The sequence below is a fragment of the Pseudomonas sp. RGM 3321 genome (assembly GCF_022836805.1).
Classification (GTDB): domain Bacteria; phylum Pseudomonadota; class Gammaproteobacteria; order Pseudomonadales; family Pseudomonadaceae; genus Aquipseudomonas.
Genome location: NZ_JALHBH010000121.1, coordinates 226,191 through 283,861, shown reverse-complemented (window position 1 = coordinate 283,861; position 57,671 = coordinate 226,191). Strand labels below are relative to the sequence as shown.

37 protein-coding genes (2 of these 37 cut by a window edge) are annotated in these 57,671 nt (G+C 59.8%); 18 read left to right on the top strand and 19 right to left on the bottom strand.

What is annotated here, in order from left to right; translation table 11 throughout:
• From RGM3321_RS26805 to RGM3321_RS26790, 4 genes are all read right to left on the bottom strand, one after another.
• A protein-coding gene (locus RGM3321_RS26805; RefSeq protein ID WP_244395555.1) for a non-ribosomal peptide synthetase crosses the window boundary here: on the bottom strand, positions 1–572 show its start. It extends 5,884 nt beyond the left edge of the window; only the first 572 of its 6,456 coding nucleotides appear in the window; it begins with the start codon at positions 570–572; the stop codon falls past the left edge of the window.
• A gap of 14 nt (positions 573–586) precedes the next feature.
• The gene (locus tag RGM3321_RS26800) at positions 587–8,575 is read right to left on the bottom strand and encodes a non-ribosomal peptide synthetase (RefSeq protein ID WP_244395554.1); all 7,989 of its coding nucleotides are present in this window, start codon (positions 8,573–8,575) and stop codon (positions 587–589) included.
• Positions 8,572–11,982: an amino acid adenylation domain-containing protein gene (locus tag RGM3321_RS26795; RefSeq protein WP_244395553.1), complete on the bottom strand. Its 3,411-nt coding sequence runs from the start codon at positions 11,980–11,982 to the stop codon at positions 8,572–8,574. Before RGM3321_RS26795 ends, RGM3321_RS26800 begins: the two co-directional genes overlap by 4 nt.
• Positions 11,983–12,321: 339 nt before the next feature.
• On the bottom strand, positions 12,322–13,299 hold the full coding sequence (locus tag RGM3321_RS26790; RefSeq protein WP_244395552.1) for a TauD/TfdA family dioxygenase: 978 nt from the start codon (positions 13,297–13,299) through the stop codon (positions 12,322–12,324).
• A gap of 296 nt (positions 13,300–13,595) precedes the next feature.
• Between RGM3321_RS26790 and RGM3321_RS26785 the strand changes: the two genes are divergently transcribed.
• From RGM3321_RS26785 to RGM3321_RS26750, 8 genes are read left to right on the top strand one after another with little or no spacing between them, the layout of a single operon-like run.
• Positions 13,596–14,822: a PepSY domain-containing protein gene (locus RGM3321_RS26785; RefSeq protein WP_002552924.1), complete on the top strand. Its 1,227-nt coding sequence runs from the start codon at positions 13,596–13,598 to the stop codon at positions 14,820–14,822.
• On the top strand, positions 14,819–15,361 hold the full coding sequence (locus RGM3321_RS26780; protein ID WP_244395551.1) for a thiamine pyrophosphate-binding protein: 543 nt from the start codon (positions 14,819–14,821) through the stop codon (positions 15,359–15,361). Before RGM3321_RS26785 ends, RGM3321_RS26780 begins: the two co-directional genes overlap by 4 nt.
• Positions 15,358–15,690 (top strand): hypothetical protein, encoded by a 333-nt coding sequence (locus RGM3321_RS26775; RefSeq protein ID WP_004664615.1) that lies wholly within the window; start codon positions 15,358–15,360, stop codon positions 15,688–15,690. The genes RGM3321_RS26780 and RGM3321_RS26775 overlap by 4 nt, the downstream gene beginning before the upstream one ends.
• Entirely contained in the window at positions 15,687–16,253 is a 567-nt protein-coding gene (locus tag RGM3321_RS26770) for a DUF6162 family protein (RefSeq protein ID WP_244395550.1), read from the top strand. Before RGM3321_RS26775 ends, RGM3321_RS26770 begins: the two co-directional genes overlap by 4 nt.
• Positions 16,254–16,288: 35 nt before the next feature.
• The gene (locus tag RGM3321_RS26765; RefSeq protein ID WP_060403819.1) at positions 16,289–17,221 is read left to right on the top strand and encodes a metal ABC transporter substrate-binding protein; all 933 of its coding nucleotides are present in this window, start codon (positions 16,289–16,291) and stop codon (positions 17,219–17,221) included.
• On the top strand, positions 17,218–17,982 hold the full coding sequence (locus RGM3321_RS26760; protein ID WP_244395549.1) for a metal ABC transporter ATP-binding protein: 765 nt from the start codon (positions 17,218–17,220) through the stop codon (positions 17,980–17,982). The genes RGM3321_RS26765 and RGM3321_RS26760 overlap by 4 nt, the downstream gene beginning before the upstream one ends.
• The gene (locus RGM3321_RS26755; RefSeq protein WP_244395548.1) at positions 17,982–18,881 is read left to right on the top strand and encodes a metal ABC transporter permease; all 900 of its coding nucleotides are present in this window, start codon (positions 17,982–17,984) and stop codon (positions 18,879–18,881) included. The genes RGM3321_RS26760 and RGM3321_RS26755 overlap by 1 nt, the downstream gene beginning before the upstream one ends.
• Positions 18,882–19,799 carry a zinc ABC transporter substrate-binding protein gene (locus RGM3321_RS26750; RefSeq protein ID WP_244395547.1) on the top strand — a complete coding sequence of 306 codons (918 nt, stop codon included), beginning with the start codon at positions 18,882–18,884 and terminating at the stop codon, positions 19,797–19,799.
• A gap of 132 nt (positions 19,800–19,931) precedes the next feature.
• Here the strand turns inward: RGM3321_RS26750 and RGM3321_RS26745 are convergent, their stop codons facing one another.
• From RGM3321_RS26745 to RGM3321_RS26730, 4 genes are all read right to left on the bottom strand, one after another.
• Positions 19,932–20,150, bottom strand: coding sequence for an MbtH family protein (locus tag RGM3321_RS26745; protein ID WP_003304661.1), 219 nt, complete (start codon positions 20,148–20,150; stop codon positions 19,932–19,934).
• 81 nt (positions 20,151–20,231) lie between these two features.
• Positions 20,232–21,644, bottom strand: a complete 1,413-nt coding sequence (locus RGM3321_RS26740; protein WP_244395546.1) for an aspartate aminotransferase family protein — start codon at positions 21,642–21,644, stop codon at positions 20,232–20,234.
• Between the two features lie 163 nt (positions 21,645–21,807).
• A complete protein-coding gene (locus tag RGM3321_RS26735) occupies positions 21,808–34,818 on the bottom strand; it encodes a non-ribosomal peptide synthetase (protein ID WP_279614143.1) in 13,011 nt (4,336 codons plus the stop codon).
• Between the two features lie 112 nt (positions 34,819–34,930).
• Positions 34,931–35,689, bottom strand: coding sequence for an alpha/beta fold hydrolase (locus RGM3321_RS26730; RefSeq protein ID WP_244395545.1), 759 nt, complete (start codon positions 35,687–35,689; stop codon positions 34,931–34,933).
• Between the two features lie 316 nt (positions 35,690–36,005).
• Here RGM3321_RS26730 and RGM3321_RS26725 point away from each other — a divergent pair, with 316 nt between their 5' ends.
• Positions 36,006–36,542 (top strand): RNA polymerase factor sigma-70, encoded by a 537-nt coding sequence (locus RGM3321_RS26725; RefSeq protein ID WP_002552913.1) that lies wholly within the window; start codon positions 36,006–36,008, stop codon positions 36,540–36,542.
• Between the two features lie 73 nt (positions 36,543–36,615).
• On the opposite strand, the gene RGM3321_RS26720 is transcribed toward RGM3321_RS26725, so the two are convergent.
• The gene (locus RGM3321_RS26720) at positions 36,616–37,140 is read right to left on the bottom strand and encodes an SgcJ/EcaC family oxidoreductase (RefSeq protein ID WP_002552912.1); all 525 of its coding nucleotides are present in this window, start codon (positions 37,138–37,140) and stop codon (positions 36,616–36,618) included.
• A 193-nt stretch (positions 37,141–37,333) separates the two neighbouring features.
• Between RGM3321_RS26720 and RGM3321_RS26715 the strand changes: the two genes are divergently transcribed.
• From RGM3321_RS26715 to RGM3321_RS26700, 4 genes are read left to right on the top strand one after another with little or no spacing between them, the layout of a single operon-like run.
• Positions 37,334–38,518: a sensor histidine kinase gene (locus RGM3321_RS26715; protein WP_244395544.1), complete on the top strand. Its 1,185-nt coding sequence runs from the start codon at positions 37,334–37,336 to the stop codon at positions 38,516–38,518.
• The gene (locus RGM3321_RS26710; RefSeq protein WP_244395543.1) at positions 38,515–39,183 is read left to right on the top strand and encodes a response regulator transcription factor; all 669 of its coding nucleotides are present in this window, start codon (positions 38,515–38,517) and stop codon (positions 39,181–39,183) included. The genes RGM3321_RS26715 and RGM3321_RS26710 overlap by 4 nt, the downstream gene beginning before the upstream one ends.
• On the top strand, positions 39,180–41,516 hold the full coding sequence (locus tag RGM3321_RS26705; RefSeq protein WP_244395542.1) for an ATP-binding protein: 2,337 nt from the start codon (positions 39,180–39,182) through the stop codon (positions 41,514–41,516). Before RGM3321_RS26710 ends, RGM3321_RS26705 begins: the two co-directional genes overlap by 4 nt.
• On the top strand, positions 41,513–41,977 hold the full coding sequence (locus RGM3321_RS26700; RefSeq protein WP_002552910.1) for a response regulator: 465 nt from the start codon (positions 41,513–41,515) through the stop codon (positions 41,975–41,977). Before RGM3321_RS26705 ends, RGM3321_RS26700 begins: the two co-directional genes overlap by 4 nt.
• Positions 41,978–41,984: 7 nt before the next feature.
• On the opposite strand, the gene RGM3321_RS26695 is transcribed toward RGM3321_RS26700, so the two are convergent.
• Positions 41,985–42,416, bottom strand: coding sequence for a universal stress protein (locus RGM3321_RS26695; RefSeq protein WP_244395541.1), 432 nt, complete (start codon positions 42,414–42,416; stop codon positions 41,985–41,987).
• Positions 42,417–42,650: 234 nt separating this feature from the next.
• Between RGM3321_RS26695 and RGM3321_RS26690 the strand changes: the two genes are divergently transcribed.
• Positions 42,651–44,129: a hypothetical protein gene (locus RGM3321_RS26690; RefSeq protein ID WP_244395540.1), complete on the top strand. Its 1,479-nt coding sequence runs from the start codon at positions 42,651–42,653 to the stop codon at positions 44,127–44,129.
• 25 nt (positions 44,130–44,154) lie between these two features.
• Complete coding sequence (locus RGM3321_RS26685) at positions 44,155–45,657, top strand: glucosyltransferase domain-containing protein (protein WP_347880986.1); 1,503 nt, start codon at positions 44,155–44,157, stop codon at positions 45,655–45,657.
• A 19-nt stretch (positions 45,658–45,676) separates the two neighbouring features.
• Here RGM3321_RS26685 and RGM3321_RS26680 read toward each other — a convergent pair whose 3' ends face one another.
• Together RGM3321_RS26680 and dusA are read right to left on the bottom strand one after the other, a co-directional pair.
• Positions 45,677–47,164, bottom strand: a complete 1,488-nt coding sequence (locus tag RGM3321_RS26680; protein WP_244395783.1) for a glucan biosynthesis protein D — start codon at positions 47,162–47,164, stop codon at positions 45,677–45,679.
• 179 nt (positions 47,165–47,343) lie between these two features.
• Positions 47,344–48,363, bottom strand: a complete 1,020-nt coding sequence (dusA, locus tag RGM3321_RS26675; protein WP_244395538.1) for a tRNA dihydrouridine(20/20a) synthase DusA — start codon at positions 48,361–48,363, stop codon at positions 47,344–47,346.
• Positions 48,364–48,464: 101 nt separating this feature from the next.
• On the opposite strand from dusA, the gene RGM3321_RS26670 reads away from it, so the two are divergent.
• Both RGM3321_RS26670 and RGM3321_RS26665 read left to right on the top strand, forming a co-directional pair.
• Positions 48,465–49,640 carry a tyrosine-type recombinase/integrase gene (locus RGM3321_RS26670; protein ID WP_244395537.1) on the top strand — a complete coding sequence of 392 codons (1,176 nt, stop codon included), beginning with the start codon at positions 48,465–48,467 and terminating at the stop codon, positions 49,638–49,640.
• A gap of 58 nt (positions 49,641–49,698) precedes the next feature.
• Positions 49,699–50,193, top strand: coding sequence for a type VI secretion system tube protein Hcp (locus RGM3321_RS26665; RefSeq protein WP_024421262.1), 495 nt, complete (start codon positions 49,699–49,701; stop codon positions 50,191–50,193).
• 347 nt (positions 50,194–50,540) lie between these two features.
• On the opposite strand, the gene RGM3321_RS26660 is transcribed toward RGM3321_RS26665, so the two are convergent.
• Together RGM3321_RS26660 and RGM3321_RS26655 are read right to left on the bottom strand one after the other, a co-directional pair.
• Entirely contained in the window at positions 50,541–51,185 is a 645-nt protein-coding gene (locus RGM3321_RS26660; protein WP_244395536.1) for a hypothetical protein, read from the bottom strand.
• A gap of 92 nt (positions 51,186–51,277) precedes the next feature.
• The gene (locus tag RGM3321_RS26655; protein ID WP_244395535.1) at positions 51,278–52,072 is read right to left on the bottom strand and encodes a DNA adenine methylase; all 795 of its coding nucleotides are present in this window, start codon (positions 52,070–52,072) and stop codon (positions 51,278–51,280) included.
• A 343-nt stretch (positions 52,073–52,415) separates the two neighbouring features.
• Between RGM3321_RS26655 and RGM3321_RS26650 the strand changes: the two genes are divergently transcribed.
• On the top strand, positions 52,416–52,877 hold the full coding sequence (locus RGM3321_RS26650; protein WP_244395534.1) for a hypothetical protein: 462 nt from the start codon (positions 52,416–52,418) through the stop codon (positions 52,875–52,877).
• A 39-nt stretch (positions 52,878–52,916) separates the two neighbouring features.
• Here RGM3321_RS26650 and RGM3321_RS26645 read toward each other — a convergent pair whose 3' ends face one another.
• The 5 genes from RGM3321_RS26645 to RGM3321_RS26625 form a co-directional block, all read right to left on the bottom strand.
• A complete protein-coding gene (locus RGM3321_RS26645; RefSeq protein WP_244395533.1) occupies positions 52,917–53,462 on the bottom strand; it encodes a glycoside hydrolase family 19 protein in 546 nt (181 codons plus the stop codon).
• Between the two features lie 38 nt (positions 53,463–53,500).
• The gene (locus RGM3321_RS26640; protein WP_244395532.1) at positions 53,501–54,544 is read right to left on the bottom strand and encodes a contractile injection system protein, VgrG/Pvc8 family; all 1,044 of its coding nucleotides are present in this window, start codon (positions 54,542–54,544) and stop codon (positions 53,501–53,503) included.
• 92 nt (positions 54,545–54,636) lie between these two features.
• On the bottom strand, positions 54,637–54,843 hold the full coding sequence (locus tag RGM3321_RS26635) for a tail protein X (RefSeq protein ID WP_024660331.1): 207 nt from the start codon (positions 54,841–54,843) through the stop codon (positions 54,637–54,639).
• Entirely contained in the window at positions 54,818–55,663 is an 846-nt protein-coding gene (locus tag RGM3321_RS26630; protein WP_244395531.1) for a phage tail protein, read from the bottom strand. Before RGM3321_RS26630 ends, RGM3321_RS26635 begins: the two co-directional genes overlap by 26 nt.
• A gap of 9 nt (positions 55,664–55,672) precedes the next feature.
• Positions 55,673–57,671: the 3' portion of a phage tail tape measure protein gene (locus RGM3321_RS26625; protein ID WP_244395530.1), read on the bottom strand. Its footprint extends 743 nt past the window's final position; 1,999 of the gene's 2,742 nt are visible here — the last part of the coding sequence; the start codon falls outside the window, past its right edge — the gene reads right to left on this strand; its stop codon occupies positions 55,673–55,675.

The window sequence follows — 57,671 nt, the reverse complement described above, 5'->3', positions numbered from 1 at the left end:
TAGCACTGCATCAGCTCGTCGACCATGATCGGCATCGACCAGCCATCGGAGACGATGTGGTGCTGGGTCAACACCAGCACATGCTCCTGCTCGCTCAGTTTGAGCAGCCTGACCCGCAACAGCGGCCCATGTTGCAGATCGAAGGGCTGTTGCACTTCCTGATCGACATAACGCTCGACCGTTTCGCCAGCCGCCAGTTGATCGACATTCAATGCAAACGGCGACGCCGGATGCACCACCTGCAACGCCTCGTCGCCCTGCTGTTCAAACGTGGTGCGCAGGGTTTCGTGACGCTCGATCAGGTGTTCGACGCTACGCCGTAATGCCTCGACATCCAGCACGCCATGCAGGCGCAGCCCCAGCGGAATGTTGTAGGCCGCGCTGTGCGGTTCCAGTTGCCAGATGATCCATTGCCGCTGCTGCGCATAGGAGAGCGCAGACGGGGCCGGCGTCTCCCTTACAGCGATCGGCGTGACCCCGTAGAGATTCACCCCCTGGCGCTTGAGCAGGACCGCCAGCGCCTTGCGTTCACGGGCGGACAGCGATTTAACGGAGTCAAGCAACTGTTGCACTGGGGTCTCTCCTGCTAAGCGATCAAATTATCAATTTCCTCCGCTGATAAACGTTTGAGTGCCTCCAGTGATTTAGTCAATTCGTCCAGCGCATGGTCACTTTCGCCATTTTTTTCCTGGAGCGTGGCGCAGAAGTCCGCCAGCACCGGCTGTTCGAACAGGTCCTTGAGACCGACCTCGCGCTGCAACTGCTCGCGCACTCGCACCAGCATCTGTACCGCCAGCAGCGAATGACCACCGAGTTCGAAGAAGTTGTCGCTACGCCCGACTTGCTCGACTTTCAGCACATCGGCCCAGATCGCCGCCAGTTGCTGCTCGAGCTCGTCTTGCGGAGCGATGTAGGCCACCTGCAACTGACCGGCATCCGGCGCAGGCAGCGCCTTGCGGTCCAGCTTGCCGTTGGCGGTCAGCGGCATCTTGTCGAGGACGATGAAATGCGTCGGCACCATGTAATCCGGCAGATGCGCGCGGAGTTCGGCTTTCAGCGTTTCGCGCAGGCTTTGCTGGTCGTGATCAGGCTGGGCTGGCACTAGATACGCGGCCAATTGCCCATCCACGGCCAGCACGATCACTTCGCGCACCGCCGGGTGCGCTTGCAGCCGCGCTTCGATTTCGCCCAGTTCAATGCGGAAGCCGCGAATCTTCACCTGATGGTCGATACGCCCGGCGTATTCGATCACTCCGGCAGCGCGATAACGGGCCAGGTCGCCGGTGCGGTACAGGCGACCGCCGTCGCTGGAGAACGGGTCCGGCACGAAGCGTTCGGCAGTCAGCGCCGCACGATTGTGATAACCCCGCGCCAGACCCGCATGGCCAATGTGCAGCTCACCGCTGCAACCCTGAGCGACCGGGTTGAAATCCGCGTCCAGCACGTACCACGACAAATCCGGGATCGCCTCGCCAATCGGGCTGGCCGGGTTTTGCGTGTCGGTCTCGGTTATTGGCCTGTAGGTCACGTGAACCGTGGTTTCGGTAATGCCGTACATGTTGATCAACTGCGCTGTCTGATCACCGAAACGTTCGAACCAGGGCTTCAGGCTGGCGACGTCCAGCGCTTCGCCGCCGAAGATGACCTTTTCCAGCGACATCGGCACAGGCGAATCACACGCCACACGCATCAACTGCTTGAACGCCGACGGCGTCTGGTTGAGCACTGTGACGCGCTGTTCAACCAGCAGCGCATGCAACTCTTCCGGCGAGCGGGTCACTTCGCGCGGCACGATCACCAGTCTGCCGCCATGCAGCAGCGCGCCGAAAATCTCCCACACCGAGAAGTCGAAGGCGAAGGAATGGAACAGCGTCCACACGTCTCTTTCGCTGAATTTGAACCAGTTATCCGTGGCAGCAAACAGGCGCATCAGGTTGTGATGAGCGAGCAAGGTGCCTTTCGGCTTGCCGGTCGAGCCGGAGGTGTAGATGACGTAGGCCAGGTTGTCTGGCGAGGTCTGGTTAATCGGGTTTTCCGTGCTGTAACTGTCCAGCGCATCCGCCAGATCCAGTGTCTGAACATGTGCAGGAATAGGCAGTTGACTCAGCAAATGCGCTTGGGTCAGCAACAATTCGATACCGCTGTCCTGCATCAGAAAGCTCAGGCGATCCTGCGGGTAATCCGGGTCCAGTGGCACGTATGCGCCACCGGCCTTGAGGATCGCCAGCATCCCTATGATCATCTGCAGACTGCGCTCGGCGGCCAGCCCGACGCGAACATCCGGGCCGACGCCCTGCTCACGCAGTTTATGGGCCAACTGGTTGGCGCGGCGGTTGAGCTGTTGATAGCTCAGTTGCTCGGCAGCAAAGCTCAGAGCGATGGCCTGCGGCGTGCGCTCGGCCTGGGTTTCGATACGCTGATGGGCGCACTGCTCGGTCGGGTAATGCTGCACGCTTTGCGTCCAGGCGGTGGGCAGGGTCAGCTCGCCGAGACGCGCCGTTGCGGATGTACTGAGGCTTTGCAGCAAGTGATCGAAATGCGCCGCCAGTTGCAGAATGCCTTCGGCACTGAAGTGTTGCCGGTCGTAACTGAAACGTACCGACAGCACGTCGTTGGCCTCGACCACCAGGGTCAGCGGGTAATGTGCTTGCTCCTGATTGCGCAGGTCGCTGAACGTAAGACCGTCCGGCGCGCGCTGCAAGGCTTCGGACACCGGGTAGTTTTCGAATACCAGTATGTTGTCGAACAGCGCCTCGCCACTGTTGCGTGCCCAACGCTGGATGTCATACAGCGGCGTGTGCTCATGCTCTCGCAGGGCAATGTTTTGCGCCTGCACCTGCTGCACCCATTCGCCGACGGTCTGTTCCGAACGCGGGCTGGCGATCACCGGCAGGGTGTTGATGAACAGGCCCAGTTGCTCTTCGACACCCGGCAATTCAGCCGGACGCCCGGCCACCGTGGCGCCAAAGGTCACGCTGGACTGGCCGGTATAGCGTTGCAGCAGCAACAGCCAGGCCGATTGCACCAGCGTATTGAGGGTGACGTGCTGTTCGCGGGCAAACTCGCTCAAGCGGTGGGTGCCGTCAGTATCGATCAGCTGAATGTAATCGCCATAGCCCTGCTGATCGGTTGATGTTTTGAAGGCTTGCAGCAAGCGGGTCGGCTCATCCAGTTCAGCCAGCTCTGCGGTCCAGAAGCGCTCGCTGACATCAGCCTCCTGATCCTGTAGCCACTGGATGTAATCGCGATAACGTCCCGCCTGTTTCGGCGGCGTCTGACCGCTGTAGCGTTGCAGCACTTCGCCCAGCAGCCGCGAGCTGCTCCAGCCGTCCATCAAAATGTGGTGACTGGTGTAGACCAGTTGCCACGCGTCGTCGGCAATGCGCACTACCGCCAGACGCAACAGCGGACCGTGCGCCAGATCAAAACCCTGCTGACGGTCGGCCTGCGCCCAGCCATCGAGCCAGTGTTGCGGCTTGCCACGCGCATCCAGCTCGACAAAGGGCAGTGTTACCTGACGCTGCACGACTTGCAGCGACTGTTCGCTCTGGCTGATAAAACAACTGCGCAGCACTTCGTGGTTGTTCACCGCTGATTGCCATGCGTTATGGAAACGCGGCACATCCAGCCCGCTGATGCTCACGCGCATCTGGTTGATGTAGTTGCCCGCGCCCTCATCGAACAGCGAGTGGAACAGCATGCCCTGTTGCATCGGCGACAGCGGGTAGATGTCTTCGATCTCGCCCGCAGCAATCGGCAAGCCGTCGAGTTGCGTTTGAGTGAGGCGCGCCAGCGGAAAGTCCGACGGCGTGACGCCTTGGTGCCCGGAGGTGCAGTGGTCGATCAGCGTGGTCAGCGCCTGCTCGTAGCGACGCGCCAGGGTATCGATGGTCGAAGCTTGATACACCTCGCGGCTGAAGCTCCAGTCCAGTTGCAGCTGGCCGTCGAACACCTGACCATTGAGGCTCAGCCAGTTGCCCAGCGGCCCGTCTTCGCACAGCGCAGTGCCAGTTTTGTCGGCACTTGGCACGAACAACGCGCCTTGTGGTTCATTGAAGCTACCATCGAACTGGCCCAGGTAATTGAACGTGACCCGTGCCTGCGGCAAGGCGGCCAATTGTTGCGTAAACGACGGCTCGCCGAGATAACGCAATACGCCGTAACCAATACCTTTGTTCGGCACGGCACGCAGTTGTTCCTTGATCCCGCACAGGCTTGCACCCGGAGCGATCTGCGGCGTGAGGCGAACCGGAAACAGGCTACTGAACCAGCCGACTGTACGGCTGAGATCGGTGTCGTCAAACAAGTCTTCGCGGCCATGTCCTTCCAGCTGGATCAGCACCGACGGCTGCTGACTCCACTCGCACAACACTTGCGCCAGCGCGGTCAACAGCAGGTCGTTGACCTGTGTGCGGTACGCGGCAGGTGCAACTTTCAGCAGCTTGTGGGTCAGGTCCTTGCTCAACCAGGATGACGCATGGGCCGCATCGCGATTGCGCATCGAACCTTCGGGCTTGTCGCGTGGCAACGGTTGATCTGCACCCTGTAAAGCGTGCAGCCAGTAATCGCGCTCGGCGGTCAGCGTTTCGCCGGTCGCGTACTGTTGCAATTGCTCGGCCCAATGCTTGAGCGACGTGGTTTTCGCTGCCAACGCCACTGGCTGGCCCTTCGTCAGGGCGACGTAAGCCTGTTGCAGGTCTTCCAGCAGCACCCGCCAGGACACGCCGTCGACGGCCAAATGATGAATCACCAGCAATAAACGCTGCTCGCCCTGCGGCAGGTTGACCAGCAGCGCCCGCAGCAGCGGACCGTTTTTCAGGTCCAGACTGCGCTGCGCCTCATCGGCCAGTTCAGGCAAGCGCTCGATGCTGTCCAGCTCATGAACCCACAGCAAGTCGCGAGTGTTCAGTGCACCGAACGTGGCTTGCCACTGGCCGTCTTGCAGGGCAAAACCTAGACGCAGTGCGTCGTGCTGTTCGAGCAGTGCAGTGAGCGCAGCCTGCAGGTGACTGGCATCCAGCGTTTGCAGGGGCTTGAGCATCAGCGCCTGATTCCAGTGCTGACGTTCGGGAATGCCCAGTTCGAAGAAGCGCGCCTGAATCGGTAGCAACGGCAGCGAGCCACTGACCTGTTCGACCAGCGCAGCAGGCTTTTTCTGGATCAGTTTTGCCACCGAGGCCAACTGGCTGATGGTCTGTTTTTCGAACAACTGCTTGGGGCTGAGCTTGATACCCTGACGCTTGGCACGGGCAATGATCTGCAGGCTGAGGATCGAGTCGCCGCCCAGTTCGAAGAAGTTGTCGGTGCTGCCTACCTGTTCAAGTTTCAGTACGTCAGCCCACACTGCGGCGAGCTTTTCCTCGATCTCGCCGACCGGCGCGGTGTAGCGCTGTTTGACCACGCCCGGCTTGGGCAAGGCGCGCTTGTCGAGCTTGCCGTTGGCGGTCAGTGGCAGGCTGTCCAGCAGCATGATCTGTGCGGGCACCATGTAGTCGGGCAAGCGCGCAGCCAACTGCTCGCGCAGGCTGTCGACGGTCAGGCTGGCACCGGCTACTGCGACGCAATAGGCCACCAGTTGCAGACGGGATTCGTCTTCATCGACAGGCAATGCCAGCACGCTTGCTTGCGCAACCGAAGGCAGGTTCAGCAGCACCCGCGCCACTTCCGCAGGCTCGACGCGATAACCGCGTACTTTCACTTGATCGTCGGCGCGGCCGATGAATTCCAGCAAGCCCTGATGATTGCGCCGCATACGGTCACCGCTGCGATACACCCGTGCGCCATTCTCTGCAAACGGGTCCGGCACGAAACGCTCGGCGGTCAGCGCAGGCTGACCGATGTAGCCCGACGCGACACTGTCGCCACCGATGTACAGCTCGCCCGCCACCTGAGTGCCAAGGGGGTTCAGCACATCATCCAGCACGTAAGCACTGGCCCCCGGCAATGGCGCACCGACCGGCACACTACGCAGAGGGTCGCCAGAGTGTGCAGAGCATTGTGGGAAACGCGAGACCTGTGGGAGCGAGCTTGCTCGCGAAAGCGGTGGTAGAGCCTCAGCCTTTTGCAAGCCTGTGCCGGCCTCTTCGCGAACAAGTTCGCTCCCACAGGGAAGGGTGTCTACTTCCGAGCTGCGATCAGAGCATAGAGTTAAGCCAGGTACTTCATAAGTCAGTACGCCGACCGTGGTTTCGCTCGGGCCATAGTGGTTGATCACCCGGCAACCCGGCTTGATCTGACGCACCTGCTCGACCAGCGCAGGCGAACAGGCTTCGCCGCCGACGATCAGTGCATGCTGCGGCAATACGTCGGCAGGCTGGCTGGCCTGCAACAGCGCGGCCAGATGGCCGGGCACGATCTTCAGCACGCCAACCTGATGCTCGGCCATGTAAGCCGCGAAGGCATCCGGGTCGAAACCCAGCGCCTCGGTCAGCACATGCAGCGTGCGTCCCGAACACAGCGCGCCGAACAGCACGGTATGACCAAGGTCGGCGGCGATGGTCGAGACCAGCGCCATGCTCGCCTGAGGAGCCAGTTGCAACTGCTCCAGCAGACCACGCACGTAAGAGGCCAGCGCGCCCTGGCTGACCAATACGCCCTTGGGCTGACCGGTGGAGCCGGAGGTATGAATAACGTAAGCCCCTGAATCGGCTGACAGAGTGATATCAGGACGACTGACCGGCAAGGCCTGCCACAGCGCAGGTGTCCAGGCCAGGCCCTCACAGCCGGCAACATCCAGTGACGTCTGGCGCACATCGCCTTCGGCACACAGCAGCACTTTGGCCTGGGCGTTGCTCAGCATCTGTTGCAAGCGTGCATCGGGGGCTTTGACGTCCAGCGGCATGTACACACCACCGGCCTTGAAGATCGCCAGCACAACTGTGAGCCAGTCCAGCGAACGCTCCATCAACACCGCAACCGGCTGGCCTTCGCTAATACCCATCCGGATCAGATGATGGGCCAGTTGATTGGCGGCCTGATCCAGCTCCAGCGTCGTCAGGGTGCGATCCAGACACCGGGCGGCCTGCGCCTGCGGCTGGCGTTCAACCTGTCGGCCCCAGAGCTGCAACATGTGCGACGCGGGTTCGCGCACTTCGCGCGGTGGCTCGACCGCCAGTGCACCGAGGCTGAACAACGGCGCCTGCGGCGCGTCGAGCAGGGTTTTGAACAGCGCAAGCATTTCGGGAATGAACCCTTCGACGGTGGCGCGTCGATACAGGTCGCTGGCGTAGGCCATGTCGCCATGAATCAGCGTGCCGTCGTCGGTGATGTCCAGCGCCAGATCGAAATGCGCGCCCTGCTTGTCGAAGGCGTACTCGCTGACTTCCAGCCCGGCCAGCTTGAGTGCGGTTTTCTGTTTGAGGATCACGTTCTGGTTGAACTTGGCCTGAAACAACGGGTTGTGGCCCAGGCTGCGCTCTGGCGCCAGTTGATCGACCAATTGCTCGAACGGTACGTCCTGATGGGCCTGTGCGCCGAACGAGGTGTCACGGATCTGCGCCAGCAGGTCAAGGTAGCTGAGGCGCTCGTCCACCTGGCAGCGCAAGACCTGAGTATTGATGAAGAAGCCGATCAATCCTTCGGTTTCAGCACGACTGCGGTTGGCGTTAGGCACGCCGATGCGGATATCGCGTTGCCCGGCCTTGCGCGATAGAAACAGCGAAAAACCGGCCAGCACCAGCATGAACAGGGTCATACCCTGCGTGCGCGCAAAGGCGTTGAGCTGGCGCGACAGATCAGCGCCGAAATCAAAAAGCAGGTGCTCGCCCTGATAGCTTTGTGTCACCGGCCGCGGAAAATCCTGAGCGGCATCCAGCAAAGGTTGTTCGTCACCCAGCTGGCTGCGCCAGTAATCCAGTTGCCGCGCGCCCTCGCCCGCCTCCAGCCAGCTACGTTGCCAGATCGCATAATCGGCGTATTGCAGCGGCAGCTCCGGCAGCGCAGGTTCGCGACCTTCGCAATACGCCTGATAGCAGTGCACGAACTCCTGAATCATCACATCCATCGACCAGCCGTCGGAGACGATGTGGTGCATGCTCACCACCAGCACATGCTCGTCACTGGCAAGACGGAACAGGTACGCACGCAGCAACGGGCCTGTGCGCAAATCAAACGGCTGGCTGGTGACGGTGGCAACTCGCAACGCCAGTTCGGCATCGCGCAGTTCGACATCAGCCAGACCGGACAAATCAATGCTGTCCAGCGCCGCGGTCTGATCATGCAGCAGCACTTGCTGCGCCTGATCACCGTCGGTATGGAACACGGTACGTAGCACCTCATGGCGCTCGATCAAGTGATCAAAGGCGCGGCGCAATGCCGGCTCGTTCAGCGGGCCTTGCAGACACAGGCCGGTGGTCATCTTGTAGGCGTCGCTCAGCGGGTCGAGCTGCCAGAGGAACAGCAGGCGTTGCTGGGCGAACGACAGTGGAATCGCGCTGAAATCATGACGGCTGACCGGCACCGGCAACAGGCTGAAATCCTTGCCTTCCTGACGCAAGCGGGCGAGGAACTGTTGGCGTTGTTCCAGCGACAAGCCGACAAAACGTTTCGCGATACGTGCAGCGGTGGTCCCGGTCATGCGCCAAATTCCTCCAGTGAATCCATGAACTGGTCCATGTCGCTCCAGTCGTTATCCGTTGTGTTGTTGGTCAGCGCGGCCACTTCGACGGCAAGGTCGCTGAGCAGCGGTTTTTCAAACAGGGTGCGCAACGGCAGGCTGATGCCCAGTCGCGTCTTGATCCGGGCGATGACTTGCGCGGCAAGCAACGAATGGCCGCCCAGCTCGAAAAAGTGATCGTCCAGGCCGACCTGCGGTGCGTGCAGGACTTCTTGCCAGATAGCAGCGAGGCAGATTTCCACCTCGCTGTGCGGCGCGCGATAACGCGCCTGCAACTGGCTTGAGTCGGGCTCTGGCAGTGCCTTGCGATCCAGTTTGCCGCTGGGCGTGAGTGGCAGTTCCGGCAGCAGCAATAAGTGCGTCGGCACCATGTAATCCGGCAGACTGACTTGCAGCTGGGCCTTGATGCCCTGGCGCAGTGCCAGTTGCTCGGCATCACTGTTCGCCATGACCTGCGGCACTACGTAGGCGACCAGTTGCGTACTCCCCGCCAGCTCGACAGCCAGTACCACCGCTTCGCGCACGCCCGTGCATTGCTGCAGGCGCGATTCGATTTCACCCAGCTCAATACGGAAACCGCGAATTTTCACTTGATGGTCAACCCGCCCGATGTACTCGACAGCGCCGTCAGCGCGCAGCCTGGCGCGGTCGCCGGTGCGGTACAGGCGCTCGCCGGGCACGAACGGATCAGCCACGAAACGCTCGGCGCTCAGGCCGGGCTGGGCATGATAACCCCGCGCCAGGCCTGGCCCGCCGATGTACAGCTCACCCACCGCGCCTTGTGGCAGCGGGTTCAGTTGATCGTCGAGCACGTACAGCCGTCGACCCGCCAGCGCTCTGCCAATCGGCACGCCACGCCACGAAACCTGTTCCGCAGTCAGCGCGCTGCAATCATGGATACTCGACACCACCGTGGCTTCGGTCGGCCCGTAGGTGTTGAGCAGGCGCACATGCCCGAGCCCGGCCTTGCGCCACAGGCGCAGACCTTCGACAGCCATCGCCTCGCCGCCGACGTGAATCTGCCGTAATGCGCCATAATGCGCGGGCGGGCTGGCAGCGAAATCCTGAACCAGCGTCAGCCAATAGGCCGCAGGCAGGTCAGCCAGGGTTACACCGTGCTCGACGACAGCCTGATGGAAGGTGGAGCTGTCCCACAAACGCTCGTCACGCAGCACCACGGCGGCACCGCGACACAGCGGCGGGTAGAACTGCTCGACGAAGCCGTCGAAGCTATGGGTAGCAAATTGCAGGACCCGGTCGCCTTGGCGCAGATCGCTGTAATTCGCGCCCAGCGTTACAAATTCGGCCAGCGCGCCATGACTGATCGCCACGCCTTTTGGCCGGCCAGTCGAGCCCGAGGTGTAGATCACGTAGGCCAGATTGGCCGGATCAACGGCAATGTCCGGGTTTTGCGGGCTGGCTGCTGCACTGTTCATCTGATCGATGCACAGGCACTGAATACCCGCCAGATCAGGCAGCGTCGCCCCGTGCTGGCTGTGGGTCAGCAGCAGTTTCAGGCCACTGTCCTGCAGCACATGACGTAGACGGTCGCTCGGCGCGCTCAGGTCCAGCGGCACATAGGCGCCGCCTGCCTTGAGCACGGCCAGCAGCGCGACGGGCATGTTCAGCGAACGGCCCAGCGCCACGCCGACCAGTACGTCCGGGCCGACGCCTTGCTCACGCAGTTGCCAGGCCAGACGGTTGCTGCGCTCATTCAGTTCGGCGTAGCTCAGGCTGGGCGCCTGTCCTTCACCGGCGAGGATCAGTGCCGGGGCGTCCGGTGTGCGCTCCGCTTGCGTTTCGAATTGGCGATGCGCGGGGGTTGTGGTGTCGGCCTTGGCAGCGCTGTCGATATCCAGCAGTTGCGCACGCTCATCGGTCGAGAGCATCGACAGTTCGCCGATGGTTTGCAGCGGATCGACGCAGACCGAGGCCAAGAGGTTACGCCAGTGATCAGCCAGACGAGTGATGGTCGCCTGATCAAAAATATCGGTGGCGTAGGTGAAAGCGGCGTTCAGTTGCTCGCCCTCACCGCTGGTGGCAAGCATCAGGTCACTGGCCGCGGCGTGCGAACGCTGCGCAAGTGCCTGTTGCTCGCCAGGCAGATTAGCCACGCGCAGGCCGCCGCTCAATTGTTTGTCCAGCAGGTCGGCAACCACCGGCTGGTGATTGAACATCACTTGAAACAGCGGGTTGTGGCTCTGGCTGCGCTCGGGTTGCAAGGCGTCGATGATCGCGTCGAACGGCAACTCCTGATGCGCCTGAGCACCGGTCGAAGCATTGCGCACGGTGTGCAATAGATCGACAAAGCGTGTCTGCGCCGTCACTTCACTGCGCAGCACTTGTGTGTTGATAAAGCAGCCGATCAGCCCTTCGGTTTCGCTGCGGGTGCGGTTGGCGATCAGGCCGCCGACACGAATGTCGGTCTGCCCGCTGTAGCGGTGCAGCAGGCTTTTGAAGGTTGCCAGCAGGACTACGAAAAGGGTCACGCCCTGACGTTGCGCGAGGTTTTTCAGGTTGCGCAGCAGCTCAGGCTCCAGCGCCAGTTCCAGGCGCGCGCCATCATGGCTGGGCAGCGCCGGGTACGGGCGGTCTGTGGGCAGCTCCAGTACCGGGTGCTCTTCGCCCAGGTGGCTGCGCCAGTAATCCAGCTGACGCTCCTGTTCGCCCGCCTCCAGCCAGCTGCGTTGCCACAGCGCATAGTCGCGGTACTGCACGAGCAGCGGCTGAAAAGGCAGCGGTTTACCGGCCAGCAGCGCGTCATAGCCGCGCAGCCATTCGTCGATCAGCACGTTCATTGACCAGCCGTCGGTGATCATGTGATGCAGGTTGAGCAGCAGCAGATGCTCTTGCTCGGCGAGGCGCAATACCTGCACGGTAAACAGCGGCCCGCGCTGCAGGTCGAAGGTCTGCGCCGACTGTTCGGCCATCGCCTGCCGCGCACTCGCCCATCGCTGCTCGCAAGGCTGCTGGCTCAGGTCGATCAGACGGATGCTGACGGGTGTCGGCGGCGCAACACGCTGAAACGCCCGCTCGCCTTCCTGACCGAAGGTGGTGCGCAGACTTTCATGCCGCTCGACCAGCGCACTGAAGGCTCGCTCCAGCAACGGCAGCTCTAGCGGTCCATTCAGGCACACCGACATCGGCAGGTTGTAGGCTGCGCTGTGCGGGTCCAGTTGCCAGAGGAACCACATCCGTTGCTGGGCATAAGACAGCCCGTCACGCTCGACCAGCCCTGCGCAGGAAGGGATCGGGAACAGCGAGAAATCCATGTTCTCCTTGCGCATGCCATCGAGAAACAGACGACGTTTTTCAAGGGGCAACTCGACAAAACGACGAGCGAGTTTCTGGGCGTGTTCGGGGTTCATGGGTCGATCCTTGCTGAATGGGGCTGACCGTCGGGCGGGGTCGTATCAACAAGAACGAATTGGCGGGGAAATATTTAGAAAGGTTTCTCGAGGCTGGTGCCCTGCATTGCACCGCACACTCAAGAGAGGACGCAGAGCGTCCAGAACTGCATGCCTACGCGGAGCGCAGGCACGATAATCAATAGGCGGACAGCTATCGTTCCGCACGCTCCAGCGTGGGAATGCCTTGGGTGACGCTCTGCGTCACAGATCTGCGTCGCACCGCACACTCAAGAGAGGTCGCGGAGCGTCCAGAACTGCATGCTTATGCTCAGCGCAGGCCCGATTACCTACAGGCGGTTAATTATCCGAATGCCCCTGTGCCATCGCCACCACGACTTTGCGTTTGCCGGTGAACGGTGCGCGGGAGTGGGCGGTGAGCATGTTGTCGAGCATCAGTACGTCGTTTTCCAGCCACGGGAAGCTGACGGTGCAGTCGTCAAGCACGCCACGAATCTCATCCAGCAGGCTTTCTTCGAGGGGTGAACCATCGCCGTAGTAGACATTGCGCGGCAGGTCTTCTTCATCCACGACATCCAGCAGGGTTTCGCGCACTTCCGGTTGCAGGTTGGAAATGTGAAACAGGTGCGCCTGATTGAACCAGACGGTATCGCCGGTCACTGGATGGCGGGACACGGCCTGGCAGATCTGTCGGGTGCGCAGTTCGCCGTCGTCTTTCCATTCGCACTCGATGTTGTGCGCGCGGCAGTAGGCCTCGACCACGCGTTCATCTTCGGTGTTGAACACCTGGCTCCATTCCACATCGAGCCCGTTGCCGTAGTTACGCACGTACATCAGCTTCTTTTCGATGAAGCGGTCACGGATGCGCGCCGGAATGCGCCGGTAGATCTCGCGGCTGTCGGCAATCGGCGTTTCGCCGCCGGTCTGCGCCGCGATCATGCTGTAGAACCAGATCTTCATCGGCCAGTCCAGCGTGTAGGCCTGCTCGTTGTGCAACGGGATGCTCTGATGCGCCGGGTATTCGGTGGAGGTGTACACACCCTTGGTTACATTGCTGCGCGGCGTGGAGCCGAACTCGTAGTTGAGCAGCGGATCACCGAAACCGGCAGCGAACTCACGAAACGCTTCTGCACCGCCGACCTCGAAGCCGCGAAACAGAATGCCGCCAGCGCTGTACAGGTGCCCGGCCACCAGTGGCTTGAGTTCGCCTAGCGCTTCCATCAAGTCCAGACCGGGCTCGGGCGCCTGTACCAGCATGGGCAAGCTGCCCGCCCCTGCAAGCAGCGGCCGGATATCCAAACTCAACGCATGACTCATGATGTCTCTCCCTTGATGGCAAAAGCGCCCGAGCCCCTGCGGCCTGGCGCAACACCAATGTCCAGATTGAACGTACTTCGCCACGAGAAAATTAGCCGCCCAGGCCCTTTTCCTTCGCCATATGGGGGTTTCCGGTAGCTCTGAAACAATTTCTTTCATTTAAACGCAAAATATTCCTACAGGAATCTCGTTCTCATTCGTCTTTAACTGAATGCGAGGCTTTATATCGCCCGCGCGTAGAGACAGAAGGGGCCGCCTTGCGGCTGCTTTACATCGTGAATCGAGATTGTTTATCCATGTCGAAGAAGTCCCGTTCAAAAATCTGGTTTCTCGTCCACAGCTGGCTTGCCCTGCCCATCTGGTTCTTTGTGCTGATCGTCTGTGTGACCGGCACGCTGGCGGTCATCAGCAAGGAAATCATGTGGCTGGCCAACCCGGAGATGCGTGACAACCGCCCCTCCGACGACGCCCAACGCATGAGCTTCGAGCAGATTCGCGCAACCATCGAGCGCAACGAGCCGGACCTGATCGTCGGGACGATCATGCAACCTGACGGCGATTACTTCGCCCTGAGCGTGTTCGTCACCTACCCGGACGGCCGCTCGGTGCCGGCTTACGTCAACCCTTACACCGGGGTGATTCAGGGCCTCACGCCGTCGTTCGACTTCCGCCGCTTTACCCGCGCGCTGCACGGCTGGTGGCTGGTGCCGTTCACCAATGGCTATTCGTGGGGCTGGTACCTGGTGTCGATTCTCGGCCTGCCCCTGCTCGCGTCGCTGGTGACCGGCCTGGTGGTCTACAAGAAATTCTGGCGTGGTTTTTTCAAGCCGGTACGCTTCAGCCAGGGCCCGCGGATTTTCTGGGGCGACCTGCATCGCCTCAGCGGCGTGTGGTCGATCTGGTTCATTGCGGTGATTTCCATCACCGGCACGTGGTTTCTGATTCAGGCGATTCTTGGCGATAACCAGATCAGTATCTCGAGCAAATCCCAGGTCGCCTCGATCATTCCACACAGCGCCGTACCGCTGACTGCCGACGGCCGCCCGGCACCGACTATCAGCCTGGAAAAGGCCGTGGAAATCGCCAAGGAGCGGATTCCAGGTCTTGAAGCCAGCTTCATCACTCCGCCCTTCAATGCCTACAGCAACATGCAGGTTGGCGGGCGCAGCTGGTATCCGCTGATGTTCCAGACCGCCGAAATCAACCCGTACAGTGGCGAAATCGCAGCGTCACACCTGTTGTCGGACCGCAACAAGCTGGAGTTCGTCACCGAATCCATGCGCCCGCTGCACACCGGCGACTTCGGCGGTATCTGGATCAAGCTGATCTGGGCGTTCTTCGGCCTGCTGTTGAGCATGATGGTGCTCAGCGGGCTGCTGATCTGGAGCAAGCGCACCGCGCTGGCGACGCTCAATGCCCTCAAGCGTGAGTCCAGAACCAGCCCGGCTACCTTCACCCCGGCCTCGACTCCGGACACCACCCGCTCGCCACTGGCGACCCGCACCCCGGAGAACAGCCTGTGAGCAAGGCCGCTGTCGCACAACCTGCATCGTCGCTGAGCCGTTTCTGGCATAAGTGGCGCTTCCACATCAATGTGCTGCTGGTGCTGATTCCGCTGGGTTTCATGCCCAAATACTTCTCCGACAACGCGCTGGATCGCGGCGATCAGGGCCTTGGTCAACGCGACGTCGGCGAGATTCAGGTCGGCCCGTGGAGCCTGCGTCTGGCTGAAGACCGTAACGAAGCCCCGCGCCTGTCCGGCCCGTCGGGCTACATGAAAAGCTTCAATGCCGCGCTGTGCAACGCCTGCATCGACCGGGTCAAGGCCACTTACCTGCGCATCGGCAAACCGCGCAGCCTGCGCACCGCCGGAGTTATTTTCTTCGGCGGTGGCTACCGCATGAGTGCGTTCATGCAGGTTGCCGAAAACACCAGCCCCGACTCAGACCTGTGGATCACTATGGAAGGCTGGGACGGCGCTGTGCATCAGACTTCCATTCCGCTGCAACAGGCTTCGCCCACCACCGTGGCGTGGCTGAAAAAACAAGGAGCCAAACCATGAGTGCCCGCCCTTCCCTGCGCTGGCTGACGGCCAGCGCCCTGTGCCTGCTTGGCTTGAGTGGCAACGCACTGGCGCACAACCCGATGTGCGAATGCAAACAGATCGACAACGAGCAGATTCGCTGCACCGGCGGTTTTTCCGACGGCAGTGGTGCGCCGGGCGTGACCCTGGATGTGATTGGGTATGACGAAACCATTCTGGTGCCCGGCAAGCTGGGTGAGGATTCAACCGTGACCTTCAAGCGCCCGGCGTCCGAGTTTTACGTGCTGTTCGATGCCGGCCCCGGTCATGTGGTGGAAATCGATCAGGCGGACATCCCGAGCCCATGAGTGCGCCAACACGACAAATCGTCCGCCCGGCCGGCGCCGGGCATGAAACCCTGTACGTCCTGCTGCTGTGCCTGCTGATCCTCGGCGTCGCGGCCGGGGTCGTCAGCTTGCACCGTGACACTCAGGAAACGCACAGCCTTGCCAGCCACCAACTTGATGCGCGACGTGACTTGACCGCTGCCGAACAAGGCATCTACGCCGACCTGCGCGTGACCCTCGACGAAATTCACCTGCTGGTAACCGAACAGCAAACGCCCGTTACCCCGCAGCAACTGGGTGACGAGGGCTTTGCGCCGTTCGCCCAGGACGCCAGTTCGGTGAGCCGTGGCGGTCATGTCTGGCAGATGGTCGAGCAGTCCTATCTGGGCCTGAGCCAGACGCCGAGCGTGGCCGGTTCGTTTCTGATGCGTGTCGATTCGGACAACCAGCCCGACATCTGGATCAACCGCAACGCCTCGATCGCGCCTGTCAGCGACCTCGGCGACAAGACTCTGGTCGACGCGGGCTGGAAACAGGTCGTCGCGCAATTCGATGCTGGCGTAACCCGTCAGCACCCGCACTGAAACTTCGCATTCCTTTGAAAGAAGACCGCTTGCCCATGCCTATTTCATTCAAACGCCGCCCCTTGCTGCGCGTCCTGCTGGTGGGGTTGTTTGCCGCCCTGCTGGCACCGTCCAGCTACGCCACCGACCCGGCCAAGCGCCTGCGCATCGGCATCACTCTGCACCCGTATTACAGCTACGTGAGCAATATTGTCGGCGACAAGGCCGACGTCGTGCCGCTGATCCCGGCCGGTTTCAACCCGCATGCCTACGAGCCACGCGCCGAGGACATCAAGCGCATCGGTTCGCTGGACGTGATTGTGCTCAATGGCGTCGGCCACGACGATTTCGCCGACCGCATGATTGCCGCCAGTGAGACGCCAAACATCAAGACCATCGAAGCCAACGCCGACGTGCCGTTGCTGGCCGCCACCGGGGTTGCAGCGCGTGGCGCAGGCAAGGTGGTCAACCCGCACACCTTTCTGTCGATCAGCGCATCCATCGCCCAGGTCAACAACATCGCCCGCGAGCTGGGCAAGCTGGACCCGGACAACGCCAAAACCTACACCGCCAACGCCCGCGCCTACGGCAAGCGCCTGCGGCAGATGCGCGCCGACGCCCTCGCAAAACTGACCAAGGCCCCCAACGCCGACCTGCGCGTGGCCACGGTGCACGCGGCCTACGACTACCTGCTGCGTGAATTCGGCCTGGAAGTGACAGCAGTGGTGGAACCGGCACATGGCATCGAGCCCAGCCCGAGCCAGTTGAAAAAGACCATCGACCAACTGCGCGAACTGGACGTGAAAGTGATCTTCTCGGAGATGGATTTCCCGTCCACTTACGTCGACACCATCCAGCGTGAATCAGGGGTGAAGCTGTACCCGCTGTCGCACATTTCCTATGGCGAATACACCGCCGACAAGTACGAGAAGGAAATGGCTGGCAACCTCGACACCGTGGTGCGGGCCATTCAGGAGTCGGGCACATGACTGTTGCGCAGAACCTCGACATCGGCAGCCAGGGGCCAGGCATCGAGTTCAACCAAGTGAGCCTGACCCTGGGCCGCACGACGATTCTCGACCGTGTGCACTTCAACGTGCGCGCTGGCAGCGTACATGCGCTGGTCGGGCCGAACGGCGGCGGCAAAAGCTCGCTGATCAAGACCCTGCTCGGGCAGACACCGCATCAAGGCCAATTGAGCCTGCAATGGCCTGCCGCGCCGGGCCTGATTGGCTATGTGCCGCAGGCGCTGGAGTTCGACCGTGGCCTGCCGATGACCGTCGACGATTTCATGGCTGCCATGTGCCAACGACGCCCGGCGTTTCTGGGCTTGTCGAAACACTACGCGGCCGCGATTGGCGATGCGCTGGAACGGGTCGGCATGCAGGACAAGCGCAAGCGGCGCATGGGCGCGCTGTCCGGTGGCGAACGGCAGCGCGTGCTGCTGGCGCAGGGGCTGATTCCTGCGCCGCAATTGCTGGTGCTGGATGAGCCGATGTCGGCTCTGGATGAAGCCGGCATTCAAGTTTTCGAGCGCCTGCTTGGTGACTGGCGCCGAAGCGGTATAACGGTGATGTGGATCGAGCACGATCTGGATGCGGTGCGGCGTCTGGCGGATCAGGTGACCGGGCTCAATCGCCGCGTATTGTTCGACGAGCCTGCCGCCACGGCACTGACGCCGGAACGCCTGCTGACGTTGTTTTCTGCTCATCCGCGCACTGCCGATGCCATTAACGGGAGCGCTGCGTGATGGATTACGAAACGTTTCGCCTGTTCATTCAGGGCCTCGCTTCATCCGGCTATCTGCCGGAGGCGCTGGCTTATGGTTTTGTGGTCAACGCCCTGCTTGCGGGCCTGTTGATCGGCCCGGTGCTGGGCGGTCTGGGAACGCTGGTCGTGGTCAAGCGTTTTGCGTTCTTCTCCGAAGCAGTGGGCCATGCGGCACTGACCGGCGTGGCCATCGGCATTCTGCTCGGTGAGCCTTACACCGGGCCTTATGGCGCGCTGTTCGGCTATTGCCTGCTGTTCGGTATCGTCCTCAACTACCTGCGCAACCGCACCGGACTGGCACCGGACACGCTGATTGGCGTGTTCCTCTCGGTGTCGCTGGCGCTCGGCGCAAGCCTGCTGCTGGTGCTGGCCGGCAAGATCAACGTACACATTCTGGAAAACGTGCTGTTCGGCTCGGTACTGACCGTCAACGGCAATGACCTGCTGGTGCTGCTGATCGTCGGTTCGCTGGTCATGGGCCTGAGCCTGCCGCTTTACAACCGCATCATGCTGGCCAGTTTTAATCCGCAATTGGCTGCGGTGCGCGGTGTGGCAGTGAAGACACTGGATTACCTGTTCGTGATTCTGGTCACGCTGATCACCGTTGCCGCCGTGAAAGTCATCGGCGCGATTCTGGTGGGTGCGTTGCTGGTTATTCCAGCGGCCGCGGCACGCCTGTTGAGCCAGTCGCTGAAAGGCTTTTTCTGGATATCGGTGGCGATTGCAACCGTCAGCACTCTGTGCGGCATCCTGCTGCCTATCGTCTTCGACCTGCCTGTGCCGTCAGGCGCGGCGATCATTCTGGTGGCTGGCGTTGCCTTTGCCCTGGCCGCCATCGCCCGCGGCACGCTGCCCGCCCTGAAAGGGAATATTGGATAAATGCCTACTTTACGTACATTGACCCTGGCGCTGGCCATGACCGGCCTGTTCAGCAACAGCCTGTATGCCGCTGACGTCAAAACCGACAACGCAAAACCGGTAAGGGTGCTGGCCAGCCTGCCGATTACCTACGGGCTGGGGGAAATTCTGCTCAAGGACAGCGGTGTAATGCTGGAACGCGCTGCCGCGGCCAACCTGCCCGGCTCGCGCCAGACGGCGTATTTCACCGGGCGTGGGGCCGATGCATTGCGCGGGCTGGCGAGCAATGCCGACGCGGTAATCGGCTTGCGGTCGATCTGGGCCGATGACCCGCTTTACCCTAATGCGCGCCGCAGCAATATCCGTATTGTCGAGATTGATGCGGCGCGGCCGGTGGACGGTGGTTTGCCGGGGATTGCCGTGCAGCCGGGCCAAGGCACTGACGGGCTGAACAGTCAGCCGTGGCTGGCGAGCAACAACATGGGGCGCATGGCCGATGTGCTGGCGGCGGACCTGGTGCGCCTGGCACCGAGTGCGAAGCCGAAGATCGAGGCCAATCTGGCGGCGTTCAAGCAGCAGTTGCTCAAGCTGAGTGCCAGCAGCGAAGCGGCACTGGCCGGTGCAGATAATTTGAGCGTGGTGAGTCTGTCGGATCGCTTCGGCTATTTGATCAGCGGGCTGAATCTGGAACTGATCGACACTCAGGTGTTGACCGACGAACAGTGGACGCCCGAGGCATTGAGCAAACTGAGCGCGACCCTCAAGGATAACGACGTGGCGCTGGTGCTTGATCATCGTCAGCCGCCAGAGCCGGTAAAGGCTGCAATTGAAGCGGCAGGCAGCAAGTTGCTGGTGTTGGGGATTGATGGCGCTGATCCGCTGGCGGAGTTGCAGGGGGATATTCAGGGGGTTATCGAGGTGCTGGCTGGCAAGGGGTGAGTTTATCGCTGCGCACGCTCCAGCGTAGGAATCCAGGTCTCGGCGCTCTGCGTCGCAAAGAGGACGCAGAGCGTCCAGAACGGCATGACGACGCGGAGCGTCGCACGATAGCCTGGTTGATCTACCAGCCAATCAGGCCGTCTGTGCTTCCATTTTCTGGCGCAGGCTCAGGGGGCGCATGTCGGTCCAGACTTCTTCGATGTAGGCCAGGCACTCTTTCTTGAAGCCGCTTTTGCCAACGGTGCGCCAGCCGTTGGGGATGGCTTTGTAGTCGGGCCAGATCGAATACTGTTCTTCGTGGTTGACCACAACTTGAAAGACGATGTCTTCCCGATCGAATACTGAAGTCATTGCTGCTCTCCGTGTTGGTTCAGTGCTGCTGTGCCAATTCATAGCAGCTATAGGGATTGAACGTATCGCTACGTCGAAAAATTAAAGCTGTGCGACAGCGGCATTGAGTGCCCGACCAAAGATTTCGGCCACTTCGTCGACCTGCTCGGCGGTGATCACCAGCGGTGGCAGGAAGCGCACCACGCTGCCGTGTCGACCACCCAGTTCCAGAATCAGCCCGCGTTTGAGGCATTCGCGCTGGACCAGCGGGGCCAGACGGGCAAAGACCGGCGGATGACCCTGCGCATCGCGCGCACCGGCCGGATCGACTAGCTCGACACCCAGCATCAGCCCACGCCCGCGAATATCGCCCAGTTGCGGAAAGTCACGCTGCAAGGCACGCAAATGCCCGGACAGACGCGCGCCCATCGCCGTCGCGTGCTCGCAAATATTGTGTTCCTGAATATAGCGCATTACCGCCGAACCGGTAGCCATCGCCATCTGGTTGCCACGGAAAGTTCCGGCGTGGGCGCCCGGCAGCCAGGTGTCGAGCCATGACCGATAAACCACCACCGCCAGCGGCAGGCTGCCGCCGATGGCTTTGGACATGACCACGACGTCCGGGATGATCCCGGCGTGTTCGAAGGCGAACATCTTGCCGGTGCGGGCAAAACCGCTCTGGATTTCATCAACAATCAGCGCCACACCGGCTTTTTCAGTAATACGCCGCACGCCGCGCAACCAGTCAATGTCAGCAGGAATGACCCCGCCCTCGCCCTGCACCACTTCAAGAATGACCGCTGCAGGCAACTGCACACCGGCTTCCGGGTCGTTGAGCAGGTTCTCCAGATAATGCAGGTTGGCGCGCACGCCCTGTTCGCCGCCGAGCCCGAACGGGCAGCGGTAATCATAGGGGTACGGCAGAAACTGCACGCCTGTGCCGAGCAACGCGCCGAGCGGCTTTTTCGGCCCCAGGCTGCCCATAAGGCTCAACGCGCCCTGGCTCATGCCGTGATAACCGCCCTGAAACGACAGCACTGTGCTGCGTCCAGTGGCAGTGCGTACCAGTTTCAGCGCGGCTTCCACCGCGTCGGTGCCGGTCGGGCCACAGAACTGGATCTTCGCGTCATTGGCCAGTTGTTGCGGCAGCAGGCCGAACAGGTCCTGAACGAACTGGTCTTTGACCGGCGTGGTCAGGTCCAGAGTGTGCAGCGGCAACTCATCGTTGATCACCTGCTGAATCGCTTCGATGATCACCGGATGGTTATGCCCCAACGCCAGTGTGCCCGCGCCTGCCAGGCAATCGATGAAGCGCCGCCCCTCGACGTCTTCGACGTGGATGCCTTTGGCCCGCTTGAGCGCCAGCGGAATGCGCCGCGGGTAACTGCGTGCGTTGGATTCCTGGCGATTTTGCCGGGCCAGCAATGGCGACTCTTCGAAGTGGTAGAGCGTTTCAGCCGCTGCCGGGGCAACCCGTGTCAACTGATCATCGATAAGCCTGGTAGCGACTGACATCTGTGCAACCCTCAATACGCTGGTTGAATGACCTGATGCATGACGGTTGGCCATGCCGTTTCAGGCGTTTATTCCTTCCCTTGAAAACGCGCCAGCAAGCTGCGGATTTACACCCGGTAACGAGTTTTTTATCCGCAACGCCAGCGCGCCGACGAGAGGCCGATCAGAGCCCTTCCAGCTCCGCCATCAAGTCCGCCAGACGGTCGAATTTCTGCTCGTCAACCTGCGCACCGCCAAGGCTTTGCAGATGCTCGGCCAACGCCTGAACGGTGTTGAATTCGAACATCGCACGCAATGGCACATTACGCTGCAACAGCTTCTGCGCACGGGTGACGACCTGGGTCGCAAGCAGCGAATGCCCTCCCAACTCGAAGAAGTTGTCGGTAATACCCACCCGCTCGACCTTGAGCACGTCGGCCCAAATGGTCGCCAGTTGCTGCTCCATCTCGGTCTGCGGCGCGAGGTATTCCTGCTGTGCCTGACTGATGTCCGGCGCAGGTAAGGCCTTGCGGTCGAGCTTGCCGTTCGGCGTCAGTGGCATCGCGTCCAGAATCAACAGGTGCGCAGGCACCATGTAGTCCGGCAGGCTGGCCTTGAGGTGGTTTTTCACCTCGTCTCGCAGCGCATCGGGATCCTGCGTGGCAGCGCTTGGCACCAGATAGGCCGCCAGCACTTTGCCCAGCGGACCGTCGACGTCCAGCACCACCGTCTCGCGGATCGCCGAATGCTCCAGCAAGCGGGTTTCGATTTCGCCCAGCTCGATGCGATAACCACGAATCTTCACCTGATGGTCGACCCGGCCGACGTACTCCAGCACGCCGTCCTTGCGCCGCCGCGCCAAGTCTCCGGTGCGGTATAGACGCTCGCCCGGTGCACCGAACGGATGCGGTACGAATACCGGTACGCTGCGCGAAGGGTCAGCGACATAACCACGACCGACTCCGGCCCCGGCCACGCACAGCTCACCCACTGCGCCAAGCGGCACGAGGTCCAGCGCATCGTCGAGCAGGTACAGGCGGTTGTTGTCGGTCGGCGAACCGATCGGCAGATAAGCGCTGCATGTGGACGCTGCATCGACGCGGAAGAACGCCACGTCGTCGGAACACTCTGCCGGACCGTAGGCATTTACCAGGCCGATCTGCGGGTAGCGTTGCAGCCACTGGCTGGCCAGCTCGGGCGGCATGGCTTCGCCGGTCGGCAGCATCCAGCGCAGGCTGTCGAGCGTCGCCTGTTGCTCGGCAAGCAGGCCGGTTATCAGCGACGGCACGCTTTCCAGCACGCTGATGCGCTGCGCCTGCACATGCGCCAACAGGGCCTGCGGGTCGCGGGCGATGTCGTTCGGCACAATGTCCACCCGCGCGCCAAACAGCGGCGCAGCGAGGAACTGCCAGACCGAGATGTCGAAACTCTGCGAAGCGGTCTGAGCGATGACATCGTTATCGCTCAGGCTCAGGTACGGCACCTTGCTCAACTGGTTGTTGAGCATGCCGCGCTGCTCGACCATCACGCCCTTCGGCAGCCCGGTGGAGCCGGAGGTGAAGATCACATAAGCGAGGTTGTCCGGTGCGCTGTAGCGGCCGGGGTTGTGCTGCGCTGATTCGCTCTGCTGCACAGTTTCCCAGACCAGCAACTGCGAACGAGCGGACTCGGGCAGCGCTTCAAGTAGCGCCCTGCCCTGTTCCAGACATTGCGCGCTGCACACCAGCAGCGGCGTGCCGCTCTGGCCGATGATGCCGCTGAGTCGCGAATCGGGCAGCGCCGGGTCCAGCGGCAGGTAACCGCCACCGGCCTTGAAGCTGCCGATGATCATGCCCAGCAGTTCAACGCCACGCTCGGCAAGCAAGGCAACCGGCTGATCGAAACTGACACCGGCCTCGATCAGGGCATGGCCCAGACGATTGCTGGCGATATTCAGCTCGGCATAGCTGAGCTGGCGTTCCAGGCAACTGACCGCAATGCGCTGCGGATGTGCTTCGACCTGTTCTTCGAACAGTTCGACGTAGCTTTTATCCAGCGGGTACACGTGCTCGCTCTGGTTGCAGCCCTCGAGCAGAAACGTGCGCTCCTGCTCACTGACCAGCGCCAGCTCGGCCATGTCGCCATGAAAACCTTCGATCAGCGCCAGCAGCAGGCGCTTGAACTCGCCGAGCATGTTCTGCACGGTGGATTCGTCGAAATAACGCTGGTCGTAAGACAGGTGCAGGCCCAGGTCATCACCCGGATAGCAGACGGCCGTCAGCGGATAGTTGGTGTGGGTGCGGCCGGAATCCGACGTGGCGTTGAGGCTTTGCGCACGGTCGAGCACCGAAACTTCCACCGGTGCGTTCTCGAACACGAACAGGCTGTCGAACAGCGGCTGGCCTTTGGGCAGTTCGCTGTTTTCCTGGATGGTCACCAGCGGCAGGTATTCGTACTCGCGCAGTTGCATGTTGCTGTCCAGCAACTGGCTCAGCCACTGGCGCACGCTGCAACGCTGATCGTCGCCGGGCATGCCGACACGCAGCGCGATGGTGTTGATGAACAGCCCGACGGTGCGCTGCATTTGCGGCAGCTCCACCGGACGACCGGCCACCGTGACGCCGAACACCACGTCGCGATCACCGCTCATGCGCCGCAGGGTCAAGGCCCACGCTGCCTGGGCGAAGGTGTTGACGGTCAGTTGATGCTGCTGCGCCAGCTCGCGCAGTTGTGCGCCGTCACGTTCATCGAGACGGGTGTAGCAGTCGCCCACGACCATGCCGCCGCTGTCGCCCGCATGTTCACGCAGGAACGGCCGGTCACTGGGGATCGGCGTCGGTCGTTCGAAGCCGCGCAGGTTGTGTTGCCACCAGTCACGCGCCTGCGCCAGGCCACGGCGTTGCAGCCAGCCGATGTAGTCGCGATAACGCGGTGCAGGGGTCAGCTGCGCATCGCGGCCTTCGCCCAGCGCAGTGTAGACATCGAAGAAGTCGTTCATGAGCAGCGAACGGCACCAGGCATCGATGAGGATGTGATGGTTGCTCATCATGAACCAGTAGCGTGCCTCGTCGACGCGGATCAGGCGCAGGTGGAACGGCGGCTGATCGAGCAGATTGAAACCGGCCTCGCGCTCGGACTTGAGCAAGGCCTGCAAACGCGGCTCCTGCTGCTCTTTTGGCACGTCACGCCAGTCCAGATAATCAATCGGCGTGCTGCCCGGCTTGTGGATGACCTGCAGCATGGTTTCGCCGATGTCCCAGCAGAACGAGGCACGCAGCGCTTCATGACGGGCGATCACTGCCTGCCAGGCCTGAGCAAAACGCTCCGGGTCGAGCGCGCTGTTTATGCGGTAGCGGTCCTGCATGTAATACAGGCCGGTGCCCGGTTCCAGCAGGGTGTGCAGCAACATGCCCTCTTGCATTGGTGTCAGCGGATAGACGTCCTCGATATGTGTCGCGGCGACCGGCAGTGCGTCGAGTTGCGCCTGATCCAGATCGGCCAGCGGGAAGTCCGAAGGTGTCAGGCCGCCGCTGCCATCGCTCAGGCAATGGGCGATCAACGCCTGCAACCGGGTCAGGTAATCCTGCGCCAGCGCTTCGATAGCCGCGGGTTGATAACGCTCGGCACTGAAGGTCCAGCGCAGCAGCAGTTCGCCGCCATACACCTGACTGTCGATGCTCAGCTCGTTGGGCAGCGGCGCATGCGGATCGTGGGCCGCGCCCGCTGACTCTTCCAGCGGACGGAACAACGCATCGCTGGCGAAGCTCTGGTCGAACTGACCGAGGTAGTTGAAGGTGATCGGTGCCACCGGCAGCGCCTGCATGGCGGCTTTGCTGGCACTGTCGGCCAGATAGCGCAGCACGCCATAGCCCAGGCCTTTGTGCGGCACCTGACGCAGTTGCTCTTTGATCGCCTTGATCGACTCGCCCGGCGCTGCATCGCCAGCCACCGCTGGCGTGAGGCGCAGCGGATAAGCACTGGTGAACCAGCCGACCGTGCGGGTCAGGTCGATATCGTCAAACAGGGTTTCGCGGCCGTGACCTTCCAGCTGGACCAGCGTCGATGGTTGCCCGCTCCAGCGGCAGACCACTTGCGCCAGCGCCGTCAGCAGCAGGTCGTTGACCTGAGTGCGGTAAGCGCTGGGTGCCTGTTGCAACAGTTGTCGGGTACGTTCGGCATCCAGCCGCACGCTGACGGTTTGCGCATGACGATTCTGCTGACCGCCCTGCGGGTTGTGGCACGGCAACTGCGCCGCTGGACCGCCAAGCTGACGCTGCCACACGTGCAGCTCTTCACGTAACGATTCGTTACCCGCGTAGGCCTGCAAACGTGCGGCCCAGTCACGGAACGCACTGGTCTTGGCGGCAAAGCGCACTGGCGTTGCTTCGCTCAACTGTCGATAGGCCGTTTGCAAATCGTCGAGCAGCACCCGCCACGAAACGCCATCGACCACCAAGTGGTGAATGACCATCAGCAGACGTTGCTGACCCTGCGGGCCATCGACCAGCAAGGCGCGCAACAGCGGGCCGTTTTGCAGATCGAGACTGCGCTGGGTATCGGCGTACAGCGCAGCACATTCGGCCATGTCCGTTACCCGTGCCTGAATCAGCAGGGTTTCTGCCGTCACTGCACGGTGTTCAGCCTGCCATTTGCCGTTCTTCCCGGTGAAGCTCAGGCGCAGTGCGTCATGCTGTTCAAGCAGTGCACGCAATGCCTGCTCCAGCAGACGCGGGTCGAGTGCATTGAGCGGCTCCAGCACCAGCGACTGGTTCCAGTGCTGACGCTCGGGAATCGGCGTGTCGAAGAACCAGTGCTGAATCGGCGTCAAGGCCGACGCGCCTTGCAGCAGACCCTGTTCGGCCTGAATCAGTTCGCTGGCGGTCGCCACGGCGGCCAGGGTCTGCACGGTCTGGTGCTGGAACAGGTCACGCGGGCTGAAATGAATACCCACCTGACGCGCCCGGCTGACCACCTGAATCGACAGGATCGAATCGCCGCCCAGTTCAAAGAAGTTGTCGTTGAGGCCGACTTTCTCCACGTTCAGCACCGCACACCAGATCGCTGCCAGCTGTTGCTCCAGTTCACTGGCCGGGGCTACGTAGTGCTGACGATTGAGTTCCGGGTCCGGGGCAGGCAACGCGCGTCGGTCAAGCTTGCCGTTGGCGGTCAGCGGCATGCTGTCGAGCAGAATCAGGTGGGTTGGCACCATGTAATCCGGCAATTGCGCCTTGAGGTGCGACTTGAGCGATTCACGCAATTGCGCCTGCTGCTCGTCGCCCTGCCCGGCCAAATCACTGACTAGATAAGCCGCCAGTTGCTTGCCCGACGGCGTGTCCAGCGCCAGCACCACGGCTTCGCGGATGGCCTCGTGTTCCAGCAAACGGGTTTCAATTTCCCCCAGTTCGATACGGAAGCCGCGAATCTTCACCTGATGGTCGATACGCCCCAGGTACTCCACCAGCCCGTCGGCGCGCTGGCGCACCAGGTCACCGGTGCGATACAGACGCCCGCCGTTGCTGGCAAACGGGTCGGCCACGAAGCGCTCGGCGCTCATGCCGGGCCGCTGATGGTAGCCCTGCGCAAGACCGGCACCGCCGATATACAGTTCGCCACTCGCGCCCTGCGGCACCAGGGCCAGATCGGCGTCGAGAATATAGGCAACCCGCGCGCCGACCACACGGCCGATCGGTACGCTGGCTTCGCCTTCTTCCAATTGCTGCGGGGCCAGGCTGGCCAGAGGCATGACCACGGTTTCGGTCGGGCCATAGGCGTTGAACAACAGTTGCGGCTGGAAGACTGCGCGAATGCGCTGCAAGTGTTCACCGGTCAGCGCTTCGCCGCCAGTGATGCACATACGCACCGGCAGGGTCTGGCCCTGAGTGGCCAGCCATTGCGCCAACTGGCTGCCGTAGCTGGGAGTGAAGCCGAGAATATTGACCTGCTGCTGGCGAATCAGCGTGCAGATTTCTTCGGCGTCCCACTGACCTTGAGCGCGCAATACCACGCGAGCGCCGCTGAGCAACGGCACCAACAGGCGCTCGGTGGCGGCATCGAAGTTGATCGAATAGAAATGCAGCTCGCAGTCATCGGGCTGCATGTCGAAGCGACGAATCACCGCCTGACAATGCATGGCGATTTCACCGTGGGACACCACCACGCCCTTGGGCTTGCCGGTCGAACCGGAGGTGTAAATCAGGTAAGCCTGATGCTGCGGCAGGCTGATAAACGGCAGTTCATCGGACGAAAAAGCCTCCAGCAGCGACTGATCGTCTTCCAGGCACCAGCGGGCAACACCGGCAGGCAACTCGCCCAACGCTGCAAGCAATGCACGGTCGCTCAACAGCAGGCCGACGCCGCTATCTTCGATCATGTAGTGCAGGCGTTCCAGCGGATATTCCGGATCCAGCGGCACATACGCACCACCGGCCTTGAGGATCGCCAGCAGGCCGACGACCATGTCCAGCGAGCGCGGTAGCGCCAGGCCGACGCGAACCTGCGGGCCGACGCCACGTTCGCGCAGCATCCACGCCAGTTGGTTGGCGCGGGCGTCCAGTTCGGCGTAGCTGAGGGTTTCACCGGCAAAGGTCAGTGCCGGCGCATCTGCGCGCAGCAGGGCCTGTTCGGCGAACAGGCTGTGAATGCATTGATCCAGCCGTTGTTCGCCGGCTTCGACGCTGAGGCTGTCGAGCAACTGCTGACGCTCGGCGTCCTGCAACAGTGGCAGTTCACTCAGGCGCTGTTGCGGGTCGGCGAGCAGTGCTTGCAGCAGGTTCAGCCAGTGCCCGGCCATCTGCGCGATGCGCGGCTCGTCGAACAGATCGGTGCTGTAGGTCAGGCAGCAACCCAGGCGGTGATCCAGCTCGGTAACCTCCAGGTTGAGGTCGAATTTGGTGGCGCGCGCATCGTTGACCAGATAGTCGACGGTCATGCCCGCCAGCTCGCGACTTTGCTGGAATTCCCAGCGCTGCACGTTGCACATCACCTGGAACAGCGGGTTGTAGGCCGCGCTGCGTGGCGGTTGCAGGGCTTCGACCAGATGATCGAACGGCAGGTCCTGATGCGACTGGCCTTCAATGACGGTGTGACGAACCTCTTCGAACAACTGTGCAACGCTCATTTGCCCGTCAAGCTGCACGCGCAGCACCTGGGTGTTGAGGAACGCGCCGATCAGCCCTTCGCTTTCCGGACGAATGCGGTTGGCCACCGGCGCACCGATGCGCAGGTCATTCTGGCCGCTGTATCGGTAGAGCAGCACCGCCAGTGTGGCAGTCATGGTCATGAACAGGGTCAAGCCATTGCGGGCGTTGAACGCACGGACTTTGGCGGCCAGTTCGGGATTCAGGTCGAAACGGTACAGTTCGCCCTGGTGACTTTGTACCGGCGGGCGCGGCCGGTCGCTGGGCAATTCCAGCAACGGATGTTCGTTGCCCAGTTGCGCGGTCCAGTAATCCAGTTGGCGCTGGCGCTCACCCGCCTCCATCCACTGACGCTGCCAGACGCTGTAATCGAGGTACTGCACCGCCAGTGGCTCCAGCGGCGACGGCTTGCCGTAAAGAAACGCCTCGTAGAGCAGGCCCAGTTCACGGGCGAAAATGTCCATCGCCCAGCCTTCGGTGACGATGTGGTGCAGGGTCAGAACGAAGTAATGCTCAAGATCAGCCGCCTTGACCAGACAGGCACGCAGCAGCGGACCGGTCTCCAGATCAAAAGGCTGATGCGCCTCGCTGTCGGCTAAAGCCTGAAGGCGCTGCTGACGAAGCTCGGCAGGCAGCGCCGAGTAATCCTGCCATTGCACGCGCAGGCCGGTCTGTTCGCTGACCTTCTGGCAGGCTACGCCGTTGACGCTCGGGAAGGTGGTGCGCAGGGTTTCGTGGCGCAGGATCAAGGCTTGCAGCGCGGCTTCGAAACGTTCGATATCGAGCACGCCGTTCAGTCGAGCCATGCCGCCGACGTTGTACGCGGGGCTGTCCGGTTCCATCTGCCAGAGGAACCACATGCGCTGTTGCGAATAGGACAGCGGCACCGCTTGACTGCGGTCGACCCGGGCAATCGGTTGCAGGCTGCTGCGTTCGCCGGACAGCTGAATGGTTTGAACCTGTTCGACGAACGCGCCCAGCTCGCTGGCTTCGAACAGCGCGCGCAACGGCAAATCGATATCGCAGGCCTGACGCACGCGGGAAATGATCTGCGTGGCCAGCAACGAGTGCCCGCCCAGCTCGAAAAAGTCGTCGCGCAGGCCGACGCGCGGCACGCCCAGCACTTGGCGCCAGACAGCGGCGATCTGCTTTTGCAGGTCGGTTTGCGGCTCGACATGCTCGCGAGTCTGCCATTGCGGCTCGGGCAAGGCGCGTCGATCCAGCTTGCCACTCGGGCTCAGCGGCATGCTGTCGAGGCGCACCAGTTGCGCCGGGACCATGTAATCCGGCAGTTCCAGCGCCAGCGCCGATTTGATGCGCTCGGCCTGAACATCCTGTCCGGCTTCGGCAGTGTAATAACCGATCAGTTGCGGGCCCGCAACGGTTTCGCGCACCAGCACGGCAGCATGACCGACGCCCGGCTGGGCCAGCAGCCGGGCTTCGATTTCCTGCGGTTCGACGCGGAAGCCACGCAATTTGACCTGCTGATCCAGACGCCCTAGGTATTCCAGCGCACCGTCAGCGGCCCAGCGCACCAGGTCGCCGGTGCGATACAAGCGCTCACCCGGCTGGCCCAGCGGATCGGCGATAAAGCGTTCGGCGGTGAGCCCTGAACGGTTCAGATAACCGCGTGCCAGGCCGATGCCGCCGATGCACAGTTCCCCGGCAACCCCGCGCGGCAGCGGATTAAGCTCGCTGTCCAGCACCCGGCACAGCACGTTACCCAGCGGACGACCAATCGGCGAACGCAGGCCGTCGCTAACCTGACATTGCCAATGGGTGACGTTGATCGCGGTTTCGGTCGGGCCGTAACGATTGTGCAGTTGCACGCCTGGCAGATGCTCAAGCACCCGGTTGCGCAGTTCGCTCGGCAACGCTTCGCCGCCCGAGAACAGGCGACGCAGGCTGGTGCATTGCTGCGCCAGCGGCTCGTCGACAAACAGCTGCAACAGAGGCGGCACAAAGTGCAGCGTGGTCACATCGTGCTCGTTGACCAGTTGCGCGATGCGGTGCGGGTCGCGGTGTTCGCCGGGGCCTGCCAGTAGCAAGCGGCAACCGGTAATCAGCGGCCAGAAACATTCCCAGACCGACACGTCAAAGCTGATCGGCGCCTTCTGCATCAGCACATCGCTTTCATCCAGCAAGTAGGTGTCCTGCATCCATTGCAGGCGCTCGGCCAGTGCGGCGTGGGTGTTGCCAACGCCTTTGGGCTGACCGGTGGAGCCGGAGGTGTAAATCACGTACGCGAGATTGTCGCCGCTCAAATGCAGGCCCGGCGCGCTGACCGGCCAGTTGTCCAGGTGCAGCATGTCCATCGCAACCGTGCAGACCCCATCTGCGCTCGGCAGGTCGCCGAGCAGATGGCTCTGGGTCAACAGCAGCTCAACGCCACTGTCTTGCAGCATGTAGGCCAGTCGTTCAATCGGGTAGTCCGGGTCCAGCGGCACGTAGGCGCCCCCGGTCTTGAGGATTGCCAGCAGACCAATCAACAGTTGCGGCGAACGCTCGGCGGCAATTGCCACTTTGATGTCCGGGCCGACGCCCTTGTCGCGCAGATAATGCGCCAGACGGTTCGCCTGGGCATGCAGACTGGCGAAATCGAGGCTGCCGCCCTCCCAGACCAGCGCAATACGCTCGGGAGTCTGTAGTGCCTGACGCTCCAGCATTTCAGGCAGCCAGACGTGTGCAGGCGTGCGCGCGGCAGCGCTCCACTGCGTCTGTTCGGCCAGTTCGTCAGCGCCGAGCAATTGCACGTCGCCCAGCGCAACCTGCGCCTGCTGACTGACCTGGGTCAGCAACTGAACGTAGTGCCGCGCCAGACGCACGATGGTTTCCCGCTCGAACAGCTCGTCGGCGTAATCGAAGGACAGGTTGAGACGACCGTTACGGTCTTCCTCGCTGTGCAATTGCAGGTCGAACTTGGCCTCGCGGCTGTGCCACGGCAGTTCTTCGGCGAGCAGCCCCGGCAGACGACGCAGTGCGCCGAGGTCGCGTTGCTGATGGTTGAACATGACTTGAAACAGCCCGTGTTCGCGGGCCTGCGGAAACGCTTCGACCAGTTGTTCGAACGGCACGTCCTGATGCGCCTGAGCTTCCAGCGCGGCCTGGCGGGTCTGGGCCAGCAGTGTGGAAAACGGCAGGCGCGGATCGAGTTGCGCACGCAGCACCAGGGTGTTGATGAAGAAGCCGATCAGGCCCTGAGTTTCGTGGCGCGGGCGGTTGGCACCGGGCACGCCGATGCGAATGTCGGTCTGCCCGCTATAGCGATGCAACAACGCCTGGAAGCTCGCCAGCAAGAGCATGAACGACGTTGATTGCCAGGCTTGCGCGGTGTTGCGTACAGCGGCGCTCAGCTCGGCACTCAGGCGCAGGCTGTAACGCGATGCACTGTGCTGCTGGCGTGCCGAGCGCGGACGATCAGTGCTCAATTCCAGGGTCGGCTGCTCATCGCCCAGTTGCTGCTTCCAGTAGTCGAGCTGGCGCTCGGCCTCGCCGTTTGCCAGCCATTCGCGCTGCCATTGGCCATAGTCGGCGTAACGCAGTGGCAGAGGTGCCAGTTCCAGTGGCTGCCCCTGAACAGCCGAGGCATAGAGCCGCGAGAATTCGTCGATCAGCACATTCAGCGACCAGCCATCGGCAATGATGTGGTGCAGCGTGACCAGCAACTGATGCTCTTCTTCGTCGAATTGCAGCAGCGTAACGCGCAGCAGCGGACCGTTTTGCAGATCGAACGGCAGGCGCGCCTGCTCTTCACGGATCGCCAGCGCACGGGTCTGGCGTTCTTCGCTCGGCAGATCGCTGATATCCACGGTATCGAAATGGAACTCACCGGGCGCGTCGATGCGCTGAAGGGCAATGCCGTCCTGCTCGTAGAAGCGCGTGCGCAGCGATTCATGGCGCTCGATCAGGCGCTGGAAGCTGCTGCGCAATGCAGTGATATCCAGCTCGCCACGCAGGTACAGGCCACCGGGAATGTTGTAGGCGCTGCTTTGCGGGTCGAGTTGCCAAAGGAACCACAGGCGATTCTGTGCCAGCGATTGCGGCAGCTGTTCGTTGCCGGGCAGCCGGGCGATAGCGTTCTGCGTCTGGCTGTCGTCTTGCGATGCGGCGATTTGAAGCGCTTCGATCTGCGCCGCAAAGGCCGCCAGCGTCGGCGCTTCGAACAGCAGGCGCAGGTTCAGGTCGATGCCCAGTGTTTCACGCAACCGTGCCACGACCTGAGTGGCGACGATGGAGTTGCCGCCCAGCAGGAAGAAATGATCGTCGGCGCTGACCTGCTCACACTGCAAATGCTCGCACCAGACATTGGCGATCTGCGCTTGCAGGTCCGATCCTGTGCTAAGGGTCAGGCTTTGATGCGTTGCATCGTTCGCGGGAAACACCGCGTAGCTGTCCAGGCTGCCATCGGCCAGACGCGTGCGGCAGGCCGAGCGTTGCAACTTGCCGCTGGAGGTTTTGGGCAGCGCGCCCGGATTGAGCAGCACTACAACGCTCGGCACTTCCTGAAACGCTTCGGCAACGGCCTGGCGAATGATTTTGATCAGCGCCTCGGCGGACAACATTTTCTGCACGCTGCGGCTCACTTCGGCAGCGATCCCAATGCCTTCGCTACCGTCCTGATTGACCGCAAATGCCGCAATACGGCCTTTGCGCACCACATCAACCTCGCGCTCGACGACTTTCTCGATGTCCTGCGGGTACAGGTTGTGGCCACGGACGATCAGCATGTCTTTCAAACGGCCGGTGATGTACAACTCGCCATGCCGCTGAAAGCCCAGATCGCCGGTACGCAGCCAGGTCTGACCAGCATGTTCGACGAACGCCTTGGCGGTGGCTTCAGGGTTGCGCCAGTAACCGTGGGCGATGCTCGGCCCGCTGGCCCACACTTCGCCGATACGGTTTTCGTCCAGCACTTGCAGTGTGGCGGGGTCGGCAATCAATACGCCATGCCCAGGCTGGCCGGTGCCGCAGCTCATGACTGGCTGCCCTTCGCCCAACTCTGCCACATTGCGCGCCAGAGCCTGCGCATTCAAACGCAGCGAAGGGATGCCCTTGCCGCGCTTGCCACCCGCCACGTACAGCGTGGCCTCGGCCAGCCCATAGGACGCCATGAAGCTGTCGGGCGTGAAGCCGCAACTGGCGAACTTCTCGGCAAACGCATTCAGGCTGTCTTCGCGGATAGGCTCGGAGCCGGAATACGCCACACGCCAGCGACTCAGGTCGAGCCGCTCCAGCGCCGAATCACTGACCCGCGCGCTGCACAACTGGTAGGCAAAGTCGGGCCCGCCGCTGATGGTGCCGCCGTATTCGCTGATAGCTTCCAGCCAGCGCAATGGCCGCGTGAGGAAGTAAGCCGGGGCCATCAGGATGCACGGAACGCCACTGAATATCGGCTGCAACAAGCCACCGATCAGGCCCATGTCGTGGTACAGCGGCAGCCAGCTGACGATCACGTCGTCCGGATTGACGTCGATGCCAAAGCCATGACGAATCAACAGTTCGTTGGCAACCAGGTTGCCATGACTGACCTGCACGCCCTTGGGCAAGGCGGTCGAGCCCGACGTGTATTGCAGGAACGCGATGTCGTCGGCCTGCAATTGTGGTCCCTGCCAATTGTCGGCAGACGCACTGTCCAGCGTATCGACGCAGAGCAGTTGCGGGGCATCGGCAGCAGCCAGCTCATCCATCTGCAGCAAGGCGGGCTGTAGGTCGGAACCGGTCAGTACCAGCCGCGGCTCGGCATCGGCGATGATCGACAGCAGCCGCTCCTGATGATGACGACGGTTGGATTCCGGCGGGTAAGCCGGCACCGCAATGACCCCGGCGTACAGGCAGCCGAAAAACGCAGCGACATAGTCCGGCCCACTGTGAAACAGCAGAATCGCCCGATCCCCCGGCACGGCCTGACGTTGCAGCGCAGCGGCGATGGTCCGCGCGCGCAGATCAAGGTCATGGTAGGTCAACACCAGGCCCTGGTCTTTCTCGTCGGTGAGAAACCGCAGCGCCAGCCGATCCGGCGTGTGCAAGGCGCGACGCTGAAGAGCCTGGGCCAGAGTGTCGGGGAGTTCAAACGCATCCATGATGGAGTTCCTGCTAGATTCGGCGTGCCAGATAAGATCTGAATTTCAAAAAGGCGCGCGCCCTGTGGTGGGCCGCGCGTGAGACAAAAAAGCCAAAAGAGACAAAAAGCGGTCAGCCAACTGCCCGGTTCAATTGCCGTGACGCACTGTTGCGCCAACGCGCCAGGTGCAGGTCGCAATAGCGCCGCAGGTGGCGGAGCAGTTGCACTTGCTCATCGACCAGATAGAAGTGATGCCCCTCGAACATGTCCAGCGAGAAACCGGTACAGGTCTCTTCCTGCCAGTCGAGCAGCTGCTCAACGCTGACGCTGTCCTGCTTGCCGCCAAAAACATGGATCGGCAGGTTCAGCGGCTCGCGCTTGCCATACACGAAACTGCCGCAGAGCAGGAAATCGGCGCGCAAGATCGGCAGCATCAATTGCATCAGCTCGTCATTGGCGATGACGTTTTCGCTGGTGCCCTTGAGCGTGCGCAGTCGATCGATCAATTGCCCATCGGTCTTGGCCAGAGCGTATTCGCTGACATCGCGGCGCACCGGACCGGCGGTAGCCGATGCAAAAAGCGCCAGCGGCTCAGGCAGACCCCGTTCACGCAACGCATGCGCCAGTTCGAAGGCCAGCAGTCCACCAAGGCTGTGGCCGAACAGCGCATAGGGCGCGGTCAGGTCAGCACTGATTTCGTCGGCCAGACGGTTGGCCAGTTGCACGATATCGGTCTGCAGCGCCTCATCCATACGCATGCCGCGACCGGGAAGCTCCAAAGGCCGTACGTTCAGCCACTCCGGCAATTTGCGCCGCCAGGGGCTGTAGAACATCGCGCTGGCGCCGGAAAAAGGCAGGCAGAACAGCGTCAGGCTCACGGGCGTGCTCATATCTGAACCGTCCCTCTGTTGGCGCGGATGTAAAAGCGGCGTTGCGCGTGATCGAAGCGCATGGGGTTCTCCTGAGGTATTCCCTGGCCGCAACCGTGGTCGGGCCTGTCACCAATGAGAACGGATGGCGTCTGCAAATAATTAGTGGAGATGCGCGTAGCAAGAGCGCGCCTGAAAAGGCCGCACTGTTAAAGTGCGCTGATTGGCTTTCGCATTTGACAATAATTATCATTAAGGCTAATTTGTTGCCCCATGTGACGGCGCTGCTCCTCCTGCGGCCCTCCCCCTCCATTGTTCAAGCAGCAAGGTGAATTCCATGACGGAACACGTAATCACAAGTAAGTGCGACTCACCATTACTCCAGGCATTCGTCGACAACTACTTGCTGCTGGTCAAAATCGCAGCGCGCATCGTGGGTTGCCGGTCCCGGGCCGAGGACGTAGTGCAGGACGCCTTTTTCAGATTGCGCTCGGCACCTCAAGCCACGCTGACTTTCAAGGCCCAGCTCAGTTACCTGTTTCAGATCGTGCGCAATCTGGCCATCGATCATTACCGCAAACAGGCGCTGGAACAGAAATACACCGGCCCCGAGGCCGAGGGGCTGAATGTGGTCATTCAGGGGGCATCGCCGGAAACCTCGCACATCAACTTCTCCAGCCTGGAGAAAATAGCCGACGCCCTCACCGAGCTGCCACCCCGCACCCGCTACGCGTTCGAGATGTACCGTTTGCACGGCGTGCCACAAAAGGACATTGCCAAGGAACTGGGCGTGTCGCCGACGCTGGTCAACTTCATGATCCGCGATGCCCTTGTTCATTGCCGCAAGGTCAACGGTGCCAACGCTGAAGCGTGATAATTCAGAAAGACAAAAAAAATCCGGAGCATTGGCTCCGGATTTTTTGTTTCGGCCTTGAGTAGACAGTTGATCAGCGGCTGACCTGGTACTCAGGCTGTACTTCCGGCATGGCCGAAGAGTGGTGGTTGAGAATCTTCCACTCGTTGCCGATGCGGTGGTAAAGGAACGAATAACGCGCCTGGACCTTGGTTTTCTTGCCGTCTGCAGCCGTCAGAGTGAAGGTGTAGACGCCGTTGTCCGCAGCGGCATCAGGCCCCAGACGACGAATCTCACGGTAGTTGATCTCGCCAACCGGCTTAAGCGCCAGGAAATGATCGAAGTAGTCTGTGATCTCTGCCGGAGTAGCACGTACCTTGTTGGAGACCGTAGGCTGCAAGACTGCGTCCTGCGCATACAACGAGGCGACCGTCTTCGAGTTACCGGTCTGCAGGGCTTTATTCCAGCGGTCAAACAGACCGGCGATTTCCTTGTCATTCACATTGCTTGGCGTCTCGGCCACCATGCGGTAGGTGTAGCCGGACGGCTCGGCAGCAGCCTGAACCATCGGTGCACTCACAGCCAGCAACAGGGCCAGGGCGGTCAATTTAGTTTTCATCGCTACTCTCCTACGGGGGATCTGTTCAGGGATTCAGTGAGTGCCACTTTGCCCTCCCCGCCACTGCGCGCCATCGGCCAACCGGGGTTAACTGTGTATGCCAATCGGCAGATAGGCTTTACCTGCTGATAAAGTTCTAATAGCGTCACTTCCGTTATGCCCGCGCGGGCATCCACCCTCGCTGGAGCTTCCCATGCAAAGCCCCTCCCATGACCCGGCAAGCGCGCTGGCCATCCGCAATCAGTATCGCCAGTCGCAAAGCCGTGCCGCTCGCCTGCGCCTGTTGGTGGATACCGGTCAGGAACTGACCCAATTACCTCCCGAGGCCATGCGCCAGCGAGTGCTGCAGCGCGCCTGCGCATTCGTCGCCATGGATCATGGCCTGCTGCTGGAATGGGGCACCGACAACAACGTGCACACCACCGCCAGTCATGGCAGTGTCGACCGCCTGAGTACCCTTGAAACAGCCGCCGACCCGCTGGCCATCGGCCCGCAATGGCTGGAGCGCAGCGGTCCCGACTTGCCTTGTGTGCTGTTATTGCCGTTGCGTGGTGCCGACGAAGGCTGTTTCGGCACCTTGCTGCTGGCCAACAGCGTGGGCATCAATGCCCCGGACAATGAGGACATCGAGTCCCTGCAACTGCTGGCAACGTTGCTGGCCGCACATCTGGAAAACAATCGGCTGCTTGAAGCACTGGTCGTCAGAGAGCGCACCATGTCCGAACTGGTCCGCCAGTTGTTCACCGCTCAGGAAGACGAACGCAAACGCATGGCCTACGACCTGCACGACGGGCTGGCCCAGACTCTCGCCGGTCTGCACCAGCGACTGCAGGGTTTTGCCGGTCGCTGTCCGGAACTGCCTGAACCGCTGGACGCCGACTTGCAAGCCATTCTCAAGCTGGCGCAGCACTGCGTCGGTGAAGGGCGGCAGTTGATCAGCGGTCTGCGACCAAGCGTTCTGGATGATTTCGGGCTGTTGCAGGCGGTCGATAAGGAAGCCGACCGGCTGCGTGAAGCGGGCATCGCCGTGCAGTGGATATCGCGCTCTCAGGCACGCTTGCCCAGCCATCTGGAAATTGCGTTGTTCCGCATAGCTCAGGAAGGCATCAACAATGTGTTCAAACACGCCGGTGCCAGCCGCGTAGAATTGGCGCTGGAACTGAGTAACGACAATGTTTCACTAAGCCTGGAAGACAACGGCCGTGGTTTCATCACCGAAAAGCCGCGTAACGGCAGTAGCGTTCAGAAACTGGGCCTGGTGGCCATGCAGGAACGCGCCAGCCTTCTGGGCGGCCGCCTGACCTGCGTCAGCCGCCTTGAGCGCGGCACCCGGCTGCGCGCCATCGTCCCTTTTACCGCAGACAAGGCAATAACATGACTGACACTGTGCGACTGGTTTTGGCGGACGATCATGAAGTGACCCGCACCGGCTTCGTCTCGCTGCTGGCGGGGCATCCGGAATTCGAAGTGGTCGGCCAGGCCGCAGACGGCCAGCAAGCCATCGACCTGTGTCAGGAACTGCAGCCAGACATCGCGATTCTCGACATTCGCATGCCAGTGCTCAATGGGCTGGGCGCTGCGCGAATTCTCCAGCAGCGCATGCCGGACCTTAAAGTGGTGATTTTCACCATGGACGACAGCACTGATCATCTGGAAGCCGCGATCAGCGCGGGGGCGGTGGGCTATCTGCTCAAGGACGCCAGCCGCGACGAAGTAATTGCCGGCCTGCAACGTGTGGCCCGTGGCGAAGAAGCCTTGAACAGCGCCGTCAGTGCGCGCCTGCTGCGACGCATGACCGAGCGCAACACCAGTGGCGCAGCCCTGCCGGAATCCCTCACACCTCGCGAACGTCAGGTACTGGGGCTGGTGGCGGGCGGCTTCAGCAACCGGGAAATCGGCGAAAAACTCGGCATTACTACCGGCACCGCCAAGGCACACGTGGAAAAGGTCATCGGTAAACTGGGCGCCTCGGACCGTACTCAAGCCGCCGTGCGTGGCGTGGCGCTGGGCCTGGTGAGCCAGTCGACGAGCGAGTGGCGATGACGAAAGCCGGAAGCAGTCGCTGGGAAGACCTTCCGTTACGCGGCAAGGCGCTGGTGGCCATTTCTCTGCCACTGGCGATTCTCATGTTCTCGTTGGTGCTCATCTATATCGCTGAACGCCAGACCGCCCAGGCAGAGGAAGATGTACGCCGTGTGCTGCTTGTGCAAGGCGACATCCAGACACTCCACACCCAGATCGCAGAAGGTGCGGCCAGCGTACGCGGCTACCTGCTGACTCATCAGGAAGACTTCCTGCCCGGCTACATCAACGCGCAGCCGCTGATCGAGGCGGCATTGGCGCGACTCAACGACAATGTGCGCGATGAGCAGATGCGCGAACACCTCAAAGCCATCGAGCCGCTGATCAACACCAAGGTCGACGGCCTGGAAAAGCTGCGCTCGATGAGCATGGAAGATCAACAAACCGTTGCCCGCATTCTGGTCGAAAACAAATACGTGCTCGACCAGTTGCGCGAACGGATCGGCATCATGCGCGAGCGCGAAGACGCCTTGCTCGCCGAACGTACCGAAGCTGCGGCCGCCACCCGCGAACGCCTGCTGCTCTCGACCCTGCTGGCAGCCGCCTGCGGAATATTCGGAGCCATTCTTGCCGTGCTGATGCTGTCCAAAGGCATCGTGGCCAGGGTGCATCAGGTGCAACGCAATGCTCAGCGGCTGGCGCTTGGCCACCCTTTGCTGCCCCAGCCCCCGGAAAAGGACGAAATAGGCCAGCTCGGCACCCGACTGGTCGAAGCCGGTCAATTGCTGGCCGAACGCGAACGCGCGCTGCGCGACAATGAAGAACGTTTGCGGCTGATCATCGAAGGCGTAAAGGACTACGGCATCTTTGCGCTGGACCGCGACGGCTATGTCATCACCTGGAACGCAGGTGCCGAGCGCATCAAGGGCTACACAGAACAAGAGATCATCGGTAAGCACTTCTCTGTTTTCTACCTGCCGGAGGAGTGTCCGCAACACCCTGACATGGCCCTGCGTGAAGCCACGGTCAACGGCCGCTATACCGAAGAAAGCTGGCGCAGACGCAAGGATGGCAGCCGTTTCTGGGCCAGCGTGGTGATTACCGCCCAATACGATGGCAATGACGAACTGCGCGGCTTTTCCAAGATTACCCGTGACATCAGTGATCGTCGTGTCGCCGAAATTGCCCTTGGCACTGCCCGCGAGGAAGCCGAGCGGGCCAGTCGGGCGAAAAGTGAGTTTCTCTCGCGCATGAGCCATGAGTTGCGCACGCCCCTGAACTCGATTCTGGGCTTTGCCCAGTTACTGGACATGGACTCGCCTGCAAGCCAGCGGCCGCAAATCGGCCATATTCTGCGAGCGGGCCAGCACCTGCTGAAACTGATCAATGAAGTGCTCGACATCGCCAGAATCGAAGCCGGGCATGTGTCCCTGAGCCTGGAACCGGTATCACTGTCGAGCGTGCTTGAAGAAGCGCTGGTGCTGGTCTCGCCGATGGCGGCTGACGCCAACATCGAATTGAAGGCGTTGCCGCAATTGCCTGACAAGCTTGGCGTGGTCGCGGATCGCCAGCGCTTGATTCAGGTGTTGCTCAACCTGCTGTCCAACGCCATCAAATACAACCGTCCCGAAGGTCAGGTGCGGATTGAAATCGAGCAGTCAGACGAGCGCGTTACCGTGAGCGTAGTCGACACCGGCTACGGAATTGCGCCAGAGCGTATAGGGCAGTTGTTCAAACCGTTCGAACGACTGGATGCCAACCCGAGCGTCGAGGGCACCGGGCTGGGGCTGGCGCTGAGCAAAAGCATGCTGGAAATGATGCACGGTACCCTGTCAGTGCAGAACACACCGGCTGAAGGCTGCCGCTTCATACTCGAGCTGCCGCTTGTTCTGGTACACGCCCCCACGGCTCCACTGCCACAGACTGGCATGCCTGCTGACGCCGCCCCTGTCGCCCGCCTGCCTGCTCGCCCGGCTTATCATGGCAAGCTGCTGTGCATCGAAGACAACCTGTCGAGCATGGCCTTGATCGAGACGCTGATGCAGCGCAGGCCCGGTATCCAGTTGTTGTCGAGCATGCAGGGTCAGCTGGGGCTGGATCTGGCCCGCCAGCATGCGCCGCAACTGATTCTGCTGGACCTGAACCTGCCTGACATCAAAGGCCTTGAGGTGCTGCAACGCCTACGGCGCTTACCGGCTACGGCCAATACCCCCGTCCTGATGATCACAGCCGATACCAGTGATAAAGCCAGCTGCGAGCTGAAACAGGCCGGTGCAACGGCCATTCTGACCAAACCCATTCAGGTGCCGGTGTTTCTTGCCCTCCTGGACCAGTATTTACCGGAGCCAACATGACCGGAGATTTCCGCATTCTGATCATCGACGACCAGCGGCCCAACCTTGATCTGATGGAGCAGCTGCTTGCCCGCGAGGGCCTGACCAATGTGCTGAGCAGCACCGAGCCGCTGCGCACGCTGGACCTGTTCAACAGCTTTGAGCCGGACCTGGTGGTGCTTGATCTGCACATGCCCGAATTCGATGGTTTTGCGGTTCTGGAACAGCTCAACCGGCGCATCCCGGCCAATGACTATTTGCCGATCATGGTCCTGACCGCCGACGCGACACGCGATACCCGCCTACGCGCCCTGGCGCTGGGCGCACGGGATTTCATCAGCAAACCGCTGGATGCGCTGGAAACCATGCTGCGTATCTGGAACCTGCTGGAAACCCGCGCCCTGTATAAATCGCTGCGCAAGCTGGTGCCGCCGGAAAACATCGAGCTGTTGCGCCAGCCAAGGACACTGGCGCAGCAGTGAGGCGTGTTTATTTGATGAGCGTCACCGGCACCGACACTTCATGGATCACCCGCGTGGCTACCGAACCCAGCAGCAGGCCGCCAAAGTTGCCAAGCCCACGGGTGCCCATGACTACAGCATCACACCCCAATCGCTGAACCTCGGCTTCTACTTGCTCGGCGACGTTGCCCAGCTCGACATGGGCCTGGAACGGCACGCCCGCTGCGGTCAACAGTGCAATCGCATCATCGAGCACGCGCTTGCCTTCATTGGTCAGCCCGGCCTTCACGCCCTCAATCATGTCGGGTGCCAGATAAAGGCTGTAATCAATGGGGCTGGCCAGCACGTTCAGCACATGCACTTCAAGTGGCTTGTTGAGGTCGCCAGACAGCTCGATGACATAGCCCAAGGCACGCATGGCGTGCTCGGAGCCGTCGAAAGGAACCAGGACTTTGTGCATGTGCGCTTTCCTTGATGGGGTGTGCGGTCAATATAATCTGTTGGCTGACGGGCAACCACTGCTGAACGGCAGCTTGTTGATTCATGACAGTGTGTACTGGCCAACGCATCTGCGACAGCACCGCACTGCGACCTGAAAGATGATTTGACGAAGGCATTTATTCTTCTAGAGTGAGTGCAGGAGTGCCAGCAACGACCGGCAGTGGCGGTATCGGTCTCATGGAACGATCGGTCGATGACTGCCCTGTGGAACAAACCCCTCTCGAAAGCGGCCATGCTGCTGTTCATCCTGGCTGCCAACGTTGTCTATATTCTGCCGTTACTGCTCGCCAATGCGCCCTCTGCCGAAGATGACCGGATCTCAAGCAATGCTCAGGGGCAATGGGCAGAGCAAGGATATCCACTTGCCACCCTCGCCTATCGCGCGCTGACCTTTACAACCGGCGCACCCGAACTCTTCCCACTGCCACTGTTAATCGCTACAGCGCTGATTTCGTGGGCCATGTTCAAGTGGGTGAGTGACTGCTTTGCGACCCCCACAGTGATTGACTGTCTGGTGGTACTGCCGCTCTGGTACAACCCCTTTCTCCTGCAGAGCCTTTCTAGCCACTACGACGGCCCGATCATTGCGCTGGGCATCGCTTTGATCGTTTTCGCAATTGTTTATGACTCCCCCGCAATGATCAGAAAACTGGCCATTCCAGGCCTGATGATCGCCTGCGCGTTGGCGTCCAGTACAACAAGCCTCAATGTTTTCCTCGGCCTATGTTGCGTTGAATGCTTGAGAGCGCTGATACAGCAGCGCATTCCGGGTTTCATTGGCAGGCTGCTGCTGATCAGGCTGACGCAGTTGTTGTGCGGGTTGTGCCTTTACGCGACGGTTGGCGCATACGACTTGCTGACAATGGACAGTCACTGGCTTGCGGAAATAATCAGGCGGCTGGCCCTGCTCCACCAGAACGTCGGATTTTTGTTCAACACAGGCACCACCTGGCTGGCTATCGCGCTTTTACTGGTTGCGCTACCTGGTTACGTCAGCCACGTACTCAACGCGTTCAGGCGACAGAACGGCGTTGCCCGCAAGGCAGTCGCTGTCCTCTTTTGCCTGTGCCTGCCTGCTGCACTCTTGCTGCTGATTCCCGGAACAGCCCTGTTGGCGAAAGATTTCGCCGGACGGGCCGGAACATTGACGGGATTCTCGACACTGCTGATCGCGCTTTTTTTCCTGATCAACACGCATGCCTGGAAGCAGCATGATGCAGTGCGTCTGGTGCTGGTCCTGCCGGTCGTGTGCATGCTGTCCTTTTCCTATGCCTACGCCAGAGTACTGATCCTGCAGAAAGAGCTCGGCACTTATGTACTTTTCAGCCTTGCCTACGACATCGACACCCTGCCTGCGCTGCAAAATATAGACACTTTTCACTTCGACAGTCAGCCACTTCAAAACTGGCTGCCAGCGGCCAGCGGAACCTTCGAAAAACTTCCTGCGATCAAATACATCATGAATGTCGACGAGCGCGCGACACCTGCAAGACTGCAACGCGTTGGTATCACTCGCGGTGAATGGCTGACATCGCCATGCACTACGCAGGACCTGACGGCCAGTGCACCGATAGTCGATCGCACGTTCTACAGCATTCATGTTCATCAGCAGACCGGCTGCATCGTCATGAAAAAAATCACAACCCCCGATACTTATATCTGGGAACCGTAACCCACTTTCCGCAGCGACACTTTCCATGCCCCCTATCAGATGGCTGAGTCAAGCACTTTCCTGGCAACACTCATATTGGCTACTGCTCGGGGCAAGCCTGCTGTACATAGTTCCGTTTCTCATGGCTGACCAGACTTACGCCGATGATTACTGGAGGTCGCAACTTGCACAGGGTCGCTGGACAGAACAAGGCCGCCCCGGCGTAGACCTGCTTTATATGGCGCTCGGTTTTTCGTCAGGCGCGATCAATCTGTTCCCGCTGCCGTTATTGCTGACCACTGGCCTGCTGGCGGTATCCCTGACACGCCTGGCGCATCATTACTTTAGCCGCCCTACCGCGCTGAATTGCCTGATTGTGTTGCCCGTTCTGTACAACCCCTTCTTCCTGCAGAACCTGTCTTACCAATACGACGGTCCGGGGATGGTACTGAGCCTGTGCCTGGCGGTGGAGGCACTGCTGCATTCGACCTGCAAGCCGTTGAAAAGCAGCTGGAAAGCGGCCTTATGGGTGGCTGCAGCACTTGCACTCTATCAGCCGGCACTCAATGTTTTAGTGGGCCTTTACTGTATTGAGTTTATTCGCAGCGTCGAGGCGAGGAAGACGTTCAACGCCTTGTTCTCTTCACTACTGAGCCAACTGATCATCCTGACAATAGGGCTTCTGATTTATGCGTGCCTGGCGATACCGTTCATCAAAGGCAGCCGCACGCATCTGCTGAATATAAATCAGGACGCGTTACAGGAGTTAGATGACCGTATACAGTTTCTGGCTCAGCAAATAGCGTTGCTCGTGCACGGTGAGTTGCTTGAAATGGCCGCCACGATTATCACCCTTGTTGCCACGGTGAAATTCATTTCCATCGCAACAGCCTTGCTGCAATATTCCGAGCCCCTCTGGCGCAGAGTGGGCATGTTTTTCATATTTCTGGTCACTGCCCCACTGCTGATATTTCTCGTATCGGGTACAACCCTGATGCTCAAAGACTTCATCCCGGAGGCCCGAACCCTGACCGGTTTTTCGATACTGATTGTCGCAGCGCTCTATCTTTACGAACGTTCCTGCCCGCCGGAAACGCTGTTACCCAGACTGTTTATCGTCCTGCCACTGGCGGGCATGCTCTCGCTTTCGTTTGTGTACGGGAATGTCCTGAGCGCGCAAAAAGAGCTGGGCCAGCATGTTGCACGAAGCATTGCCTACGACATCGACGCGCTATCACAGTCGAGAACGCTGGAGCGTATACATTTGCGAGGGTTCTATTTGCAAAACTGGCTGCCCGCGGCGCAGTCGGCCTCAAACGTCTTACCGGTACTGGGTTACTTACTGAATACTCATTACCTGACGCTGCCGGAAGCACTGCCGAGAACCGGCATCATCAATGTCCATAAATATACCGAACCGCCAGTCGGTGAACATCTTCAGCCCCCGGTGCTGATCAGGCCGCTTTATCGCGTTCACCTGTCTGAAAATACGGGTTATCTGGTACTCAAAAAAATCACCGAGCCGCAGGACTATCATTCAGAGCACTGACCGCATCGGGCCTCCTCCGTCAGGATGGATGGTATTGGTACAGCCAGCTCTCGGTTAACGTCTGCTCACCCAGCCGCAGATACAGACGCATGTCTACCGGTTCTGCACCTTCTACCGTCAGGTCGAATTGCGCCCGCCAATGCCCCGCCAGACCGTCAGGCACTGCCTCGGTGAAAATATTGGAGAAACTCCCTCTTGAGCTGGACAATACCGCTTCCGGAAACGTATTGAACGGCACTTTTTCCAGAGTGCGGCCCTGAAATTCGACGACAAATTTTCGCACGCCTTGTGGCCGCGTCTGTCCGGGCCGGCCGCCATTCCCGAGGCGCGTCGCCACGCAACGTGCCAGCTCACCGGGATATGGCTCGTCCGCCAGCCAGTGCAGACGATAATGCAGCCGATAATCGGTACCGGGACCTGCGAGCTTTTCAGGCACCCACATGGCGACGATATTGTCGTGGATCTCATCGTCAGTGGGAATTTCAACCAACTGTACGGCACCTTTCCCCCAATCGCCCAAGGGCTCGATCCACAGGCTCGGCCGCCGTTCATAATGCACGCCATCCAGGTAATGGCTGAGTTCGCGATCCCGCTGCAGTAGACCGAAACCTCGCGGGTTATTGTCGCTGAACGCAGATGCCATGGTTCTCGGCGGGTTGTTCAACGGTCGCCATATTCGCTCGCCTGCACCGGTCCAGATCGCCAGTCCGTCGGAGTCATGCACCTCGGGTCGCCAGTCAACAGCTGTTTTCTTGGCCTGTTCACTGAACCAGTACATTGAGCTGATCGGCGCGATGCCGAACCTTTGCACTTCGCCACGCATGAACAGTGCGGCCTCGACATCCATGACCACCCCTTTGCCCCGATGTATGGCAAAGCGATACGCCCCACAGATACTCGGCCCGTAAAGCAGTGCATAGACAACGACTGAGTCGGATGTATTGCTATCCGGCGATTCAAACCAGAAGTGAGTGAAGTCGGGGAATTCTTCTGCGCGTTCGGGCTGGGCGACATCCAGCGCGATACCCCGTGCGGACAGTCCATATTGATACAGCTCGCCAATGGCACGAAAGTACGCAGCGCCGAGAAAAGCCGTCCAATCGTTATTACGCCAATCCAGTTTTTTCTGATCGCCGGTTCGACTTTCCTGAAAGCGAAACCCGGCAAAGCCAACACTCTGCGTCAACTGATGCGCAGGACTGTCTTCGGGCATGTCGAAATACGCCTGATCGTAGAGAATTTCCCTGGCAGCGCTCTTATCGACGACATAGAGCCGCACCGGCTTGGGGAAGAACTTCCCCGGGTGGAAAAAAGTGATCGGAAACTGACCCGGTCCCTCCGCGAACAATGCGTACTCCGGCTTGAAGCGAATCTTGCCGAGAGCGTCGTAGTCCAGTTTCGCCAGTACATTCGCCGGAAGACTTGACGGCACAATATACGGTTGCGAGGCGGCCTCTTTTGCGCGCTGCACTAAAAGATCAAACGAAAAGGGCTCGCTATCGCCCATTTTCAGCGGCTCGCCAGCCTGTGAAGAAGAAGGGATACCTGATACGAACAACAGAGCAGATATCGAAGAAAACTCGAGAAAGTTTCGTCGATTCAACATGGTGGGAAGTGACCTGATGGGCAGTAGATGTGAGCATAGGTCAGCCCGCTAAAGCCACCCGGTCAGTTCGTCAGATTAACTCAATGCCCTTGCAGAAACGCCGCGGCCTGATCCAGCAACAGCATGGGATTTTCGGCCTTGTGTATGTCAACCGACAGCAACTGCCGGAAGCGCCGCGCGCCAGGGAAACCCAGACCAAGCCCAAGCATATGCCGGGTGACGTGGTGCATGTTGCCGCCGCTGGCAATATGCGCCGCAATATAGGGCCGCATCGCTTCCAGCGCTTCATGACGGCTGATTGCCGGCGCAGTGCTGTCGAACAACTGCTGATCGACATGCGCCAACAGATACGGGTTGTGATACGCCTCACGGCCCAGCATGACGCCGTCGAAGGTCTGCAAATGTTCGCTGCACTGCTCCAGCGTCTTGATGCCGCCGTTGAGTACAATTTCCAGATCGGGAAAATCAGACTTCAACTGCGCAACCACGTCGTAACGCAGAGGCGGAATATCGCGGTTTTCCTTGGGAGACAGCCCCTCCAGAATCGCGATGCGTGCGTGAACCGTAAAACTCTGGCAACCCGCATCCTGAACCTTGCCGACGAAATCACACAACTCGGCGTAACTGTCACGGCCATTTATACCGATCCGGTGCTTGACCGTGACCGGAATACCGACCGCATCGCGCATGGCCTTCACACAATCAGCCACCAACTGCGGATGCGCCATCAAGCATGCGCCGATCATGTTGTTCTGCACTCGGTCGCTTGGGCAACCGACGTTCAGATTGACCTCGTCGTAGCCTGCCTCTTGCGCCAGACGCGAACACGCAGCCAGATCCGCCGCCGTGCTGCCACCCAGCTGCAATGCCAGCGGATGCTCGGTTTCATCATGGCGCAGGAACCGCTCGCGGTCGCCATGCAGCAAGGCACCGGTGGTAACCATCTCGGTGTAGAGCAAGGCATGCTTTGAGAGCTTGCGCATGAAGTAGCGGCAATGGTGGTCAGTCCAGTCCATCATCGGTGCAACGGAGAAGCGTCGGGACAGCGAAAACGCTGAGTCTCCAATGATTGCTAGGGTATCTCGTTTTTCGCTGATCATAATTACTGGTCTTTTATACAGCTATTTTTACCCGTTTTTGCTTGTTTTTCATAAGCTGTTGCTACAATGTAGCAAATCGATTCTGAAATGTAGCAAATGAAATGGGCACGATCACAGCACGGAAACGCAAAGACAAAACTACTGGCTTCACGGCTCAGATTCGGATCAATAGGGTCGGCCTGCCAGTTTATCAGGAAACCCAAACCTTCGACCGTAAGCAGGTTGCCCAAGCCTGGGTCAAGAAACGTGAAGCAGAGCTAACCGCACCTGGTGCGATCGAGCGCATAAACCGCAAAACCGTCAGCATCAAGCAGATGATTGACCGATACCTTGATGAGTACGAGAAGGTTCGCCCTCTGGGCAAGACGAAGCGGGCAACCCTTACTGCCATAAGTGAAAGCTGGCTGGGAACGGTGGCAGATTCAGAGTTGACCAGTCAGAAACTGGTTGAGTACGCGCAATGGCGAATGGGGAAGGAAGGCGGCGGAGTTCAAGCGCAAACTGTGGGCAATGATCTGTCGCATCTGGGAGCAGTCCTATCTGTCGCCAAGCCCGCATGGGGATATGACGTCTCACCTCATGCCATGTCGGATGCGCGAATCGTTCTGCGTAAGCTGGGTATGGTTAGCAAGAGCAAAGAGCGTACTCGAAGACCTACGAAAGACGAGCTCGACGCCCTGTTTACCCATTTTTTTGAGATGCAGATACGTAAGCCGTCCTCGATCAATATGCCTAAGGTGTTGGGGTTCGCGCTATTTTCTACGCGCAGGCAGGAGGAAATCACCCGTATTCGCTGGGACGATCTAGATGAAAAGCGCCAGGCTGTGCTGGTCCGAGACATGAAAAATCCTGGACAGAAGATCGGCAACAATGTCTGGTGCCACCTGCCTGACGAAGCTTGGGCGATCCTGCAAAGCATGCCTAAAGGGTGCGAAGAGATTTTCCCCTACAACTCAGACTCTATTTCTGCAGCATTCACACGGGCTTGTAAGTATCTCGAGCTGAAAGATCTGCGCTTTCATGATATGCGACATGACGGCATAAGTAGACTGTTCGAGATGGAATGGGACATCCCTAGGGTATCGAGCGTCTCAGGCCATCGTGACTGGAACTCGTTGCGACGGTACACGCACCTGCGAGGACGCGGAGATCCCTACTTAGATTGGAAGTGGCTGGAGCGGATTGTGGATGCAAAAGTCGACCTTGGTGCACGCACTGAATCGCGGTCAGCCGACGAAGAGAGGGAGGCTGATAGCCAAAAAATCCGATCTTGGTAGCTAGCCTCGTGTGTAGTAAGTTAGGCTAAGCTCTCAAATTTTAAAGCAGGAAGCTGATATGTCTTTTGACGCATTTATGCAGGTGGACGGTGTAGAAGGCGAATCTCTGGACGACGCCCACAAAGGCTGGGTAGAACTACTGTCCTACCATTACGACGCGGTTCAGTCGATCAGCACATCCGCCAGCTCTAACGGCGGCGCGAGCGCAGGTGGCGTTACTCTGGGCGACTTTAAAGTAAGTAAATACATAGACAGAGCAACGCCAAAACTTTTTGAGCTATGCTGCCGTGGGTCGCATATCAAGAAAGTTACTATTCGTGTCCATCGAGCAGGCACCGAGAAATTTAAGTATCTGGATATCGTCCTAGAAGAGGTATTGATATCTACCGTTAGCGGAAATGGAGCTGAGCATGCAGGTTTACCTGTAGAGCTAATCACACTTAACTATGGACGAATAAAATTCGAGTACTCACAGCAGCGCCGTGCTGACGGTGGTAGCGCTGGGATCGTATCCGGCGGATGGGACAGAACTGCGAATAAGCCATTTGCATAAAGCAGTGGCTTGAGTACCCGACCACAGCAGAAGCCCGCCTACCAACTAGGCGGGCATACCGGATCACCAGTAAACCGCAAATATTAACGCAAGAAGAACAGCAGTACCTACTGATTCCTTTCTAGTACAGCTCATAAAAATCAAGAACTGCACAAAAAGCGCCAAGATCACAGTCATGGTTCTTATATCGCCGCGGGTATTGGACCTGTCCTCAATATGCGACACTATGGAACTTGGTTCCATCCAATCGTATTGCGACCCATGAAACATCATATACATTAGCAGACAGGAGACGTAAACCGTATACAGCAAAACCCTTATCAAAACGCCTTTAGCTATCATGGACATTACCTTACAAGCTGGCCAAAAAAATCCCACCTTTTTACAATAAAATCCCCGTAACTGGTGTCTTCTTTTATTTTTTCAATAGATGGATTTGTCCCTCGATTGTATCGAGCACCAATGATACGTACCTCGTCCATACCGATGGAGGTGAAATTGTCGTGACCAGCAAGCAGCCGCAAGTGCTTTGCAGCCAAATCAATATTATAGATATCCTGCTCCAGACAGTTGGCCAAGCTTCTCAAATCGCTGATAGACATGTCATCGGGGTTTAGACCTAATGTTACTGCTGCGGTCCTAAGCTGGACACTTACCCAACCAAAACTAGTTTTGGAAGGTGGCGGCGTCATTACGGTCGGTAAATTCCCCAAATGATCGAACACCCTAAATTCGAACGCGGCCCTATCAGCAGAATTTGGATCTCCTCCAGCTTCTATCCAACAGACACCAGCCAGTAGCTCTATAGGAAGTGAATATTTTGCGGCTGACGCCTTGATAAACTGTTTATTATGAATCAACCAAGTATCTTTGAAACGCTGGATATGACCTCGTCCCCCACCAAACCGTGCAGGCACCAACTTCCAGACAAAAACATCAAACACCCCCCAAGTAGGGCTGCCATTTGATTCCGGCGTACAAAAATCGTTCATATCAACTCATCCATGACTTAGATCTCGTTGGCGTACTGTATCATCAAAATTCTCGTGCGGTGTACCGGTCGTTGGTCGACCTGAAGCGAACATCAGAACAGTCCACCAAACGCATTAGGTTCCCAATTCATGATTACCAACTCACCGCTGACATCAGCCCTTCCCTTTCGCTGGTTCGCTGTGCTGTAGCGAATGTCTACCGTTTCAAAATGGAAGCCTTCAAAAACGCGCCGTATGTCAGGGTGGTCATTGATGCTGACCATCACTTTCCCTTTGCACCTCCGCATGAAATCAGCCATCCGCTCATAATTCTCGAAAGGAAAATCAACACCGTACCCAGCCGTCTGCCAGTAAGGTGGGTCCATGTAGTGGAACGTGTGAGGCCGGTCGTAGCGCTCAGCACATTCAAGCCACGGCAGGTTCTCCACATACGTACCTGACAAACGCTGCCAGGCTGCAGAAAGGTTTTCCTCGATCCGCAGCAGGTTGATGGCCGGGCCGGTCGTGGCAGTGCCAAACGTCTGCCCGCTCACTTTGCCTGCGAATGCGTGATGCTGCAGGTAAAAGAAACGGGCGGCGCGCTGGATGTCGGTGAGGGTTTCGGGACGGGTCATCTTCTGCCACTCAAACACCTGGCGCGAGCTGAGTGCCCATTTGAACTGGCGGACGAATTCTTCAAGGTGGTTTTGGACAACGCGATACAGCGTTACCAGATCGCCGTTGATGTCGTTCAAGACCTCAACGGGAGCTGCCTGGGGACGCATGAAGTAGAGGGCCGCACCGCCTGCGAACACTTCGACATAGCATTCGTGGGGTGGGAACAGCGGGATGAGACGGTCGGCAAGGCGGCGTTTGCCGCCCATCCAAGGGATGATGGGTGTGGACATAGAAAGCAAGACCTTTACTGTATATATAGACAGGTGCTAGGCTCGCTCCGCTTTGTGCACGAAGCGAGAGCCTTGGCTGGACTTGCAGGGGAAATCTGCGGGGACGGCGACTAGTCGTGATGTTGGCGCATTTCGACTGGTCGCTCTTTTTCAATTTGCGGCTACGGTTGATTGACTTGTAGAGCGGGTCAGTTACCAGAGCAGATTTTATCAAGAACTGCCGGCTTCGCTCAAAAGGAAGCAGAAACTCAGGATCCGGATATTGACTGGGTGCATTGGTTTTGGAGGGCTCCTTATGGTGATGACCCAAAAGATCAGGTATGTATAGAAAGAGGAATCCGCTATGCAGAACTCAAAGGCTATTGAGCTTAAATTAAATTACAAATTTTTCTTTTGGACGCTGGTTATCATAATAGCGTTAAGATTTATTTTTGATGGCATCCTTTTTGGTCGGGGTGATGCTGACGAGGTTGTGATTAAACGTGAGCTTCCTGACGGCGCGTGGCTGTACGTCACCGAATATTTCGCGCCCGCCACCGACCTTAACACGCTTCGCTTTTACATTAGTAAACCCTTAAGCGGCAACGATAAAGAGGTATTGAAAGAGCTAAATAAAGCCGACCTTTTCATGATCACAGATAGCGCTGTCAAGGATGTAAAAATACGTGACACAGAAAACGGCGTTGGGATCGAGATAAAAGGCGCCGTGTACCGCTACTTTAGTAAGCAATACCTCACTGAAGGTGAGACGCTGAAGAGCTATCGCATAACGTTAAGCCAGCAGGATACGACTCCGAGAAATTGACTCATACGCCCATACACATATTTCTGTCAGAGAACAAAATCAAGCAAGCACCTTCAAGGCACGCTCGTAGAGCATTTGCCTATCTGCTTGGCCATTGGTGCCGCCGTTGATGCGTCTGGTGATCGCCAGAAATTCGCCTTTATCAGCCAAGGTATTGAGGCCAGCCCGGTGCCAGAACCAACCTGCCGACATGGCTGCATGCTCTGGACGCTCCAGGAGTTCGGGATGTTTAAGAAGATCCAGCCCTAATGCCTCTGCGCACGCGGCGTAATTGTCACGCCCGGTGACCTGAATAAGCCCCCTGCCCCGATACAACTGACCATCGTCATCGTCCTCTGGCGTGTTACCAAGGCGTTCAGCCAGCCGCCCGGTGTCGTACTTGTCGAGATATTGATCGCTGCCCAGCTCGCGCACGTAGCGGAGCTGGCCGGACTCGTGCCCTACCTGCGCCAGAAACGCAGCCATGCGCAATCTGGTGACGATAGCGTACTTGCTCATCGCAACGTTTAGGACAGGAACAAAAACGCCAGCTCGGGAGCTGGCGTTGGGGAGTATCTGCAGCAACTGCTGCGTGGTAATCGACATGCGTGACTCTCCTGGTGAGCAAGTGATGATATGTCTGGTTAAAGCTGTACGACCTTGACCGGTTTTTTCTCTTTCTTTTTCTTGCCTTTCGCCTTGGCCTTACCAGACTTCCCGCCATTGCATTCAATGGCTGTGGTCCAGCCAGACTGGGTGAACACCTGTTCAACCGAGTCAACCAGGTACTCGCCATCAAGGCCGACTTTGAAGTCCAGTGCATTGATCATTCGCTCGGCGAACAGATCGGTGCGTCCAGCCATTTCCAGCCGAACACCTGCGGTACTGCGATTGAATGCCGCGAGACGCGCTTTGGCAGCCTGTTCAGCAGCGGACTTATTGGGATGGATATGGCGGTCGGTATGAATGGGTGGGAGGCCATTGGGGGATTGATCGTTGCTCAACTCCACCACCTGTAGTTTTCCAGTCTTCTTGTCCAGATGCTTAGTCTGGACGGCTTTCTGCGTGGTCTTGTCGCTGAGACGAAACTGCCACCGTGCCACTTCATGACGACGGATCGTTATGACACCCAACGCTTTACCGCTAGCGCTCAATCCGTCTTGTCGAGGCAGCACCAGCAGCTTGCCGTCTGCAACTTTCGCGGTGCAGTCATACTTCTTGGCCACCCGGGTGATGAAGTTGTAATCCGACTCGTCCAGTTGATCGACGCGAGGCACTTTTGTCATGACGGTACACGCGGGCTTCCAGCCATTACGTGCTGCAACGTCGCTGACGATCTGCTGCAGGGTGACGTTCTCCCAACTGCCAGAGCGTGTGGTCCGACCGCTGCCGCGCATATTGCTGGCCTTGCCGCGTATGACCAACGTATCGGGTGGACCAGACGCCTCAATGTCATCAACGGTGTAAAGACCCAGTCGGGTCAGTCGATGCCCTTCGTAACCGAGGTAAATCTCGATGTCCGCACCGCGCGCAGGCAGTGAAACGGCCCTATCCCTGTCGTCGATGCGCAGCTCAAACTCATCTGACTCCATACCAGGCTTGTCGCTTGTGCGCAGCAGCAACAAACGGTCATTGATCAACGCCGTAATGTCGTTGCGGTCCGCAACAATTCGGAATACCGGTTTCATGGGACCTTCTTAATAGCCATAGCAAGGCACGGCAGAGTCACTAGAATCCGCCGCCGAGTGTTGATAAAAGTTGGATGTGAACTAGCTGCCAGTTAGCCCCAGAGCTGTATCACTTCCTCGGTCTGGGTGAGCAGATCCGGCAACAGTATCTGCACACCCGCTCGATACGGCTGGGGCTCGTCGGCCAGACCTTGATTGGCATCCAGCACGGCCTCAACGCTACCGCTCAGATGCCCGTAATACTGTTGGCAGATAGTGTCCAGCAGATCCCCATCAGACGTTCTGCAGATCGTCGCCATAGCTCACAAACTCCAGTGAAAAGCCCTGCTTGCGGGGAATACCCCCGGCCAGCAGGTTGCTCTGTTCCTCATCCACACTGAGCAGACACCAGTTGCCCAGCACCTCGCCGTAGCCGGTGGTCAGGCTCAGTGGCTGCAAGTTGCGGCCCATGCTGCGCAAAGTATCCAGTTGCTTAAGGCCGCCCTTGAAACCGGGAAAAATGGCTCCCTTCAAACTCAGCTTATCGTCGCCCAAGCCAACGGCCTGTTGCGCAATGCTGCGCGTCAAACGTTCTTGCCCGGCCCAGCGGAAAGCGGTCTGCCTACGCAGTTCATCGAACGCAGCCGTGTCCAGGTTGAAGTAGTAAGGCTGAGACCCGGGCTTGAGCGGCTGGATGATCAGCAGATGCGGAAACGGTTTCACCGCCTCGGGAGCCGGTGTCATCTGCGTTGCAAAGCTACCCGTCGGCACAATGTTGCCCAGCGCCGGACTGACACTTCCCGCCACCCGATTGATCGCGGCTCCGGCCTTGGACGCCTGTTCTTGTAATGCCCCCATACGCTCCTGCACTTGCGATGCTGCACTGGTTGCCTGCCCGTACATCGCCACCACCTGCCCAACCTTTGTTTGCGCGACACTGATGCCCCGCATGGTGCGTTGCAGTTTTTCACCAATGGCCGGGCCAATGAACGGGATGTTCTCCAGCTCCGACGCGGCCCCTGTCATGTCGCCAATGGCCCCGTTCAAGGGACCGAGCATGTCATCCAGACTACGGCGTCCCACCTCTCCCGCTGCAATCAGGTATTTCAACGATGACTGCAGTTGTTCCGCATAAGCCATAACCTTTCCTCACCCTACGTGCGGGGCATCAAACAGTTGGCGGGCAGCCGCCTGCCGACTGAACTCTTCAAATTGGCGCTGCAGAAACGGTGCAATGTCCCGCGCCAGCTGTGCCGGGTCCTTTACATCGCCTTGTACGTTGACGGGCATATTCGGCGAGAACGTGAATTGCTGGTCGACCTTCGTGGGCTCAGGCTTGCTCTGCTCAGCAGCCTTGACCACGGCAGGCAACGCCAAAGGTGCGGGTGCTACCGCCGCCATCGCTTTGACCACATCGCCAGGTGCGGCAGAAGATTTGGTATCACCGGTCTTCCCAGCGATGGCCTCGGTTTTTTCATCTGAGCCAAACAGCGCTTTGCCCAGAAAACCACCGATATCCTGGCCGCCCATGCCGCCAAGAAAAGCACCGACTGCACCTCCGATGGCCGTACCGATCACCGGCACGATAGAGCCAATCGCGGCACCCGCCGCACCGCCAGCCAACGCGCCGGCCAACCCACCCGCAGCCCCGCCGTAACCCTCCGCTTTCTCGTCCTGGGTCTCGGCGTTTTGGTACGTGTCCAGAGCGAGCATGCCCGCATCTAGAAATTTCGCGCCTGGGACCATCTTGGCAACGCCGCCCAGTTTTCCTGCGGCACCGGCCAACCGCGCCAGTCGGCCTGCTGGTACAGGAGGGGCTGGCGGCATCGGAGGGCGCGGAGGTCCTGCGCGTCGACCACCAGCACCACCGGCAGCGCCACGCCGACGGCTGCGTCGTGAGCGACGTTGATCACCTGGTGCATCCGAACCGCCACCGAACGCACTGGCGTTGACCACAAAGACCTTCTGCGGCTCAGAGCTACTGCCGCCCTTCGCACCATCAGAGTCGTTGCCACCCTCACCAAACAGATCGAGGATCTTCAGGCCGGTATCGACCGGGTCAAAGCCGGTCTTGCCGGTTTCCTCTGCGTCGTCATCAGCATCGTCAGCGCCGCTCTTGCCGTCGGCATCAGCTTTGTCCTTACCCTTTACTTTTGCTTTGTCCTTGCCTTTAAACGCTTTGAGACCGGTTTCCAGGAGGCCTTTAACCGCGCCCACCTTCCCTTCGGACTTATCGTCTTTGTCGCCAGAGTTGGTGACATATACTTTCTGTACCTTGTTCGGATTGCCGCCCAGTGATCCACGCCCAAGGTTGAGCAGGCCCTTGCCGATTTTGAATACACCGGCAGCGGACTTCAGTGCCAGAAGCCCAGTGCCTATTGATGCGATGGCCAGCACCACCGGCTTGGAAGTATCAGACAGGGCCGTGAACTCTTTTGCCGTTGCGGTGATGCCCTTTGCAACCGCATCAGTGACCGGGCGTATCGCGTCACCAATGCTGCGCATGGAATCGTTGACCGCCTGGAACGTCTCGGCCCAGATCTGCGACGATGAACCGCGGCGCTCGGCAAGGTTCTTGTCGAGGATCCCAGAAGCATTCTGTGAGTCCTTTTTCAGCTGCTCATACAGCGCGCGATTCTGCGTGTAAGCGGTCAGTGCAGCCTTGACCTGCATGTCGGCAAACAGATCGCCAGTGCGCAGCGCCTGCTCCAGCGAGTCCAGCATCTCTTTGGCTTTCGCCGGATCTGCCTCCTTGCTGATCTTGGCCGTTGCCTCCTTCATTTTTTTGGCTTTTTCAGGGTCCGTCTTTTCGATGTACCGCTGGGCCAGCGCAAAGCTGGACTCCAGGGTCGACATGCCCTTTTGGATACCGGTGTTGAGCGATCCCTGATAATCGATACCGACGTCTTTGTACGACTTCACCACATCGGTGGAGCCGATCTTCTCCATCCAGTTCTTCAGGTTGTTGGCGGCCTCATCCGAACCACCGGCCGTTTTCATCTGGACCTGCAGCATTGCGCCGAGCTGGCTCACCGAATCCATGCCGGTGACACCCAACTTGCCCATGCCCGCCAGCAACTGCGGAAACCAACGCGCCATGTCACTGGCCTCAAAGCTGCCCGCCTGGCCCTGCATGGCAATTGCCTCG

Coding starts and splice junctions, on each gene's coding strand:
- RGM3321_RS26800 (WP_244395554.1), bottom strand. CDS start 8,575: ATGACCGGGACCACCGCTGCACGTATCGCGAAACGTTTTGTCGGCTTG.
- RGM3321_RS26795 (WP_244395553.1), bottom strand. CDS start 11,982: ATGAACCCCGAACACGCCCAGAAACTCGCTCGTCGTTTTGTCGAGTTG.
- RGM3321_RS26790 (WP_244395552.1), bottom strand. CDS start 13,299: ATGAGTCATGCGTTGAGTTTGGATATCCGGCCGCTGCTTGCAGGGGCG.
- RGM3321_RS26785 (WP_002552924.1), top strand. CDS start 13,596: ATGTCGAAGAAGTCCCGTTCAAAAATCTGGTTTCTCGTCCACAGCTGG.
- RGM3321_RS26775 (WP_004664615.1), top strand. CDS start 15,358: ATGAGTGCCCGCCCTTCCCTGCGCTGGCTGACGGCCAGCGCCCTGTGC.
- RGM3321_RS26770 (WP_244395550.1), top strand. CDS start 15,687: ATGAGTGCGCCAACACGACAAATCGTCCGCCCGGCCGGCGCCGGGCAT.
- RGM3321_RS26765 (WP_060403819.1), top strand. CDS start 16,289: ATGCCTATTTCATTCAAACGCCGCCCCTTGCTGCGCGTCCTGCTGGTG.
- RGM3321_RS26760 (WP_244395549.1), top strand. CDS start 17,218: ATGACTGTTGCGCAGAACCTCGACATCGGCAGCCAGGGGCCAGGCATC.
- RGM3321_RS26755 (WP_244395548.1), top strand. CDS start 17,982: ATGGATTACGAAACGTTTCGCCTGTTCATTCAGGGCCTCGCTTCATCC.
- RGM3321_RS26750 (WP_244395547.1), top strand. CDS start 18,882: ATGCCTACTTTACGTACATTGACCCTGGCGCTGGCCATGACCGGCCTG.
- RGM3321_RS26745 (WP_003304661.1), bottom strand. CDS start 20,150: ATGACTTCAGTATTCGATCGGGAAGACATCGTCTTTCAAGTTGTGGTC.
- RGM3321_RS26740 (WP_244395546.1), bottom strand. CDS start 21,644: ATGTCAGTCGCTACCAGGCTTATCGATGATCAGTTGACACGGGTTGCC.
- RGM3321_RS26735 (WP_279614143.1), bottom strand. CDS start 34,818: ATGGATGCGTTTGAACTCCCCGACACTCTGGCCCAGGCTCTTCAGCGT.
- RGM3321_RS26730 (WP_244395545.1), bottom strand. CDS start 35,689: ATGAGCACGCCCGTGAGCCTGACGCTGTTCTGCCTGCCTTTTTCCGGC.
- RGM3321_RS26725 (WP_002552913.1), top strand. CDS start 36,006: ATGACGGAACACGTAATCACAAGTAAGTGCGACTCACCATTACTCCAG.
- RGM3321_RS26720 (WP_002552912.1), bottom strand. CDS start 37,140: ATGAAAACTAAATTGACCGCCCTGGCCCTGTTGCTGGCTGTGAGTGCA.
- RGM3321_RS26715 (WP_244395544.1), top strand. CDS start 37,334: ATGCAAAGCCCCTCCCATGACCCGGCAAGCGCGCTGGCCATCCGCAAT.
- RGM3321_RS26710 (WP_244395543.1), top strand. CDS start 38,515: ATGACTGACACTGTGCGACTGGTTTTGGCGGACGATCATGAAGTGACC.
- RGM3321_RS26705 (WP_244395542.1), top strand. CDS start 39,180: ATGACGAAAGCCGGAAGCAGTCGCTGGGAAGACCTTCCGTTACGCGGC.
- RGM3321_RS26700 (WP_002552910.1), top strand. CDS start 41,513: ATGACCGGAGATTTCCGCATTCTGATCATCGACGACCAGCGGCCCAAC.
- RGM3321_RS26695 (WP_244395541.1), bottom strand. CDS start 42,416: ATGCACAAAGTCCTGGTTCCTTTCGACGGCTCCGAGCACGCCATGCGT.
- RGM3321_RS26690 (WP_244395540.1), top strand. CDS start 42,651: ATGACTGCCCTGTGGAACAAACCCCTCTCGAAAGCGGCCATGCTGCTG.
- RGM3321_RS26685 (WP_347880986.1), top strand. CDS start 44,155: ATGCCCCCTATCAGATGGCTGAGTCAAGCACTTTCCTGGCAACACTCA.
- RGM3321_RS26680 (WP_244395783.1), bottom strand. CDS start 47,164: ATGGGCGATAGCGAGCCCTTTTCGTTTGATCTTTTAGTGCAGCGCGCA.
- dusA (WP_244395538.1), bottom strand. CDS start 48,363: ATGATCAGCGAAAAACGAGATACCCTAGCAATCATTGGAGACTCAGCG.
- RGM3321_RS26670 (WP_244395537.1), top strand. CDS start 48,465: ATGGGCACGATCACAGCACGGAAACGCAAAGACAAAACTACTGGCTTC.
- RGM3321_RS26665 (WP_024421262.1), top strand. CDS start 49,699: ATGTCTTTTGACGCATTTATGCAGGTGGACGGTGTAGAAGGCGAATCT.
- RGM3321_RS26660 (WP_244395536.1), bottom strand. CDS start 51,185: ATGAACGATTTTTGTACGCCGGAATCAAATGGCAGCCCTACTTGGGGG.
- RGM3321_RS26655 (WP_244395535.1), bottom strand. CDS start 52,072: ATGTCCACACCCATCATCCCTTGGATGGGCGGCAAACGCCGCCTTGCC.
- RGM3321_RS26650 (WP_244395534.1), top strand. CDS start 52,416: ATGCAGAACTCAAAGGCTATTGAGCTTAAATTAAATTACAAATTTTTC.
- RGM3321_RS26645 (WP_244395533.1), bottom strand. CDS start 53,462: ATGTCGATTACCACGCAGCAGTTGCTGCAGATACTCCCCAACGCCAGC.
- RGM3321_RS26640 (WP_244395532.1), bottom strand. CDS start 54,544: ATGAAACCGGTATTCCGAATTGTTGCGGACCGCAACGACATTACGGCG.
- RGM3321_RS26635 (WP_024660331.1), bottom strand. CDS start 54,843: ATGGCGACGATCTGCAGAACGTCTGATGGGGATCTGCTGGACACTATC.
- RGM3321_RS26630 (WP_244395531.1), bottom strand. CDS start 55,663: ATGGCTTATGCGGAACAACTGCAGTCATCGTTGAAATACCTGATTGCA.